Origin of the sequence: Euryhalocaulis caribicus, assembly GCF_000412185.1 — a bacterium.
Taxonomy (GTDB): Bacteria; Pseudomonadota; Alphaproteobacteria; order Caulobacterales; family Maricaulaceae; genus Euryhalocaulis; species Euryhalocaulis caribicus.
On record NZ_ASJA01000002.1, the window covers coordinates 225,470 to 279,523 of the forward strand.

The window sequence follows — 54,054 nt, forward strand, 5'->3', positions numbered from 1 at the left end:
CATGGAGGTGCGCCGCCAGGGCGCTGCGGTCTACCGCGCCGTCCCGGACCGCGTCAGGGAATATTTCCCGGATCGGTTCGACGGCGCCCCCGCCCCGTGCATAGAGCGCATGGACGGCGGCATCGGCCCCGAAAACAGGCACGCCCTCATCGGCGAACATGTTCGCGGTGGTGGTCTTGCCCATGCCGATCGACCCGGTCAGGCCGACGATCTTCATGTCCGCTCCATCGCCTCCAGCAAAATCTGCCGTGCGTCCAAGTCTGGCGGCGTTACCCCGAAGAAAGCCTTAAAGGAGGGCCGCGCCTGCCCGATCAACATGTCGAGGCCGTCCACGCTCCGGCGGCCGGAGGATTTTGCGGTCTTCAGAAGCGGCGTCTCGAGTGGGCGATAGACAAGATCATAGACAATCAGCGCATTGCGGCTGGCGGAAAAATCCACAGGCGGGGCCGAGGCGCCGTCGAGACCAATGGAAGTGGCGTTGACCAGAAGGTCGGCCTCGCGAACATCCGGCGGCCAGGCCGCAACGCCGGCCTTGAAATCCTTTGCAAGGCGCTTGGCCTTTTTTTCCGTCCGGTTGGCGATGGTGACCCGGGCGCCCGCCTGAGTCAGCGCATAAACCGCCGCCCGGGCCGCGCCCCCCGCCCCCAGAACCAGCGCGGCGGCGCGTTCCGGCTGGAATTCGGACGCCTGCCGGCGGAGACCATAGAGAAATCCTTCCGCGTCCGTATTGTCCGCCACCCATTTCCCGTCATCGCGATAGAGAAGATTGGCCGCGCCGATAGATTTCGCCGCATCCGTCTTCCGGTCGGCAAGGCGCAGGGCGAGGCCCTTGTGCGGCAGCGTCACGTTCAGGCCGGCGCAATCGGGGTCTGCCAGCGCGGTCTTCAGAATCTTCTTCGCTCCGTCCTCCGGCGCGGGAAGCCGATCATAGCGGCCCTTTACGCCAGCGGTTTCAAGCCAGGCGCCATGAAGACAAGGAGAAAGGGAATGATCGACCGGCCAGCCGGCGACCGCGGCCCAGCGCGTCATGTTTTCAGCGCGCCCTGGCCGCGCAGCCCGTCGAGCACAGGCAATAGCGGCAGGCCGAGAACGGAATAATAGTCCGCATCGACGCTTTCAAAAAGTTGCGCGCCAAGCCCCTCAAACTGGTAACAGGCGACGCTTTTCAAAATGCCCTCGCCCGCTTCCGAGAGATAGGCGTCCAGAAATTCCTCCGAATAGTCCCGCATTTGAATGTGAGACCGGGCGAGGTGCGTCCAGACAATGTCGCCGTCCTTTGCCAGCGCCGCGCCGCAAATCAGCTCGTGCGGCTTCCCGCGCATGGCCAGCAACCGGTCGCGCGCCTCAGCCATGGTCCCGGCCTTGTCGTAGCGCCGCCCTTCAAATGTCAGGATCTGATCGGCCCCCAGACAAAGCGCGGCGTGGCGGCGTGAGACCTCGGCGGCTTTCTCCTCCGCCAGCTTGAGAGCGAGCGCGCCATCGGCCAGCGCGTCATGCCGGCGTTTAAGCACGTCTTCATCGACCTGCGGGCGTTCGATCCGGAAATCGACGCCGGCGGCGGTGAGTATCTGCGCCCGGATCGCACTGCCCGAGGCCAGGATGACAGGGGCGATATTCACAATGTGTGCTCGCCGCGCTTGTCGGCCAGAAGATTGAGAATCTTGGCGGCGCTTTCCTCGATCGAGCGGCGGGTCACGTCGATCATCGACCATCCCTTGCGGGCGAACAGGCGTTTGGCCTGAATCGTTTCATCCTTCACCAGATGCTCGTCGACATAATCGGTGGACCGGTCCTCATGCAGGCTGAGCAGGCGGTTGCGGCGAATCTGGACCAGCCGTTCGGGCGCCGCGGTAAGTCCCACGACCAGCGGTTTCCTGAGATTCAGGACATCGTCCGGCAGGGCGGCGCCGGGAACGATTGGAATGTTTGCGGCCTTGATGCCCCGCTGCGCCAGATAGATGCAGGTCGGCGTCTTGGACGTCCGGCTGACGCCGACCAGCACGACATCCGCATCCTCGAACTCATGGGTGTTGGCGCCGTCATCATGCGCCATGGCGTAATTCAGCGCCTCGATCCGGCTGTAATATTCCGCGTCCAGCGTGCGCTGGGCGCCGACGCGGGACGACATCTCTATGCCGAGATAGCGGCCCATGGAGGTCAGGGCCGGGTCGAGAATGGGAATCGCCGGCAGGCCAAGCTGGGCGCAGCGCGCCTCCAGCTGCGCCCGCAGCTCATTATTCACAAGCGTGTACATGACGATGCCGGGCGCATCCTCGATCTCCTGCATCACGCGGTCCAGCTGGCGGGGCGAACGGACCAGCGCATAGAGATGTTCTATCGGGGAAACCCCGCGAAACTGGGCGACGCTGGCGCGCATGACCGCCATCAGCGTCTCGCCGGTCGAGTCCGAAACCAGGTGGACATGGAAATAGATCGAAAACTGGTTCTTTGGATCGGTCATGGACGCCTTGGGGATGGAGACTGTTAATAAAACGTTAAAGCCAGGTCTGCCCGGGGCCAGCGGCGCGATCCGCAGCTCGTTTACGAACATACTCAAGAACGCTGCGCCCCAAGATTCAAGGAGTCGCACACAGGGATAAGGCGCGGCGGAGAGAATCGTGAAGTCTGGGCGCCAGCAAAAAACTGTCCCCGGCCGTGTTCACAGCACGGGATGGAAATTTGCTGTTTCAATGGAAAGGCGATTTCCGGTTTTGCCTGTGATTCACATGCTGTGAATTTTCTGACTCTGTCAGTTCTGCGACGTTTGACGGATCTGTGAGAATCCTCTGGGCGCCGGATTCGGCGCCGGACTCGCACCGGACCTCTTCCACCAATTCCATTTTTTAAATTCTTTAAGGAGGAAAGGAGGGGTGGATTTCAGTCTGTGAGAATTGCCGAGAGGGGATGCGCCCTCTATGTCGGCATTCATGAGCGAAACTTTGATGATCCGGGCCGCAAAGGGCCAGAGGACCGAACGCCCTCCGATCTGGGTAATGCGCCAGGCAGGACGTTATCTTCCAGAGTATCGGGAGCTGAGAGCGAAATCGAAAAGCTTTGTCGATTTCTGCCTGAATCCGGAAATGGCGGCGGAGGCGACCCTGCAGCCGATGCGACGCTTTGATCTGGATGCGGCGATCATCTTCGCGGATATCCTGCTGATCCCCTACGCGATGGATTGCGGCGTGCATTTCGTGAAAGGGGAAGGCCCGAAAATGACGCCCCTGAAGGGCGCCGATGATGTGGCGAAGCTGGATCCGGCCGATATGGGCAAGCGATTGTCCGCGGTGGGCGAGTCCTTGGCGCGCGTGCGCGAGGCGTTGCCGGCCGACAAGACGCTGATCGGTTTCGCCGGGGCACCCTGGACCGTGGCGACCTATATGGCGGAAGGGGCCGGGTCCAAGGACCAGTGGACGGCGCGGGTCTGGGCGTGGCGGGATCCGGAGTCTTTTGACGCGCTGATCGACAAGCTGGCCGAGGCGAGCATTGATTATCTGGCCATGCAGGCGGAGTCCGGGGCCGATATCCTGAAAATTTTCGACTCCTGGGCCTCGGGATTGCCCGAGCCATTGTTTGATCGCGTGGTGATCCGGCCGGCGAAAACCATTGTGGATGGCCTGCGGGCGAGAGGGATAACGCAACCGATCATCGGATTCCCCCGCGGCGCGGGCCCGCTGGCCGAGAAATATGCGCGGGAAACCGGCGTTGATGTTGTGGCGATCGACCAGGGCATGCCGTTGGTCTGGGCGCGCGATCATCTTCAGAACATCAAACCCGTTCAGGGAAATCTGGATTCCGCACTGCTTCTGGCCGGGGGCGCGGACATGGATCGCAGCATTGACGAGATCATCGAAACATTTTCCGGCGGACCGCATATTTTCAATCTGGGCCACGGCATCACGCCGCAAACCCCGATTGAGCACATGGCGCGTCTTGTGGATCGGGTGACCGGACATGGCCGGTAAAAGGAAGGTCGCGGTCGTCCTGTTCAATCTGGGCGGGCCGGATAATCCGGAGACCGTGCGGCCCTTCCTGTTCAATCTGTTTCGGGACAGAGCGATCATCGATGTGCCCTGGATTGCGCGCACGGCGCTGGCGGGATTGATATCCACGCTCCGCGCGCCGTCTGCGAAAAAGAATTACGCGATGATGGGTGGCGGATCGCCGCTGCGAGCCGAAACCGAAAAACAGGCCGCGGCGCTGGAGGCGCGTCTGGCGGCGGAGGATCCCGGCGCCGCGTACAAATGCTTCATAGGAATGCGTTACTGGAAGCCGTTTGTGGCGGAGGCGGCCAGGGCGGTCAGAGAGTGGGAGGCGGACGAGGTGGTGTTGTTGCCGCTGTATCCGCATTTTTCGATCACCACGACCGAGACCGCGTTTGGCGAATGGGACCGCGCCTATAAAGGACCGGCGGACCGCCGCGTTTGTTGTTATCCCGCGGAAGACGCCTTTATCGACGCGCATGTGAGATTGATCCGGGAGACCTTCGAGAAGGCGGGACGACCGGAACATGCCCGGCTTCTGTTTTCCGCGCACGGCCTGCCCAGGAAGACGGTCGACAAGGGCGATCCCTATCCCTGGCAGATTGAACAGACGGTTCGCGCGATTGCCGGAAAACTGCCGGAAATACCGGATTGGGCGATCTGTTACCAAAGCCGCGTCGGGCCGCTGGAGTGGATTGGCCCGTCAACCGATGATGAGGTTGCGCGCGCAGCGGCGGACGGCAAGGCGATCATCCTTACGCCGATTGCATTTGTGTCCGAACATATCGAGACGCTGGTGGAGCTGGACGTGGAATATCGCGAACTGGCCGAAGAGCATGGCGCGAAGGCTTATCATCGCGTGCCGGCGCTGGGCGATGACGCAGAATTTATTGAGGGGCTCTCCGCCCTGACCCTTCGCGCGCTGGAAGGCGAAGCCGGCCTGAAACCGCCGGGCGGCGCGCGCATTTGCCCGGCTGACGCCGGCCATTGTCCGTGTAGGATGAACGTATGAGTTGGACCGGCCTGTTCTACGACCCGCTTCGGGCGCTGCACATTATCAGCGTGATTTTCTGGATGGCAGGGATGCTCTATCTGCCGCGCCTTTTTGTGTATCACCACACGGCGCAAAAGGGCGGGGAGCTGGAATCCTCGCTTATGACGCAGGAGCGAAAGCTGCTCAAAGTGATCATCAACCCGGCGATGATCGCGACCTGGACGTTCGGGATTTTGCTGATCTTCGCCAATGCGGAGCGGGCGAATGGCTGGTCCATTTTTGCCTCGCCCTGGTGGAGCGCGAAATTCCTGCTGGTTCTCGCCATGTCGGGCGTTCATGGCTTCTATGCCGGCGCGCAGAAGAAATTCGCGCGGGGCGAGCGGCCGCTGAGCGAGCGGCGCTGGCGCATGCTGAACGAGATTCCGGCGCTTATGACAATTGCTATCGTGCTGGTTGCGGTGGTCTGGCTTCGCTAACGTCTTGACGCAGACGCCAAGTCGTGGTTTGAGCAAAGCCCTAGCCTTTATGATGGCGTTCCAATCGGTGCGAGGGATGATCGAATCCCTGCCCACAATCTGAAAAAACAGACGGTTTGCGAACAATCCGGTTCGTGAAGAAGGCCGCCCTCATAATAATAATCGGCGGCCCGACGGGTCCCGATGCGCTGACTCCAAAGACAGCTAGCCTCAAGAGACAATGAGCAAAGACGATACCGACGACTCCGTCCTGGATGACGAAGACGACTTCGACGGGGACGATGAAGACGAGGATTTTGACGGTGAAGACGAGCCGATAGACCGGCCGAAGAAGATTCGCGACGCGGATCTTCCGGAGATGATCCAGCTCAACGAGCTGAAAGAGAAATCTCCCACCGAGCTGCTGACATTCGCCGAGCGTCTGGAGGTCGAGAACGCCTCCAACATGCGCCGGCAGGACATGATGTTCGCCATCCTGAAGGAACTGGCCGAACGCGATGTCCATATCCATGGCGAGGGCGTTCTGGAAGTGCTGCAGGACGGCTTTGGCTTCCTGCGCTCGCCGGAAGCCAATTATCTTCCCGGTCCGGACGATATCTATGTCTCCCCGGCGCAGATCCGGCGTTTTGCGCTGCGCACCGGCGATACGGTGGAAGGGTCCATCCGCTCGCCGCGCGACGGCGAACGCTATTTCGCCCTGCTCAAGATCCACAAGATCAATTTCCAGGAGCCGGAAAAGGCCCGTCACAAGGTCAATTTCGATAATCTGACGCCGCTTTACCCGGATGAGCGGTTCCATCTGGAATCCAACGATCCGACGGTAAAGGACAAGTCCGCGCGCGTGATTGATATCGCCGCGCCGCTGGGCAAGGGCCAGCGCTGCCTGGTCGTGGCCCCGCCGCGCACTGGTAAGACGGTGATGCTGCAGAACATCGCCAAATCCATCGCGGAAAATCACCCCGAATGCTTCCTGATCGTGCTGCTGATCGACGAGCGGCCGGAAGAAGTGACCGACATGCAGCGTACGGTGAAGGGCGAGGTCGTGTCCTCCACCTTTGACGAGCCCGCGACGCGGCACGTTGCCGTGGCCGAAATGGTGATCGAGAAGGCCAAGCGCCTGGTCGAGCACGGCCGCGACGTGGTGATCCTGCTGGACTCCATCACGCGCCTTGGCCGCGCCTATAACACCGTGGTTCCGAGCTCCGGCAAGGTGCTGACGGGCGGCGTGGACGCCAATGCCCTGCAGCGCCCGAAACGTTTCTTCGGCGCGGCGCGGAACATCGAGGAAGGCGGCTCGCTGACCATCATCGCCACGGCGCTGATCGATACGGGTTCGCGCATGGACGAGGTGATCTTCGAAGAGTTCAAGGGCACCGGCAACTCCGAGCTGGTTCTGGACCGCAAGGTCGCGGACAAGCGGGTCTTCCCGGCCATCGACCTGACCAAGTCGGGCACCCGGAAAGAGGAGCTCCTGGTTCCCAAGGAGCACCTGCAGAAGATGTATATCCTGCGGCGGATCCTCAATCCGATGGGCACGATGGACGCCATCGAATTCCTCATCGACAAGCTCAAGAGCTCGAAGACCAACGACGATTTCTTCGAGAGCATGAATACCTGATAAGGGCGGGGGCCTTTCGGCGGCTGGCGCGCGCTACCAGGCGTGATCCAGCCGCAACTCCTCCAGCGCCGGGTCATGCTGATAGGCGCCGGTTCGCTTGATCGTTCCGAAAATCATCGCTGAGCGCGCTTCGCGGTCGACAAGGTTCTGCTTGTCGTGCCGGTCGTGGTCGAACAGATCGAAGCCCGGACCGGATGCGGCGCTTTTCAGGGCGTCGTAATCCAGCCCGTATGCGGCGGCGTCCATCTCGTGGAAGCGTTTGAGCGCCCAGGTATCCTCATAGCCGATGACGGGCTCATTCGTCGCCCGGCAGACCAGGACGACGCGGCAGACATCGTCCGCGCCGCGCCAGATGACATCCTCGATCCGCATGCGGAACATGCGCACCCAGTAATCGAGGGTGCGGGCGCTGACCTGAAAATAGTTCGAGCCGGGATAAAGCTGGCCGCGATAATTGAATTTCATATTGAAATTATTGGTCACGGAGACCGAAGTCTCGATCAGCATGACGCCATTTTCGCGCAGGAAGGACCGCGCCATGGCGATGCCGGCCAGCGGATCCATCATGTGATAAAGCACGCCGGCAAAATTCACGAAATCAAACACCGGGGCGACATTGCGATCGCCCATCACGCGCTTGAGGTCCTGAAAGAAATGCCCGCCCAGATAGGTGACGGGCGTTTCATAGGCCCGGGAGACGGCGCTGATCCGGTCTGTCAGGTCCAACCGGTCATAGGCGACGACTTCTTCAGCGCCGAGGCGCATCATCGACACCGCGCCGGCGGCTTCCTGGGTTCCGATATCGAGGCAGCGCGCGCCGGAAAGATCAATGCGCTTCAGGGTTTCGCGCAGCATGGCCAGGGTCATGCGCGGTTTTCCGGGGGTCATCTCTCCGGGCTCAAGCTCGATCCGGTAATACCAGGACTGGCCGTCATCCTCTTCGATGTCGGTCTGGTCTGTTGTCGTTTCCACGGGTTTCCGGCCTCTTCTGGTCATCGGTATCGAACCGGTCCGACTTGAACCGGCGGCGCGGAGCGTCCTATAGGCGATGCCAAGGCCAGCACCAAGAAAGGTTCGCCGTCATGACAATCACGATTTTCCATGCGCCCCGCACCCGCTCGATCCGCGTCCGCTGGCTTCTGGAGGAGATGGGCCTGGATTATGACCTTCACCGTGTGGAGTTCACGCGCGGCGATGTGGGCGGCGAGGACTATCGGAAGATCACGCCGCTCCAGAAAGTGCCCGCCATCAAGGACGGCGATGTCGTGATGGTCGAATCTATTGCAATTTTACAATATATTACAAGACGTTATGGCCCGACCGAACTTGCGCCGATGGCGGAGGACGCGGCTTATCCAGATTATCTGCAATATCTGCATTTCGGCGAATCCGGCATGAATATCTATGTCTCTATGCTGTTGGGGCACACCGCGCTTCTGCCGGAGGAGCAGCGGGTTCCGGGCATCGCAAAATGGGCGGAAGCGGAAACGCGCAAATGTCTGGGCGTGATCGATCACGGGCTGAAGGGCCATGACTGGCTGGCCGCGGACCGCTTCACGGCGGCGGACATCTCGGTCGGCTATATGCTGTTCCTGCTCAAGCTGATCGGCAAGCTGGAGCCGACGGCGACCCCGGCGATCATGGAATACTGGGAGCGTCTGACGGCGCGTGAGGGCTGGAAAGCCGCGGCGGCGGACTAAGGCGCGACGCAGGAAAAAGAATCGGGCTGCATGTCTGCGCCATAGAGCGTTCGCGCCGCGCGGCGCCAGTGATCGGTCACAATCAGACCCGCGCCGGCGTCGCGCGCACGTTTCAATTGCGCGGCGTCAAAACGTCCCAGTGCGCCATAAATAATTGAAATATCGTGGCTTTTTATATTTTCCCAAAGCGTGAAATCTGGCGTGTGGGTTCCGGTCCAGGCCAGGAGATTGCTCGCGGGGGGTCCATATTCGAGCACGTCGTCCAGATCGCTCTGACTATATATCGGGGCGGAAATCATAAGCGCGGGGTCCAGCGCATGGATTCCGCGCGCCTCTTCCAGATCGTCCGCGATGATGACAACCTCCTCACGCGCGCCGGCTTGGACGATCGCTTCAAAAACGGGTTCCAGCGGCGCATCCTTTATGTCCAGCTCCAGGATGGCGGTTCCGTCCGCCCAGTCCAAAGCCTCAGACAAGGTCGGGACGGAAAAGCCGGTCGCGCGCCCGGCGTTGTCTCGCAGCTTTATGGCGCCGAGTGTTTCACGTGAAACACGCTGCAATGGTCCGGCGCCGGTCGTCGTCCGGTCCAGCGTGGTGTCGTGTAGAAGATAAAGCGTCTCGTCGGGGCCTTGCCGGATATCAATTTCCAGCAGAATGGGCGCGCTGCCCGTGACCGCGGCGAAAGTTTCCAGCGCATTTTCGGGATATCCGGACGACGGCCCGCCTCGATGAGCCGCCAGCAAGGCAACGTTATTTTCCCGCAGGCACGCAAAAAAGGCCGGGCCGCCCGCATCATCGGCCGCCGCCCCGAGGGACATGCGCGGGCCCGAAGGACGGCCGCAGGCGGCGATAAATATCGTTATGGCGATTAGGCAGGCAGCGCGCATATGGTTCATTCTCCCGCCGAACAGGTTACATAAGGTCTGCCGAGCACTAGCGCGAAAGGATGGCGCCGCTATGAAAGTCACTGTCGATATCGACTGTACGCCCCAGGAGGCCCGCAGTTTCTTCGGTCTGCCCGATGTGGAGCCGCTGAACAAGCAACTGGTCGAAGAAATGAGCAAACGCATGGGCGCCAATATGGAAATGATGGAGCCGGAAGCGCTGATGCGGCACTGGATGAGTTTTGGCGGACAGATGTCGGACCAGTTCCTGGATCTCATGCGGGCCGCTTCCGGCGGAGCCTCTTCCAGGAAGTGACGCCGGCCACGATCTATGCCCTGGCCACGGCGCCCGGCCGCGCCGGTGTCGCCGTGATGCGTGTCAGCGGTCCGCAGGCCGGTCCGGCGCTGGAGCGTCTGACCGGAGAACGGGGCGCGCCGCGCGCCGCGCGGCTGACCGGAATTGAGAGTCAGGCCGGGCTGATTGATCGGGGACTGACGCTCTGGTTTCCCGCGCCCGGGAGTTTTACCGGAGAGGATGTCGCCGAGTTTCACGTGCATGGCGGACCGGCCGTAATCGAGGCTATGGCGGAAGCCTTTGAAGCCATTGGCTTGCGGCAGGCCGAGCCGGGGGAATTCACGCGGCGGGCTTTCGAGCACGGGAAAATGGACCTCACGGAGGCCGAAGGACTGGCCGACCTGGTCAATGCGGAGACCGCAGCTCAACGCGATCAGGCGCTGCGTCAGATGTCCGGCGCGTTGAAGGGCATCTATTCCGACTGGCGGGACCGGGTGTTGACCGTGACGGCGCAGGTTGAAGCGGAAATCGATTTTCCCGACGAGGGCGACGTTCCAGACGCGCTCGCCGGCCGGGCCGGGCCGGAGCTGTATGCGTTGGTCAACGCACTCAAGGCGCACCTGGATGACGCACACAGGGGCGAACGGGTGCGGGACGGTTACCGCATTGCGCTGATCGGTCCGCCCAATGCCGGGAAATCAAGCCTGCTGAACCGGCTTTCGCGCCGGGAGGCGGCGATTGTCACCGAAATTCCCGGCACCACGCGCGATATTGTCGAGGTTCATCTCAATCTCGGCGGCTATCCTGTCATCGTCGCCGATACGGCGGGGTTACGCGAAACCGCGGACCGAATTGAGGCTGAAGGCGTGCGGCGGGCGCTGGAGCGAGCCGAGAATGCCGATTTGCGCATAGGCGTGGCTGATGCGGCCGATCCGCAAACGGCAGAGGCCGTCCGATCACGCTTGAAGCCCGATGATATACTGGTCTGGAACAAGTGCGACGCGGCCCCCGCGCGGCAGGACGAATCAATCCGCATATCCGCCCTGACGGGCGAGGGCGTCGAGATGCTGGAGGCGGACCTGACCCGGCGGGTGACAAGCGTTCTGGGCGGCGCCGGCGCGCCAAGTCTGACGCGGCAACGGCACAGGCGTGGCGTTCTGCGGGCGCTTGAGGCTCTTGAGCGCGGACGGATGCGTCTCTCAGATGCACCGGAGCTGGCTGGTGAAGATTTGAGGCTTGCCGCGCGCGCGCTGGAAGAGATTACCGGGCGCGTGGATGTGGAAGACGTTCTGGGCGAGATCTTCGGCCGCTTTTGTATCGGAAAATAGAGTGTTTCACGTGAAACATCCGGTCTGAGGCCGGCCAGAATGTTTCACGTGAAACAAAAGGGCCGTCAAAACGGATTGAGCGTATATCCGTCCTGCTGGAGCAATGCGTGGGCTGTCATTGCCGACAGGGCCATTTCAACGCCGGGAAGCAGGTCATTGGCGGAAACGCCCTGAGCCGCTGCGCTCTGGCCGCAAACCTCAATGTTGACGCCATAATCCAGCAGAGCGGCGACAAGCTCGGCGTTTGCATTAGGTTCGCCGGCCCCGGCCTCGTAAACATCCGTACGGGTCAAATCTTTCACGGCGCCGCCATGAATGACGAGGGCGAGCTGGATATTCGCTTCAGGGACGCCGTTCTCGACATGCATATCGATAAATCGCGTTGCGCTGACCAGCGCGCGATTAAGCGCGCCGGGGTCTGCGCGTTCGGCAATATCGAAGGCCACTTTGAAAGCGGCGTTGTCGGGTAACGGCCGCGCCGTCTCCACGGTTGCGACCTGGCTGTACTGGGGAAACAGGGGACCGGGATGGAAGGCCGGATTCTGTATTGCCTGCGCGGCGGTACCGGAGGCTGCGAGGGCAAGAAAAGCAAGAGCGGTCTGGACCATGATTTACCCCTGTTGATGGATCGGCCGAGCGTTTCACGTGAAACACCGGCCGGCAAGCTGGCGCGGGACTGAAGACTGCGCGGCGCCTTTGTCTTGCGCGGAAAACCCCTCGACGTATATCAAGCGCCTGATGAGCGCGCCTAATTCATACGACGTTATAATAATCGGCGGCGGCCATGCCGGCTGCGAAGCCGCGGCGGCGTCTGCGCGGATGGGCGCGGCGACGCTTTTGCTGACGCACAAGCTCGAGACAATCGGCGAAATGTCCTGCAATCCGGCCATTGGCGGGCTCGGAAAAGGCCATCTGGTGCGCGAGATTGATGCGCTGGACGGGCTCATGGGCCGGGTGGCGGATGTTTCGGGCATACAGTTCCGGCTTTTGAACCGTTCCAAAGGCCCGGCCGTGCGCGGGCCGCGCACCCAGTCGGACCGCGCGCTTTACCGCAGCGCCATGCAGAAGGAGATCGCCGGGACAGAGAATCTGACCGTGATCGCCGACGCGGTGGACGATCTGGTCGTCGAAGACGGCCTTACGGCCGGCGTGATCTGCGAGAGCGGGGCGGAGTACCGCTCGGGCGCGGTTGTCCTGACCGCCGGCACGTTCCTCCGCGGCATGATCCATATCGGCGAGCGGCGGATTCCTGCGGGCCGGGCGGGAGAGAAGCCGGCGGTTACGCTCGGCGAGCGGCTATATGCGCTGGGCCTGGATATGGGCCGCCTTAAAACCGGCACGCCCGCGCGGCTGGATGGATCCACCATAGACTGGGACAGTCTGGAGCGTCAGGAAGCCGATGCGGATCCGGTTCCGTTTTCCTTTATGACCGATCGGATCACCGTGCCGCAGATTGCGTGCGGGATTACCTATACGAATGCGGAAACACATCGCATTATCGATGAAAACATAGGAAAATCAGCGGTTTATAGCGGCAGCGTCGCGGGCCGCGGGCCGCGCTATTGCCCCTCGATCGAAGACAAGGTCGTCAAATTTGCCGATCGCTCGCGCCACCAGATCTTTCTGGAGCCGGAAGGACTGGATGATGACACCGTCTATCCGAACGGCATCTCTACATCGCTGCCCGAAGATGTTCAGGACGCCTTCCTAAGAACCATACCGGGCCTCGAGAATGCAAAAGTGAAGCGGCACGGCTATGCCATCGAGTATGACTATGTCGATCCGCGCGAACTTTATCCCTCGCTGGAGGTGAAGCGTTTGGCGAGCCTGTTCCTGGCGGGGCAGATCAACGGCACGACCGGGTATGAAGAGGCCGGCGCGCAAGGCCTGGCGGCCGGATTGAACGCGGCGCGTAAGGCGTCTGGCGGTGACGCGGTCATCTTTGACCGCTCGGAAGCCTATCTGGGGGTGATGATCGATGATCTGGTCACCCGCGGCGTTACCGAGCCCTATCGTATGTTCACCTCCCGCGCCGAATACCGGCTGCGCCTGCGCGCCGATAACGCAGACCAGCGGCTGACGGGACTGGGCGAAGCGATCGGCTGCGTCGGGCGGGGGCGGGCGAGCATGTTTCACGTGAAACAAACCGCGCTTGAAGCGGCGCGGGCCTTCGCGAAAGAAAAATCGCTGACGCCCAACGAGGCGCGGCGGCACGGGCTGGACGTCAATCAGGACGGACAGCGGCGCAATTTGCTGGATCTGCTGGCTTATCCCGATGTCGCGCTAAGCGATCTGGCGCGGGTCTGGCCTGAAATTGCCGAGTGGCGGTCCGATGTGGCGGAGCAGATCGAGATCGATTCGGTCTATGCCGGATACATGGAGCGCCAGGAGGCCGACATCGTGGCTCTCAAGCGTGACGAGTCGCTGCAGATACCGGCCGATCTGGATTATGGGCGTGTCGGCGGCCTGTCCAATGAGGTTCGCGAGAAGCTGGAGCGCGCGCGTCCTGTAACGCTGGGTCAGGCGGGGCGTATTGAAGGCGTGACGCCGGGCGCATTAACGGCTTTGCTGGCGCATGTTCGCAAGCGCGGCGATGACCGCAAGCGGGCCTGAGCGGAACTTTGGATCAGAAACAGATCTTTGCGGAGAAAGCCGGCGTTTCCGATGAGGCGCTGAGCGCTTTCGAGGCGTGGCATGAAGCGCTGACGCGCTGGAATAGCCGGGTGAATCTGGTGGGCCGGTCAACGCTGGATGATTTTTGGATCCGCCATGCCCTTGATTCTATTCAGGTATTTCAGTGCGCGCCTGAGCCGGGGCGCTGGATCGATATCGGCGCCGGAGCCGGGTTTCCCGGGATCGCTGTTGGAATCATGCAAGCGGAGGCCTTGGCGGGAGAGACCTATCTTGTTGAAACCAATGGTAAAAAATCCGCCTTTTTGAGAGAGGCCGTGAGGGAAACGGGCGCGCGGGCCAGCGTGCACGCGAAGCGTTGGCAGCAGGTCCCGGCGGAGCGTTTCGATGTGGTGACGGCCCGCGCCTTCGCGCCCATGCCAGACTTGCTGGAAGCGGCGTTCGCATTCTGGGGCGAGGGCACGGTTGGAGTTTTCCCCAAGGGAAAAGGCTGGCGCGAGGAAATGCAGGCCGCCAGCAGGGATTGGCGCTTTGACGCGAAGCCTATCCCGAGTATCACCGGAGACGGGGCGATTTTGGTCGTAACGGAGCTGCGCCGTGAGTGACGGGACAAAGGTCATCGCCATCGCGAACCAGAAGGGCGGGGTGGGGAAAACCACCACGGCCATCAATCTGGGCACAGCGCTGGCCGCATCGGGCCGCAAGGTTCTGCTGATCGACCTGGACCCGCAGGGCAACGCTTCAACCGGACTGGGCCTGGAAAAAGCCAAGCGCAAGATCACCGCCTATGACGTGGTCGTTTCCGAATACGATCTGGAAAAGGCGATTCAGCCATCCTCCATCCCGGATCTCGACCTTTTGCCCTCTGATGTAGAGCTTTCCGGAGCGGAGCTGGAGCTGGCCTCCACGCCGCGGCGTTCCTACCGTCTGAAGCATGCAATCGACCGGCGCGACCGCATGGTCGCCCGGGAAGAAGCCGAACGCTATGATTTCATCCTGATCGATTGCCCGCCTTCACTGAACCTGCTGACCGTGAACGCGATGACGGCCGCCGATTCCGTTCTGGTGCCGCTGCAATGCGAGTTTTTCGCGTTGGAGGGGCTGACCCAGCTGATGCGGACGATCGAGCTGGTGCGGTCCAGCCTGAATCCGGATCTGGAAATCGAGGGCGTAGTGCTGACCATGCATGACCGCCGCAACCGCCTGTCCGACCAGGTGGCGGACGATGTGCGCGACTATTTTGGCGAAAAGGTCTTCGAGACGGTGATTCCGCGCAATGTCCGCGTGTCCGAAGCGCCGTCCTTCGGCAAGCCGGCCATAGTCTATGACTATGAGTGCGCCGGCAGCCGCGCCTATTTGCGCATGGCGCGCGAGCTGTTGCGCCGACAGCCCAGCGAAGCGGAGGCGGCATGAGCGAGAAACAACGCACGCGCGGTCTCGGCCGGGGCCTCTCGGCGCTGTTGAGCGAGCCGGACGCCGAACGTGAGGAATTGCCGAAGGAAAGCCGCGAGATCCTCGAGGGCGCGCGGCAGATTCCGATTGAGCTGATCCGGCCCAATCCGGCGCAGCCCCGCCGCACCTTTGACGCCGAGGATCTGGCGGACCTGTCCGCCTCGATCAAGGAGCGCGGCGTGTTGCAGCCGCTGCTGCTGCGGCCGACCGAGGACGAGGAATTCGAGATCGTTGCGGGCGAGCGGCGCTGGCGCGCGGCCCAGAAGGCGGGCCTGCATGAGGTTCCGGCGGTCATCCGGCGCTTGACCGACGCCGAGACGCTGGAAATCGCCATCATCGAGAATGTCCAGCGGGCGGACCTCAATCCGCTGGAAGAGGCGGACGCCTATGACCGCCTGATGAAGGATTTCTCCCGCACGCAGGCGGAAGTGGCCGATGTGGTGGGCAAATCACGCGCTCATGTCGCCAACATGCTGCGCCTGCTGAAGCTTCCGGCGCCGGTTCGCAAGCTGTTGTCCGACGGGGCGTTGAGCGCGGGCCATGCCCGCGCGCTGGCCAATGCCGATGATCCGGAAGCGCTGGCCCGCCGCGTGGTGAAGGAAGGGCTTTCGGTTCGCGCGGTCGAGGATCTGGCGCGAAAACCGGAGACCGCGAAGAAGAAAAAGCCGGCGACCAAAAGCAAGGATGCCGATACCGCGGCGCTGGAAGCCGATATTGCCTCGGCGCTGGGCCTTTCGGTGGATATTCGCCACAAAGGCGAAGCGGGCGAATTGCGCCTCAGCTATAAATCGCTGGAACAGCTGGACGATCTCTGCCGCCGGCTCACCGCCTGAAGCGCGCCAGTTTCGCAATCGCCAGGACCAGCTCTCCCGCCACCGCGTCATCGGGAAGACCGCTGGTCTTGGCCTGTTTCTCGGCCGCATAGACCGCCTGCGCCGCACGCTCCAGCGCATCGCTACGCCAGTTATTGAGCGCCTGCCCGAAGGCGCGCTGGCGCATGAAGAAGACCGGCGGCCGAAGCGCCTTCATGGCGTCGCCCGCGCTGCGCCCGCCATCCATCATGGCGCGGGCCTGATGCAAACGGGTGATGTGCCGGGAGGCGGCGCGAATGACGCCCACGGGCGAGCCGCCCGCGGCCAGCGCCCGCCGCAGCGCCGCATCGGCCGACCGGGCATCGCCCAGGGCGGCGGATTCAATGATGTCATCCATGCTGGAATCCTGCATGGCGCCCAGCGTGGCGGCGATATCGGCGGCCGTGACCTCATCCTCGCCGTCTGGACGTGTGTCTTTCAAGCCTTTGTAAAGGATGAGCTTTTCTATTTCCTGTCGCGCGAGGCCGCGATCCTGGGAGAGGGCGCGGGACAGGGGCTCGCGGGCATCGCGGGACAGCGATAGACCTTCCTGCTGAAGCGCGGTTTCGGCAAGGCTGAGCGCGTCAGCCGCGCTGTCCGAATAACAGCCGATGGCCGCCGATGTCTTGGCGGCTTCGAAAGCCTTGCGGATTTTCGACCGGGGCGTCAGATCGCCCGCTTCGACGATGATTTTTGCTTCAATTTGCGCCGCGCCCTTGTCGGCGTTGGCGATCAGGTCGCTCACGGATCCGGCGCCGGCCTCGGTGGTCAGGCGTACGCGAACCAGCCGGGCGCCGCCGGTGAGAGACATGGCCGCGGCCTCGTCCGCCAGTTTGGCGGGATCGGATTTCAGGTCGGATTCGGTGAGGGTGGCCACGGCAAAGGGGTCATCTGACGCGCCGCCCCAAAGTATGGCCAGATCGTGCGCGCGCTCCCGCACCAGGCCATTATCCGGGCCAAAGAGCAGGACGGCGACTACGCCGTCATCAGGCTTTTTCAGAAAACGCTCGGCGGCTGCGCCGGAGAACTTCACGGCGCCTCATTCTCCCGGAACCAGCGCGCCAGCTCCATGGTGATCAGGCTGGCGGCGTCGCGGGCGGCGCGCTCCTCGCTGTCCTGTTCGGCGCGAATGGCGCCATAGGGGTCGGAGGGCACATCAAAGGCGGAATCGCCGACGACATTGCCGCGGGTCAGGCGTTCGCCCGTGCGGGCGTCGAAAAGGGCGTAATCGACATCCATGAGGATTTCATAGCGCGTCGCGATATCGGCGATGGTCACGCTCTGCGCGCGGCGCTGCATGTCGATCCGGGTTTCCAGACGATAACGCGGGTCGGCGTCCCAATTGCCGAGGGAATCGCGAAGCGCGAGGTTCAGCGAATAGGCGGGTCGGCCTTCGCCGGTCGAAACCGCGATGCCGGAAAGGCCGGAGGCGACGCCTGTGCGTTCGGCATAGAGCGGCTGGAAACCGCAGGCCGAAAGGCCGAGGGCGGCGAGAGAAGCGAGAATAACGGCTATCCGAGTCATGATGCGACGATATTAACGATTTTATCCGGCACGACGATCACTTTTCTGACTGTGAGGCCTTCCAGCGTGCGCGCGATCTTCGGATCGGCCATGGCGCGCTTTTCGGCCTCTTCGCGCGCCAGACCTTTCGGCGCTTCGATTTCCGAGCGCCTTTTGCCATTCACCTGCACCGGCATGACAATCACGTCCTCGGCGGCAAGCGCCGGATCATGTTCCGGCCAGGCCGCCTCGCTGGCCAGGCCTTCGCCGCCTGCGCGCGCCCAGCATTCTTCCGCCAGGTGCGGCGCGAAGGGCGCGATCAGGCGGATCAGGATGCCCAGCGCCTCGGCGCGCGCCTCGCCGTGATCGCCGCCAACCTTCCGCAAGGTGTTCACAAATTCATAGAGTTGGGCGACGGCGACGTTGAAACGGAAAGTCTCGATCGCCTCGGTCACGGCGGCGGCCGCCTTGTGAGCCGCGCGGCGGATCTCCAGCGCGTCTCCTTCGGCGCCTTCGGCCACGGTCAGCGGACCGGGCGCGTCCTCCGGGGTCGCCTCGGCCAGCGCCCAGACGCGCTGGATGAAACGCGCCGCGCCTTCAACGCCCTGTTCGGTGTATTCGACATCGCGCTCCGGCGGTGAGTCGGACAGCACGAACCAGCGGGCGACATCCGCGCCATAGGCGTCGACGAATTCGTCCAGATCGACGACATTCTTCTTCGATTTGGACATCTTCTCGATAGCGCCGGCGGTCACGGTCTCGCCACTGGCGGTCTCGACCCATCCGCCTTCACGGCGCTCTACCTCGTCAGGCGTCAACCAGCGACCGTCGCCGGCGCGATAGGTCTCATGCGTGACCATGCCTTGCGTGAACAGCCCGGCAAACGGCTCGCCGCTTTCCAGTCCCAGATAGCCGCAATCGCGCATCGCGCGGGTGAAGAAACGGGCATAGAGAAGATGCAGGACAGCGTGCTCCACGCCGCCGACATATTGATCAACCGGAAGCCAGTAATCGGCCTTTTCACGCTCGACCGGGGTGTCTTCGGCCTTGGGCGAGCAAAAACGCGCAAAATACCAGGCGCTGTCCACGAATGTGTCCAGGGTATCGGTTTCGCGCAGCGCCTCGCCGCCGCATTTCGGACAGGCCGTGTGCTTCCAGGTCGGATGCCGTTCCAGCGGGTTTGACGGGGAATCAAAATTCACATCTTCGGGAAGCTCGACCGGCAAATCTTTCTTCGGCACCGGGACCACGCCGCAGGACTCACAGCGTATGACCGGAATCGGGCACCCCCAGTAGCGCTGACGGGAGACGCCCCAGTCGCGCAGACGATAGGTCGTCGCGCCTTCGCCGAGGCCCAGATCCTCAAGCTTTTCAATGGCTTTCTCTATGGCCGCTTCCGTGGAAAGGCCATCGAGAAAACGTGAATTATAAATCACACCGTGGCCGGTATAGGCCTCGTCGGTGATTTCATGAGTTTCTGCATCCGCGTCCGGGGGAAGCACGACCGGCGTTACGGGCAGGTCATACTTGCGCGCGAAGTCCAGATCGCGCTGGTCGCCGGCGGGCGAACCGAAGATCGCGCCGGTGCCATAGGTCGAGAGGACGAAATTCGCCGTCCAGACCGGCAGCTCCCAGTCCGGATCGAACGGGTGACGCACGGTCAGGCCAAGATCGACGCCTTTTTTCTCCGCACGCTCGATCGCTTCTTCCGAAGTGCCAAGGGCGGCGCATTCTTTCGCGAATTCGGCGACTTTCGGATTGGTCCTGGCGATCTCGCGCGTCAGCGGGTGATCGGGAGCCAAGGCCAAGAAGCTGGCGCCGAACATGGTATCGGGGCGCGTGGTGAAGACGCGCAGGGCTTCCGCCGCGCCGTCCGGCGCATTGCCGGTCAGCGGAAAATCGACATGCGCGCCGCGGGAGCGGCCGATCCAGTTAGCCTGCATGGTGCGGACCTTGTCCGGCCAGCGGTCCAGCGTGTCGATCGCGTCCAGAAGATCGTCCGCATATTCGGTGATCTTGAAGAACCACTGCTCCAGCTCGCGCGTCTCGACCGGGGCGCCGGAGCGCCAGCCCTTGCCGTCGACAACCTGTTCATTGGCCAGAACCGTGTGGTCCACCGGGTCCCAGTTCACCTTGGCGGTGCGGCGATAGGCGAGACCCTTTTCGAGAAACGCCAGGAAAAGTTCCTGCTGGTGGCGGTAATATTCGGGGTCGCAGGTGGCGAATTCGCGGCCCCAGTCGATGGCGAGGCCCAGCTTCTGCAGCTGGCCGCGCATTACCTCGATATTCTTCCAGGTCCAGTCGCGCGGATGCACCTTGCGGTCGCGTGCGGCGTTTTCCGCCGGCAGGCCGAACGCGTCCCAGCCCATCGGGTGCAACACATTGAAACCGCGCGCCGATTTATAGCGCGCCACAACGTCGCCCATCGTGTAGTTGCGCGAATGTCCGACATGGATGCGCCCGGACGGATAGGGAAACATCTCCAGCACGTAATAGCTGTCGGCGCCGCCGGCCTCCGCGGGGGGCTTGGCGTTAAACAGGCCGCGCTTTTCCCACGCGGCCTGCCATTTGGGTTCGGACTTGGATGGATCGTACCGGCTCAACGGAAAGAGCCTCCGGAAATTTTCGGCCGGGTCAGCCTTTGGGGGTCAGATCGTCTATTCGAAGCGGGAAATGCGCAGCTGGCGCGCGCGCGTCAGGATAGCGTTCTCGATCTGGCGCGGCGTGGCGGGGTCGACATCGGCATCCACCCAGGCGCCGCCCTGACGGGCCTGCTTGAAGATGGAAACCTTCAGCGCGTCGGCGCGCAGCGTGCGGTCGAGAATATAGACCGTCGCCTTGAAGCGTTCCTGCGGCTGGTCGGGGTTGGAGTACCACTCCGTGATGATGACGCCGCCGAACGGATCGACTTCGCTGAGCGGCATGAAGTCCAGCGTGTCCAGGCTGGCGCGCCACAGATAGGCGTTGACGCCGATGGAGGCTTCGTCGTTACCGCCGCCGAACAGACCGCCCCGCGTATTGGAGGCCGCGGCTTCGCTTTCATCGTCGCCGTTGAACGGGTTGAGCGCGCACCCGGAGACCAGCATGGCTCCGGCGGCGGCGAGTAGAATGTGGCGGGCAGTCTTGTTCATGGAGGTATGATCTCCCGATCACGGTTGAAATCGCATGGCAGAGAGGCTGTATAGCATCTCAACAATCATACGCCAGCGGGGCCGCATGGCTTTTGTGCATAGCGCGCCTGAGGCGCGAGTCGCGGCATTTTCGCCACAGCTGACGCGCGAATCTGAAATGTCATTGAAATGACTCTGTAAATCCAGATGCGTTTGACTATATGATGAGCGTTCGAAGGGAGTTTATTGTCTAACCGTCATGACCATGTCGCGCTTCATATCCTCTGCTGCGCTGGCCGCCGCCCTTTTCGGGGCCGCGGGCGTTGCGCATGCGCAGGAAAATGAGGAATCGGCGGTGGTTGCGGCGGCTGAAGACACGGCGGCGTCTCCGGACTCCGGCCTTCCCTGGTATCAGAACTTTACTCAGGATTCCGACGCCTACGACGTGACGGGCCGCGCGCTGCGGGGCTCCGGGTCGGAAGTGATCTGGTCTACGGGCTCGCGCTGGGATTTCCGCTTCGGACTGGACTCCCGTGAAGCCATTGATGCGGAACAGCGGCTGGACGGCGTGCGCGCCGGGGCGTTCTTCAGCATCACCCCGCGCATGCGGGTTGGCGGCGAGCTGGGCTATGTCTCCCGCGACGAAAACCCGATCCTGAACCAGCGCGAGGAAGACGCGCCGCAGGTCAAGGTCGAAACGGCCCTGCGCTTCTAGGCTTCGTTCAGGGCGTCCACCGCCCCGATCCCCGACAATCCGGAATTTTCCAGCCGCTTGGCGTTGTGCGGATTCAATCCCCCGAGCGCGTAGAGCGGCATTGAGGATTCCCGGGCAAGCAAGCGCACGCGAAAAATCCCCAGCGGTCTGCGCGCGCTGGCGCTGCCAGTCTCGAACACCGGCGAAATGAAGGCGAAATCCATGCCCGCCGCTGCGGCGCGCCTTAGCGCTAGGGGCGTATGGGCGGCGGCGCTATTGACCGCAAACCGGTTCGTTACAACCCGCCGTGCGCGCGGCAAGGCCCATTCCGGCCAGTGAACCCCCGCCGCCCCGACCGTGTTCGCCAGCTCCGGATCGGCTGCAATCAACAAGGTCAATCCATGATCCCGCGCGGCCTCGGCCAGCGCCGCGGCCTCCTCCACCCGCTCCGCCCGGCCGAAGTGACGATAAATGACCCCGCTGCCCGGTGGCAGGGCGCGGGCCGCCGCCGCCGGGTCGGGCGTGCGCTGCGGATCGGTAAACAGGAACAGCGCCGGCGCATTTCCTGCGCCGTTCATCCGGGCGGTCAGGCTTGCCAGCGCATCCGCCGGACCATATCTCGCCTGCATGACCGATCCTTCAATCGCTGAAAATTTCGACGCCGTGCGCGCCCGTATGGATGAGGCCGCAAAAAGCGCCGACCGCGCGGGAAACGATATCAGTCTTGTCGCCGTCTCCAAGAAGCAACCGGAGCCGCGCATCGCGGCCGCGCTGGAATACGGCCATCGCCTGTTCGGCGAGAACCGCGTTCAGGAGGCGCAGGAACGCTGGGCTGACCACCGGGCGGACTACCCGGATCTGGAACTGCGGCTTGTCGGGCCGCTGCAATCCAACAAGACGGGGGACGCCGTGGCCCTGTTCGATGTGATCGAGACGCTGGACCGGGAGAAGCTGGCGAAAGCGATTGTGAAGGAAGCCGACAAGCAGGGCCTGATGCCGCGCCTGTACGTGCAGATCAATACCGGCGAGGAAGACCAGAAAGCCGGGATATCGCCCGCAGACGCCGATGCTTTCCTGGAGACGGTTCGCGAGACGCACGGCTTGCCGGTCGAGGGACTGATGTGCATTCCGCCGGTAAGCGAGGCGCCGGCCATGCATTTTGCGCTTCTGGCGAAGATCGCCAGACGGAACGGTCTGGATAGACTCTCCATGGGCATGAGCGGGGATTTCGAGACCGCGATCCGCTATGGCGCGACCAGCGTGCGCGTCGGCTCCGCCCTGTTCGGGGAGCGGCCCTAGTTTTTGAGGATTTCCAGCGTCGTGGCCGCATCGGCCCGGCGAAGAACCTCAAGCATGTCATCACGGGCAATGGCGACGCAGCCCAGCGTCGGCTTGTAGTACTCTTTTTCCAGATGAAAGAAAATGGCGCTGCCCTGCTCTGGTTGCGGCGGGGCGTCGTTATGCGCCAGCACCACGATAATGTCGTAGAGCGGATCTTCTCTTGTCAAAGTCTCCGCGCTGGCCGGATAGGGCAGGCGGACCGGACGATTATAGGCCGGGTCGGAGGCCGCGTCGCACCAGCCGTCATCGGCCCGGGTCGCGCGGCAGGGCAGCGCCGTTTGCGGCCGTTCCAACCGGTCGGCGCGATACAGGACCCGGCGCAGTCGCCAGACGCCCAGCGGCGTCGCGCCGTCGCCTTCACATTTGTCTTCGGCCGCGATAACGCCGCCCTTGCCCAGCGCGCAGCGGGTTTCGCGTTCGCCGATCACAAAACGGTTATCGCTGAAGGCCTGAAGTCTCACGCCGTGTTGACCCCGCTGATTTTCGAAACAGGTTACAAGCAATTGCCGGAACGCGTCTCCGGCGGCATGATCGCGAATCAATGACAGCCAAAAAAACCATCCTGATCGTCGAAGACGACGAGGATATGCGCGAGGCGCTGGCCGAGCAATTCCAGCTGCACGAGGAATTCGACACGCTGGAAGGCGCGGATGGCAGCGAAGGTCTGGCCATTGCGCGGGACACGCGCCCTGACCTGGTCATTCTGGACGTGAACCTACCGGACATGGACGGGCGGGAGGTCTGCCGTCTGATGCGTAAGGCGGAAGTCAGCGCGCCGATCCTGATGCTGACTGGCGAGACCTCTGACGCGGACCAGATTCTGGGGCTTGAGTCCGGCGCCAATGATTATATCGCCAAACCGTTCAAGTTCGGGGTCCTGCTGGCCCGGGTGCGGGCGCATCTGCGCAGCCATGAACAGAGTGAAGACGCGGTCTTCAGGGTGGGGCCATACGAATTCCGTCCCGCCGTAAAGATGCTGGTGACCGAGGCGGACAAGCGCATCCGCCTGACGGAAAAAGAAACCTCGATCCTGAAATATCTCTACCGCTCCGGCGCCAAGGCGGTGCCGCGGGAAGAGCTGTTACACGAGGTCTGGGGCTATAATGCCGGGGTCACCACGCACACGCTGGAGACCCACATCTACCGCCTGCGCCAGAAGATAGAACCCGATCCCGGCAATGCGCGGCTTCTACTGACTGAAAGCGGCGGCTACCGGCTTTCGCCCTAGAGCTTCATCGTCAGCTGGACCGGCGCGTGGTCCGACGGCTTTTCCCAGTCCCGGGCGTGGCGGTGGATGACCAGGGCGTCGCGGCCATGCGCCGTGGCGGCGTCTTTCAGCGCGGGCGTGACCCAGAGATGGTCGAGGCGGCGGCCGCGGTTTGATTTCTTCCAGTCCCGATTCCGGTAGCTCCACCAGGAATAGAGCTTTTCGTCTTCGGGATAGACCGCCCGCGCGACGTCAATGAAATCGAACGAATCCTGAAGCTTCGCCATGCCTTCGGTCTCGACCGGGGTATGGGAGACGACTTTCAGGAGCTGTTTGTGCGACCAGACGTCGTTTTCGTGCGGGGCGATGTTCAGGTCGCCGCCGATCACAATGGGCGTATCCGGGTTTTCCGCCTTCCGTTTGGCGAAATAGGCGGTCATGCGCTCAAGGAAATCCAGCTTGTGCGCGAAACGCGGATTGATCTCGGGATCCGGCTCGTCACCGCCCGCGGGGACATAGAAATTGTGAAACTCGATGCCGTTGATGCGCGCGCCGGCGTGGCGCGCCTCGTCATTGCGGCAGAACGGGTCGCAATCCAGTTCCTCGATCGGGTGTTTCGAAGCGATGGCGACGCCGTGCCACCCCTTTTGGCCACGCACCATCAAGTGAGGAAAGCCGGCGTCTTTCAGCGCCTTTTCGGGAAACTCGCCGTTTCGGCACTTGATCTCCTGCAGCATCAGGACGTCCGCCGGGGATTCGGCGGCATATTTCTGCACGCTCGGCGCGCGCAGGCGGACAGAATTGATGTTCCAGGAAGCGACTTTGAAATCGGGCACGATGAGTTTTCCGCTGGCTGAAATGGAAACGGGCGGGGCGGGTGGGTTCGCCCGTCCTAGCATGGATAGGCCCGAAAAAAAGCGCCCCGGTCTCCAGGGGGAGAGCCGGGGCGCGACACCAGTGCTGTCCATCTTCCCGCAGGAGGGGAATCCGGCGCGGGGGCATGAAGCGATCAAGGCCGAGTTACGGGGGGGGGACGATCCGGCCTTGTTTGCCTCCACATGGTTCAGCCGTTGCATTAGAACAACAGCGCAATAGAAAATCAAATGAAAATTCTGAAATGTCTGTTGCCTGTATCATCCGGGCCACATGAGATGAACGAAGCACCCGCCCCCGTTCCGCGGAATATGATTCAAGGCATTTTCATTTCAGTGACTTAGCGCCGTCCGCGCCGGTCGTCCGCCTCATCCCCGTCCAGTGTAAACAGGCGCGGGTCGAGACTGGAGGCGCGCCGGACATCGGTCAGGGCGAAGCGGGTCTCCTGTCCCAGCGCGTCGGTGGCGATCCATTCGCGCAATTCCAGGGAGGGGCTGCTGAAATACAAGGTCAGCACGCCCTCGAATTCGCCTTCGGGATCGCTGAGGGTCACAAAGGTGGAATCCCCGGACGTCCCGGCGGCTTCGACCTGCGCGTCCTCGGTCAGGTTCACATCGGATTTCAGCAGGTAATAAAGCGGCGTGGACTTCAGCGAGACGCGGTCCGTGGTCTCCAGCTCCTCATCCCGCTGCGCCACGGTCATGCCGTCGGCGACGATCAGAAGCGGATAATTATCATAATCGAAACGCGCCTTGCCCGGTCGGTCCAGATAGATTTCGCCCTCATAGGCGGATCCGTCCGGATTGATCTGCACGAAGCGGCCTTGAACCGCATTCAGATTATCCAGATAGGCGTTCACACGCTCGACAACTTCCGAATCCACCTCGCCCGAGGGTTCGGGCAGAGCGTCCGCCGCAGTTTGTTGCGGCGCGGCTTCGGGCGTCTCGGCGGCGGCGTCCAGACCGGCCGCGGCGGGCGCGGCGCTCAGGATCGTGGCGGCCAGAAGGGCTTTGATAAGCATGGCGATACCTCGCAGTGATTTCACCGGGGAATATACGAATCGGGAATGACCGATTCGTGGCCGCCGCGTTCAGATGCGGTTCACGCGTCCGAGGCCGCCTCGACCACAGCGCGCCAGTCATCAATGGTCGTCAACTTGTCGCCGCCCACCGGCTCGCCATTGACCAGGAAGCTCGGCACGCCGGTAAAGCCATAGGCGTCGGCCGCCGCGCCGCCGCCATTATAAAGGCTTTCGGCCAGCGCCTGGTCGGTCATGCAGGTTTCGGTTTCTTCTGCGGTCAGGCCCGCCTCGGCGGCCGTTTCCTCAAGGAAGGGCTTGGGGTCGCCGGCCTTGGCCTGTTCGATCCATTCATGCTGCTGGTTGAAGATGCGGTCGGCCGCGGCGCGGGAATCCGGCGCGCATTCGATCACCATCATCCCGGCGACGGACATGCCGACGGGCTGGCTGGGCAGGCCGCGGATGATCAGCTGCATCTTGCCCGGCCCGATCAGGTCCTTCTCGATCAGCGGCAGGGCGTCGCGATAGAAATCGGCGCAATGCGGGCAGGTTGGCGACATATAGGCGTGCACGATGACCGGGGCGTCCGCCTCCCCCAGGGTAACCAGATCGGTCTGACCCGGCGGCGGGGCGGTTTCAGCGCCTGCCTGGGCGAGCGTAAGGGCGGCGAGAAGCGAAAGCAGCATCGTCATGGAGCATCCTTGATCGGCGCAAATTTAAAGGTGTTCTAGCCTATTCTTCGGGCGGTCCGTAAGCGCTGACCGCATTCATGCGATAGCGCGCCAGAAGAATTGTTCCGGTGGCGGCGTGATAGCCCAGATCATTGGCGCCGATGCCCGCCTCGCGGCTGTCAGCGAAGGTGACCACCGTTCCATCATCGGAAAGATGGTGCAGCGCGCCGCTGATATCGCTCAGGAAATATCCGCCCTCACGGGCTTTCTCGATTCCGTCCAGCGCGCCCAGCCCGTCTGCGAGCACGCTTGCGGCCCCGGTTTCGTAATCCACGGATAGCACCGCGCCCGCGCGTATGGTCAGAACCAGAAGCCGGTCCGTCTCGGCCAGCAAGCCGTTGGCCCGGGTAAAGATGTCTCCGCTTGCCCAGAATTCAGCCTCGCCGCCCTGGATGCGATAGACGCCGCCACGCAACATGTCGGAGACATAGACTGTCCCGTCTTCGGCAACGGCGACGTCATTGAGAAACTCGGCGCCGGGCGCGGTCACGCGGGCGATGATTTCGCCGCTCTCCAGGTCGATGGAAACAACTTCGTCGATATCGGCGACATAAAGGACGCCGTTATGCGCGCGCATGCCTTTGGGCGCGTTCAGGCCTTCGACCCAGAGAAGCGTTTCGATCTCTCCATCCAGCGTGAGAAGCGAGAGGAAGCCGTCGCCGTCCTTCTCCAGCGCCTCGCCGGAGATGCTCGAAACCACGGCCCGGTCCCACCCCTCCGGCACATAAACGCTTTCAGGATTGGAAAACCCGACCGTATTCCATTTGTGAACCGGGGTTTCATCCTGCGCCGCCGCCGGACTGGCGGCCAGCGAGATGACAAGCGTGGACAGGATTGCGCGAACAAGCATGGCCGCCTCCATTCCGTTGAAGGCGAAGCTTATGGCGGTGATGTCACGGCGAACAGGCGCCGCGGGGTGAAACTTTGTTAATCGGCGGCGTGATCGCCGACAAAGATTTCGCGGCGGCCGGCGTGATCGGCCGGTCCGATGACGCCCTGCTCCTCCATCTGTTCGATCAGGGTCGCCGCGCGATTATAGCCGATGGAAAGACGGCGCTGGATATAGGAGGTCGAGGCCTTGCCGTCGCGCGCCACCACCGCCACGGCCTTGTCGTAAAGCTCGTCGCCCGTGTCCTCGTCCAGACCGAACATGCCGCCGCCGGCGCCGTCCTCCGATTCCTCGGTGACTTCCTCCAGATAGTCGGGCGCGGCCTGTGATTTCAGGTGCTTGGCGATGCGCTCCACCTCGCGGTCGGAAACGAACGGTCCGTGCAGGCGGCGCAGGCGCCCGCCGCCCGGCATGAACAGCAAATCGCCCTGCCCCAGAAGCTGCTCCGCCCCCTGTTCTCCCAGAATGACCCGGGAATCGATCTTGGAGCTGACGGAGAAGGAAATCCGCGAGGGGAAGTTTGCCTTGATGACGCCGGTGATGACATCGGTGGAGGGCCGCTGTGTGGCGGTGATCATGTGGATGCCCGCAGCCCGCGCCATTTGCGCCAGGCGCTGTACGGCCCCTTCGATATCCTTGCCCGCGACCAGCATCAGGTCCGCCATTTCGTCGATAACCACGACGATGAAAGGCATGGGTTCGGGCTCTATGGCCTCGGTTTCGTATATCGGCTGGCCGGTTTCGCGGTCATAGCCGGTCTGAACCGTACGCTCCAGCGTCTCGCCGCTCTCCATCGCCTCGGCCACGCGGGCATTGAATCCGTCAATGCTGCGCACGCCCAGCTTGGCCATCTTGCGGTAGCGGTTTTCCATTTCCCGCACCGTCCATTTCAGCGCGGTCACGGCCTTCTTCGGGTCGGTCACGACCGGCGAGAGGAGGTGCGGGATGCCGTCATAGACAGACAGCTCCAGCATCTTGGGGTCGATCATGATGAAACGGCACTGTTCCGGGGACAGGCGGTACAGCAGGGACAGGATCATGGAGTTGATCCCGACCGACTTGCCCGACCCGGTCGTGCCCGCGATCAGCAGATGCGGCATGCGCGCCAGATCGGCGACAAACGGCTCGCCTTCGATGGTCTCGCCCAGCGCCAGCGGAAGGTCGCACTTGGTTTTCTCATATTCGCTGGACGCCATCAGCGCGCGCAGGAAGACCGTTTCGCGCTTGCGGTTGGGCAGCTCGATGCCGATGGCGTTGCGTCCGGGAATAACGGCGATCCGCGCGGAAGTGGCGCTCATGGAGCGGGCCACGTCGTCGGCCAGATTGATAACGCGGGAGGATTTCACGCCCGGCGCGGGCTCGAACTCATAAAGCGTCACGACCGGGCCAGGGCGCACCTCGCCCACCTGGCCGTCCACGCCGAAATCGGACAGCACGTTCTCCAGCAGCTCGGCGTTCTGGCTCAGGGATCGCTCGTCGACCGAATGGCTGCGCGCGGCGGGCCGGGTCAGATAATCCAGGCGGGGCAGTTCGAAATCGCCGCCCTCCACAAGCGGAAGCACAGGTTGTGCCTCGCGTTCCTCGCGTTTCGAGGGGGCGGGCTTCTTGATCTTCGTCTTGACCGTGGTCTTGCGCGCGGGCTTTTCGGGAGCCGGCTTGGCCGCCGCGCCGCCGGGGCGGCGCACGGCGCGCCCCTTCTCGGGCGCTTCGCCCTCATCGTCTTCAGCGGCGAACTGGCTGGAAATCGCTTCCGCTGCCCCGCGGGCGCGATCGCCCGCGCGGCTGGCTTCGCGCATGGCGTGGCGCAAATCGGCGGCCGTGACGCCAAAGCAAAGGAACAGGGCGATGGTGGCCAGCATCAGGCCGAACAAGATCACGACGCCGCTGGACAAGGTTTCGCCCAGCGGCGAGACCAGCGAGGCAAAACCGAAATAGAAGGCGTCCCCGATCACCCCGCCCAGCCCGGCGGCGAACGGCCAGTTGGCGGGAATCGGCAGGGCCGAGACAGCGGCGGCGAAGAAAACGGCAAACAGGATGCCCGCGACAATGCGCATCAGCACTGTCCAGCGATTGGCCTTTTGCCCCGCGCCGGCAAAGATCAATGCCCCCCAGCCGGCGGTCATCGCGGCCAGCGCCGGCCCGGCCCAGCCCAGCCACTGCAGCTGGATGTCGGCCGCAACCGCGCCCGGCCAGCCCAGCGGATTGTGGATCGGCGCGCTGGAGGCGATATTCCAGCTGGGATCGGCGGGCGCATGGAACAGCGCCGCGATCACGCAGAACGCGCCCGGCCCGAACATCAGAAGGCCGGTAATTTCACGCAGACGCGCCCGCAGGAAGCCGGCGGGCGTTTCGTGGCGCGATTGCGATGCGTCGATAGCGGCCATCAGGGGCTTTACGGTTGATAACGGGTTAGCGCGATAATCGCCTGAATCCATATCGGAAGGGTTAATCGCCGCTTAAAGCGTGCATTCGCCGCATGCGCAGACGCGGCGCGCCGGTTAAGGTGCCTCCATGACGAAACAGCTTGAATGCGACGCCGCCATTGTGGGCGGCGGCATGGCGGGTCTGGCGACGGCGCTGTCGCTGGAGGCGGCGGGCCTTTCCGTGGCGATTGTCGACGCGCTCCCCGTGGAGGTGCGCGGGGACGAGGCGTTCGACGGCCGCGCATCCGCCATCGCCTATACCTCCTGGCGGATGTTCACCGTGCTGGGCGTGGCGGACCGTCTGGAGGGCGAGGCCCAGCGGATCGAGCAGATCCTTGTCACCGATGGCCGCGCGCCGGACGGGCTGCGGCCCGGCGGACCGTCTCCGCTTTTCCTGCGCTTTGACCATGCCGAGATCAATGGCGAGGGCGGAGAGCCGCTGGGCTATATGGTGGAGAACCGCCATTTGCGCCGGGCGATGACCGAAACGCTGCAGGCGCGCGGCAATATTACCGCCCGCGCCCCGGCGAGGGTTGTGGATGTGGCGCGAGACGCCAATGGGGCGGTGATCACGCTGGACGATGGCGGAACCATCAGCGCGCCGCTGATCGTTGCCGCGGACGGCCGCAATTCCTTCATGCGCAAGCGCGCCGGCATCCGTGCGCATGGCTGGAATTATAACCAGTCCGCCGTGGTGGCGACCGCGGAGATCGAGCGCGGCCATGACGGCGTGGCGCACGAATATTTCCTGCCCGCCGGTCCGTTTGCCATGCTGCCGCTCACGGGCGATCGTTTCAGCCTTGTCTGGACGGAAAAACCCCGGGCCGCCAAAGCCTTGATGGAATTAGGCGAACCTCAATTCACAGAAGAGATGCAGCGCCGCTTTGGCGATTTGGCGGGAAAGGTCAAACCCGCCGGTCCGCGCTGGTCCTATCCGCTGGGCGTACAGGTGGCTGAGGAATATTGCGCGGAGCGCCTGGCCCTGGTGGGCGATTCCGCGCACGCCATCCACCCCATTGCGGGCCAGGGTTTCAATATGGGGCTGCGGGACGCCGCGGCGCTGGCCGATGTGCTGGGCGAGGCCCGCCGGGCCGGACTGGATATTGGCGACCTGACACCCCTGCGTCGCTATGAACGCTGGCGCAAGTTCGACAATGTGATCCTGTCTGTAGCGACGGACGGGTTCAACCGGCTGTTCGGCAACGATATCGGGCCGGTTCGCAAGATTCGCGATATGGGGATGGCTCTGACGGGAAAAATCGGCCCGGCGCGGCGCTTCTTCGCGCGGCACGCTGGCGGCGATACGGGCGAACGCCCGCGCCTGATGCAGGGGCTGACGCCCTAGCCGGTCTCGGCGTCGGTGAGTTCGCGCGCCTCTTCGGGCAGCATGACCGGCACGCCGTCGCGGATCGGATAGGCGAGCCGGGCTTTTCGGGAAACCAGCTCCTGCGCCTCGCGGTCATAGACCAGCGGGCCGCGCGTCACTGGGCAGACAAGAATTTCCAGCAGACGGGGGTCCACCTCGTGCTTGGTCTTTTCGCTCGTCTGGCTCATGGCGGCCCTTGTCCCTCAATGTCCGGTCGATGCGCACATTACTGTACGCCGCCCGGTCCGTCATCGCTTTCGGCTGCAGCCATTTGCATCAAAGCCACCAGCACTGACAACCGGTTGGAGAGCGAGCGCGCTTCCAGCAGGGCCTGCTTTTCCGCCGTCTCGAAGGGCAACACCATGGAAAGCTGGTTCACCATCGGCTCGATCGGCGCATTCTTGATGGAATCCCAGTCGGCGGCGAGGTCGCGGGCGGAGAAAAAGCTCTTCAGCACGCCTTCGAAGGATTCCCGGTCGAAATTCCCGTCCAGCTGTTCGGGGTGGAGGTCGCCCTCGAAATCCTCCCAGGAAATTTCCGCTTGCCGGTAGGGCGTGTCGCAGGACACCTCGCCCGACAGCTCGAACCGGGCGATGCCGCGCAGGGTTATCAGATAGCGGCCGTCTCCGGTCTCGGCGAAGCTGACAATGCGTCCGGCGCATCCAATACCGGCGAGCGCCGGCACCGCGCTTTCGCTGCCCACGGGCTGCACCATGCCGATCATGCGGTCAGGCGAGGCCAGCGCGTCATCGACCATGTTCAGATAGCGGGGCTCGAAAATATTCAGCGGAAGCTGCGCGCGGGGCAGCACGATGGCGCCGTCGAGAGGAAAAACCGGAAGCCGGTCGGGCAGGTCGCCAATCCCGCGATAGCCGAAATCCGCCGTCATCCGCTGTTCCTCACACCACTTCTCCGTTCGCTTCTCAGGCGAAAAGTATAGAGCTTAGACGCCGCCGCCCCTGTTTTGTCACCTCGGAGGCCGGTCCGGCGGCCTCGAAAATCGTCAGCAGGCGCTGGCGCGCGGCGCCTTCATTCCAGTCCTTGTCGTCGCCGATAATGGTCAGCAGCTCGTCCGCCGCGCCCTGCAGCTTGCCCGATGCGGCCAGCGCTTCGGCGTAATCATAACGTTTCTGGTGATCGCCGGGATTGGCCTGAACCGCGTCGGCCAGCGCCTGAAGATCAGCGTCCGGCGTTTCATCCAGCAGTTCAAGCGCCGCGCGAACGCCCTGCACGGCCGCGTCGTTCTGTTTATCGGGCGGAATCGCCTGCAGGATTTCCTCGGCCTTGGCGCGGTCGCCATTGTCCAGATAACAGCGGGCGAGCCCGGCCATGGCGCCGGCATGCTCCGGATCGGCCTGGATGGCGGCGGCAAAATCCTGCGCCGCCCCGGCGGTGTCGCCCGCGGCCAGCTGTTCATTGCCGCGCGCGACCAGCGCGTCGACATTCTGCGCCTGCTTGCCCTGACCGCCCAGCCGCTCGATGAATTCGGCGATCTGGCTTTCGGGAAGCGCGCCCTGAAACCCGTCCACGGGCTGACCGTCTGAAAAGGCGTAGATGGTCGGAATGGACTGAACGCGAAGCTGCTGCGCCACGCCCGGATTCTCGTCCACATTGATCTTGACCAGCTTCACCTTGCCGCCCGCCGCGGCCACAGCCTTTTCCAGCGCCGGAGTGAGCTGCTTGCACGGGCCGCACCAGGGCGCCCAGAAATCGACGATGACCGGGGTCTCTTTCGACGCCTCCACCACATCGGCCATGAAGGCCTGGTCGGAGGAATCCTTGATCAGGCCGTCTTGAGCGCCGGTTTCGCTGGGCGCGGGGTCGCCGGGACCGATGATCTGCATGGCTTTTGATCGCCTCTTGGTTCGTTTGAAACTCGATCTAGGCCCCTAGGTGGCGCGGGAAAGGACGCCATGCAAGCGCGCCGGGTTTGCAAATCTCATAGCGCGGAAAAATCCAGCCGCTCCGCCACATGTCCCGTCGCACGCACGAAATCCTCCAGCCGGTCTGAGGGGACCGCCGTTGTCGCGTCATTGGAAAGGGGGTGGAAATTCACGATGTCATGATCGAACAGGCCCTCGTCCAGAATGACCCGGACGCGCGTTTCGGCGTCATTGATCAGCGCAAACAGCGTTACGGATCCGGGCGTCACCCCCAGCGTTTCCTCCATCAGGTCAGGCCTTCCGAACGAAAGGCGCTTGGTTCCGATCTCCCGGTGGAGGTGTTTCAGCGGAATTTGCGTCTCCCCAAGCGCGGAAATCAGAACCAGCTGACCGTCCTTGTCCTTCAGGAACAGATTCTTGGTATGGCCGCCCGGCAGCGCCGCCTTGATGTCCGCGCCTTCCTCCACGGTAAAAACGGGAGGATGCTCATGCGTCGTCCAGGGGATGGAGAGCTGGTCGAACAGCGTATAGAGCGCGGCTTGCCGGTCGGAGAGCGTCATTGAGGCGTTACAGCGGCTTGGTTAGACAGAGACAACTTGAAACCGAACCTAGCCGGGAGCGCGGACGAATTGAAACTCGAATGCTATCAGGTCAGTCAGTACACGACGGAAATGGTTCCCGGCCGCGGCCGGCGCGGCTGGATGGATGAAACCCGCGACCGCTTCGCCTATCGCTGTCTGCCGCTTTCCATGGCCAACTCCACCGGATGGGAGCTGCGCTGCCCGGCGGAGGTGAAAATCGTGTGGGACGGAAAGCAGGGCGAAAAAGCCATCAAGGTTTACGGCTATGACCCGCACGTGCCGGTGAACATGTTCGCCCAGTCGCATTTCGGCGAAGGCGTGGTCACTTTCATCCCCGGTTATCTGTTCCGCACGCCGCCGGGCGTGGCGCTGTGGGTCACCGGGCCGCCGAACCAGCCCAAGGACGGCATCTATCCGCTGACCGGACTGGTGGAGACGGACTGGCTGCCCTTCCCGTTCACCATGAACTGGAAAATGACCCGCCCGGGAGAAATTGTGTTCGAAAAGGACGAACCCTTCGCCTTCCTGACCCTGATGGAGCACAACAAGCTGGAAGACGTGACCCCGGAGATGAAGTCGATCCACGACAATCCGGAGCTGCGCGACGAATTCAACGCCTGGACCCGATCCCGCCACGAATTCAATCAATCGCTCAAGGGCGACGAAAGCCTGCAGCAGGCCTGGCAGAATTTCTACATAAAGGGACAATCGCCCTCGAAGGCGCAGGCCGACGAGAAATCACACCGCACAAAGCGCCGTTTGCAAACGCCCAAACCCCGGAAATAGCGGGCGGCGGTCCGGCCGCCGCGCGCCGGCGCGACCCTGTATGCAGAAACCCTCTTGAAACAGGGCGGCAAACGCGCTTTATGCCGGTCCTTCTTGACGACCCGTCCGGGCCCCGTGTCCGGACAGCGCTTTAAGCGGGCGTAGCTCAGGGGTAGAGCACAACCTTGCCAAGGTTGGGGTCGTGAGTTCGAATCTCATCGCCCGCTCCATTTTTCCTTTATATATCCAGACATCGTATCCAGACGCCGGTCGCCGCCGGCGTTTTTTGTTGTCTATTCGCCAGGCCGTCGCGGGAAGCCCATCCAGTGACTGCGGTCAACGTGACTTGCATTGACATACCCACCATCCCTTCATACCGTTTTGCTCCGATAGGGAATGCGCAAGGCGGCGGAAGATCGCGGGCGCGATGGAGACATGTCATGCACGATATCGACCCCGCGGCCACGGCGCTTCTGGATGCCTGGAAGGCGATGGACGAGGACGGCTATCTCGCCGCTTTCGCCGACACATTCCGTACGATCGACCCATACGGAGAAACCACTACGCCCGACGGCGTAAAGGAGCATATCCAGATCATCCGCCAGAACTGGAAGGATCTGGATTATGTTGTCGACGACGCCTTTTCGGCGGACGACCGCGCCGTCATTGCCTACACGATCTCAATGACCGGCACGGCCGGCGGCTGGGAGGGCAAGCGCGTCTCGCTCCCGTGCATGGCGATGGTGCGGACCGAAGGCGGCAAGATCGCCGAGTGGCGAGAACAGTTCGACACCGGCGTTCTGGTCCGGGCCCGCAAGAAGGCCGCCTGAGATGGGCGAAACTTCAATCGATAGAGACAGGCTCGCCAGCTATCTGACCGACGCCGCCCCGGACTGGTCGCGGATCGAGAAAATCGAACAGATGAAGGGCGGACAGTCCAACCCGACCTTTCGCGTCGACACCGGTTCAGGCCCGGTCATACTCCGGATGCGGCCCGAAGGCGCGCCGCGCTGGGCGCATGACGTGGCGCGCGAATATCGCGTGCTGGCCGCGCTGGGCCCTACCGACACGCCGGTTCCGGCGGTCTATCACTATTGTGAAGACGCCGCCGTTCTGGGCGGCGAATTCTATCTGATGGAATTCATCGAGGGGCGGATCGAGGATGATAACCGCCTGCCCGGATTCTCGGCGGAGGAGCGCGCCGCGATCTATCGCAGCTATGTTCAGGCTTACGCCCGGCTCCACGCGGTGGACTGGCGGGCCGCGGGGCTGGAGGGTTTTGGCACGACGGATTCCTATGTCGCGCGCCAGCTGAAACTGCACCGCAAGCTGTTCTCCGAATATTGCCCGGAAGGTATTGCGGATCTCGACTGGCTGCAGGAGGCCCTGCTTGAGCGCGTTCCCGAACAGACGCGCACGGGTCTGGTTCATGGCGATGTGCGCATGGGCAATGTCGTGCTGCACCCGACGGAGCCAAAAGTGGTGGCGCTTCTGGACTGGGAAATGTCGACCCTGGGCGATGTCTATGCCGATGCCGGCATTCTGACCGTCCCCTATTACATGCCGCCAAACCCGCAAGGCCATTTGCGCGACAATGATCCCGCCATAACCGGCGTGCCGGACATGGAAACGGTGATCGACTGGTATTGCGAGGATATGGGACTGAAGGAATTCCCGAATCTGGAATTCATGATCCTGTTCAATCTCTATCGTTATGCTGCGGTGAATTACGGGGTCGGCTGGCGCGCGCGGAATGGAATGGCCGTATCCGATAACGGTCACCTTTATGGCGAAACCGCTGTTCCCATCGGCCGCCGCGCCCGGGCCATGGCGGAAGCCTGGCTGGCCGACGGCACAATCTAGAAAGGCGCGCAATGATTGTCGTCTCTGAAGACGCTATCCGGCGCAACAAGGAAGCGGGGTGGTGGACGGAAGTCCGCCTCACAGACCTGCTTGACGAGCAGGCCGCGCAGACCCCGGACCGGGAAGCCCTTGTCGATGCGCCCAATCGCGAAAGACTGATGAGCGGCGCGCCACGCCGCCTGACCTGGGCCGAGGTGAGCGATGAGGCATGGCGCTTTGCCGCCCTGCTGAACCGGGTAGGACTGAAGAAGGACGATGTCCTGCTCACCCAGCTGCCCAATATTGTCGAATATGTCGCGATATATCTGGCCGCCTGGCGGCTGGGGATCATTGTCACCCCGCTTCCGGTGCAGCATCGCGAGAAAGAGGCCCGGTTCGCCGCGGAGAAAACAGGCGCCAAGGCCATTCTGACGGCGCGGAATATTCTGGGCCGGGACCATCTGGCCTTGATGCGCGGCGTGAAAGCGGTCAGCCCCTCTGTCGAAACCTTGCTGGCGTTCGACGCCGGGGATGATGACGACACGGTCGATATTGGCGGTGCGCTCGCCCGTATCCGTGACGCCGACATCGTCCAGGCCCGCGAGGCGGCGGAATCGGCCGCCATGACCGCGCATGACGTGGCGACGATATGCTGGACTTCGGGGACCGAAGCGGTGCCGAAAGGCGTGCCGCGCAATCACAATGAATGGCGGCTGATCGCCGAATTCCAGATTTCGGCGGTGGAGCTGCAGCCGGGAACGCGGATGCTGGTCCCCTTCCCGATGGTGAATATGAGCGGCGTGGGCAGCGGTATCGTGCTCTGGTTGCGGCTGGGCGGGGCGATGGTGCTCCATCACCCGTTCGACCTGGACCTGTTCCTGTCCCAGCTGCGTGATGAGGAAATCGATTACACGGTCACCGCGCCCGCGGTTCTCAATCGCCTGCTCAATGAGCGTGAAAAACTGGCCGGCATCGATTTTCGCCGGCTGGCGGGCCTCGGGTCAGGCTCCGCCCCGCTCTCCGAATGGATGGTCCGCACTTGGCGGGACGATTACGGCGTCGACCTCAATAATAACTACGGGTCGAACGAGGGCGCGGGCCTTGTCTCGAGCTGTCTAGATGTCCCCGATCCGGCGGAGCGGGCGGTGTATTTTCCCCGCTTCGGCGATCGGCGGTTCGACTGGAAGCACATATTCGGGCAGGCGCTGGAGTGCCGTCTTGTGGACCCGGACACGGGGGAGGAAGTCACCGGTCCGGGCCGCCCGGGCGAGCTGTTGACCCGCGGTCCGACCGTCTTTTCAGGCTACTGGGAGGCGCCAGAGCTGACCGAGGCCGCCTTTGACAAGGATGGCTGGTTCCGAACCGGAGACCTGTTCGAGATCGATGGACCGGACGATAAATATTTCCGCTTTGTCGGGCGCTGCAAGGATATCGTCGTGCGCGGCGGCATGAATATCTCCTGCGAGGAGGTGGAAGGATATCTGAACGCGCATCCGGCCGTGACCGAGGCCGCAATTATCGGCGCCCCGGATCCGGTCATGGGCGAACGGATTTGCGCCTGCGTCGTGGCGGCGGATAAGCCGCCGGACAAGGACGCATTGAACGCCTATCTGCGGTCGGAGTGGCAGATCGCCGTCTATAAGCAGATCGAACGGCTGGAGTTTTTTGACGCCCTGCCCCGCAACCCCATCGGCAAGGTGTTGAAGCGTGAACTGCGGGACGAAATCAGCCGCCGCGGCGATGCGGCGGCCTGATCGCGCGGCGGGCCGCACCCTCTGACAGCTTCTTTGTTGCGTTGCACAATAACCGGCGCTAGACACCCGGCAACCGCTTGGAGCCGGTGAGACCCCGGCTGGCTATTCCGGCCGCCAATCCGCCGGACAACTCTAAAAGACCCATCCATGCCCGCTGCGTATCGCCGAAACCGGTCCGCGGACGGCGTGGCTGTATGAAAACGCCATGTTCAATCTCCAGACTTACCGGGCCGAATGGTTCGGCAATATCCGCCGCGATGTGTTGTCCGGCCTCGTGGTCGCGCTGGCGCTGATCCCCGAAGCCATCGCGTTTTCGATCATTGCGGGCGTCGATCCGAAGATCGGGCTTTATGCCTCCTTCTCCATCGCCGTGATCATCGCCTTTACCGGTGGACGGCCCGGCATGATCTCCGCCGCCACCGCCGCCACGGCGGTTCTGATGGTGACGCTGGTGAAGGATTACGGGCTGCAATATCTGCTGGCCGCGACGGTGCTGGCCGGGTTGCTACAGATCGGCGCGGGGCTGTTGCGGCTGGGCGATCTGATGCGGTTCGTCTCGCGCTCGGTGATGACCGGGTTTGTGAACGCGCTGGCCATCCTGATCTTCATGGCGCAACTGCCGGAACTTATCGGCGTACCCTGGCTGACCTATGTGATGGTCGCCGCCGGTCTGGCGATCATCTATCTGTTCCCGCGCCTGACCCGGGCGATACCGTCGCCGCTGGTCTGTATCGTCATTCTGACCGGGGTCGCGATGTATTTCGGGTTTGATCTGCGCACCGTGGGCGATATGGGCGAGCTGCCGGACACGCTGCCGGTTTTCCTGATCCCCGACATTCCGCTGAACCTGGAAACCCTGCGCATCATCCTGCCCTATTCGGCGGCGGTGGCCGCTGTCGGCTTGCTGGAGTCATTGATGACGGCGTCCCTCGTCGATGAGCTGACCGACACGTCCAGCAACAAGAACCGGGAATGTATCGGCCAGGGCGTCGCCAACACGGCCACGGGCTTTATCGGCGGCATGGCGGGCTGCGCGATGATTGGCCAGTCCATGATCAATGTGAAATCTGGCGGCCGCGGACGGCTTTCGGCGTTCTGCGCGGGCGCCTTCCTGATCTTCCTGATCGTCGTGCTGGGCGACTGGGTGAAACAGATTCCCATGGCGGCGCTGGTCGCCATCATGATCATGGTCTCCATCGGCACGTTCAGCTGGTCCTCGATCAAGGATCTGCGCCATCATCCGCGCAGCTCCTCTGCGGTGATGCTGGCGACGGTGGTCTGCGTTGTATTCACGCACAACCTAGCCATCGGGGTGCTGGTCGGCGTGCTGCTTTCGGGCATCTTCTTCGCCTGGAAGATCGCGCAGATTTTCCGTGTCACCTCAACCCTGTCGCAAGACGGCCGCTCACGCACCTATGTGGTTGAAGGACAGGTCTTCTTCGCCTCGGCTTCGCAATTCACGGAGTCTTTCGACTTCAAGGAGGCGCTGGAGCGTGTGACCATCGATGTCAGCCGCGCCCATATCTGGGATATTTCCAGCGTATCGGCGCTGGACATGGCGGTGCTGAAATTCCGCCGGGAGGGCGCGGAGGTGGATATCGTGGGCCTGAACGAGGCCAGCGAAACCATTGTCGACCGGCTGGCCATCCATGACAAACCCGGCGCGCTCGACCGGCTGATGGGGCATTAGGGGATTATCATGAGCAGGATTATCGCACTCATCGACGGCTCCCTCTACGCAAAGAGCGTCTGTGACTACTCCGCATGGATCGCCGAACGCACCGGAGCCGGGGTCGATCTCCTTCATATTCTGGGAAGGCGCGAGACCGAAAGCGCTCCCGCCAATCTCAGCGGCAGCGTCGGGCTGGGCGCCCGGTCCTCCCTGCTGGCCGAGCTTGGCGAGCTGGACGCGCAGCGCGCCAAGCTGGCGCAACAGCGCGGCTGGGCGATCCTTGAGGATGGCGAGGCGGCGCTGGAAGCGGCGGGGGTCCACGATATCGCCGTCAAGTTGCGCTTTGGCGACCTGCTGGAGACGATGGAGAAATTCGAACCCGACGCCCGCGTTATCGTGATTGGCAAGCGCGGCGAGGGCGCCGATTTCGCCAAGGGCCATCTCGGCTCCAATCTGGAGCGGATCGTCCGGGCCAGCCAGAAGCCGGTCTTCGTCGCTTCGCGCGAATACAAGCCGGTCAAACGGGTTCTGATTGCTTATGATGGCGGGGCCAGCAGCCGCAAGGCCGTGGAAATGGTCGCGTCCAGCCCGCTGTTCGAAGGGCTCGCGATCCGCCTTCTCATGGCGGGGCCGGAATCCGCAGAGAACCGCAAGGCCCTGGACGATGCGAAATCCCGCTTTGCGGACTCGGGGCGGGAGGCGGAAACCGAAATCGTCTCCGGCCAGCCGGAAAGACTGATCGGCGAGATCGTGGAAGGTGGCGGGGCGGATCTGCTGGTCATGGGCGCCTACGGACATTCGCGCATCCGTAACCTGATCATCGGCTCGACCACCGCGGAAATGGTGCGATCCTGCAAGATACCGGTGCTCTTGTTCCGCTAGACCTGTCTCCGCTTCTCAAATGCAGGTTTGATGCTAATCTCCGCCCCGGGGTCGTCTGAAAAGACGCAATCGGGGCGGGGAAATGGACTTTGGAAATATTAGCGAGATGATTTCCCGGCGATTAGCGGCTTCCTGAAATCGGGGTCACACAGGAATGCGCCTGAACCCGAATTCGAATAAAGGCGGCGCAGGAACGGGCGGAAATTTCACCGACGCGCGATCAATCAGCCTGATTTTACTGGCGCTCCTTTTCGGGGGGCATCTTGCCTATGGAGCGAACAGCGCGGCGCTGGCGCTATGGTTCTCAGCGGCGCTCTTCGCGGTGTGCGCCGTTTGCGCCGCCACCGCGCGGCCGGACCGTCTGAGGCACGCTTTGCGTCAGGGCCGTGTTCCGGGCTTGCTGCTGCTCGTAGTCGCTGCAGGGGGCTGCCTTCAGCTGGCGGGACCGTGGCCCGGGGCGGCGCATCCGGCCTGGGACTGGTTGGGCGATGGCGGCGCGATCACGCTGGACCGTGATGCGACAGTACGGGAATTGATCAAGCTGGCGGCGCTGGGCGCCGCCTTCCTGAGCGGCGCCGTCATCGGGGCCGGTCAGCGCAGCAGCGCCCGTTTCTTTCAGATGTTCCTGTATTTTGCGGCCGTTTACAGCGCGCTGGCCTTTATCGGCTTCTGTACGGATCAGCTTGGACTCAGCGCCTTTGGCGCGGCGCGCGCGGGACGCCTCCATGCCAGCTTCCTGTCCGCCAATAACGCCGCAAGCGTTTTTGGCGTTTTCATGCTGATGGCGGCGGCGCGATTGATGCTGGTTGGCGAACGCGCGCCGCGCGCCTTTCCAAACCAGGTGGCGCGGCTGGAGTATTTTCTGAAGCGGGCCGGGTTTCCCATTGCCCTGTTGCTGCTTTCCCTGACCTGTCTAGCGCTGACCGCCTCGCGCGGCGGCCTTCTCTCCGCCGGCGCGGGTCTGCTGGTGCTTCTGCTGGCAGGCCTGACAGACCGGGAAAGGCGCTGGCGCGCGGCGGGTCCGTTTGCCTTGCTTCTGTTCTTTCTGGCTGGCGTCTGGATTGTATCGGGGGACCTGACATCTGCGCGTTTTGCCGATCTCGCGCCCGGCGCTGAAAGCCGCGCCACGGCATTTTCCGCGCACTGGCGCGCTTTTCTGGACGCGCCATTCTGGGGTTACGGCCTCGGCGCGTTCAATGCCGTAAACGACATGATCCAGACTCGCCAGAACTACCAGGCGCTTCATACGCTGGGCGCGGCCCATAATGTTTACCTGCAATGGCTGGAAGAGGGCGGTCTGGCGCTCTCCCTGCCGATGTTCGGGGCGGTGGCGATTGTTCTTTACCGGGTTGCGCGCGGCAGCCTGATGCGTCAAGGGCCGCGTATATGGCTTGGCGCGGTGATGGGCGCGTCGGCGCTCATCCTGATGCATGGCGCGGTGGATTATGCCCTTCAGGTTCCGTCCATCGCCGCCATGTGGGCGATCTTTCTGGGCCTTGGTGCGGGATTGTCCCGAAGGCGCGAAAGTCCGCCGGGTCGCGTGCGCGGCTAGTCCGGAGCGGCGGAGAGAAACGCCCCGGCGGCGGCTCGGCCTTGCGGGTTGGAGATGTCCTCGGCGTAGCCCCTGAACCAGCGGCGCCCGCGCGGCGTAAGCAGCTCCGCCTCCAGACTTCTCTGCGCCGCAAGTCGCGTGTCGGGGTGAACCGCCATCCAGTTTTCCAGCGTGAAGCCGATCCGCCAGCGCCGAAGTCCGGCATCGCCGAAGGGCGCGCTCAGGAAAGACCGCTCCAGATACAGCGCCGCATCCTCGCTCATGCCATTTGCCTCACGTTCCAGATACGCCAGTCGCGCCCAGGCGCCGGCGTCGGTTGGGCACCGGCGCAGCGTGGCCATGGACAGACTGGCGGCGCCTTCGCGATCCCCGGCCCCCCGCGCCGCCCTGTCCGCCAGAATATCGGTGAGGGACGCTGTATGGAGCCAGGGCGGATTTGCGGGGACCCTCTCGACGGGCGGCGCGCCATGGAGCAGGCTGGCGCGGGTTTCCAGAGCGGCCAGCGCGCCGGCCAAAGCCGCGCCCAGCAGCGCCGCCGCGCAAACGAACGCACGCGGCCCAGCCAGACGGCGTGGAAAAATTGTTACCAGTTCGGGCATAAAGAAACCGCGATGTTCAAGTTCTTCCGCTCCCGGTCCAGCCAGCCCGTCATTCCCGACGGTCTGACCGTCTATGCGGTGGGCGACATTCATGGCCGTGACGATCTGTTGCGCACTCTACTGGAACAGATCGAGGCGCGGGAAGAGCCGCCAGAGACGCGCCGCTATATTTTCCTGGGCGATTATGTCGACCGGGGCCCCGATTCCCGGGCCGTGATCGACCGGCTGATCGCCCTGTCCCGAGAGCGAAGCGCGGTGTTCCTGAAAGGCAATCACGAAGCGGCCTTGCTGGGGTTTCTCGATGATGCGCGCTGGGGGCCGCAATGGGCGCAGTTCGGCGGCGCCGAAACCCTGCAATCCTACGGCGTGTCCGCCCCGCTCCGCGACGAACCGGACGTCTGGGAGGAAACCCGGGCGCAATTCCGCGAGGCGTTTCCCGACGCTCACCGGCGGTTCTGCGAGGCGCTGACCCTCAGCGAGGCGCTGGGCGGTTATTTCTTCGTGCATGCCGGAGTGCGGCCCGGCGCGCCGCTGAATGAACAGGCGGAAGACGATCTTTTACGGATCCGCAACGATTTTCTGGACGATGACCGGCCGCTGGAAAGGGTCGTGGTTCATGGTCATACGCCGCATGAAACCGCCTATCGCGACCATCGCCGGCTGTCGCTGGACACCGGCGCCTATATAACGGGCCGCCTGACCGCCGCCCGGCTGGAATCAGATTCCGTGGAAATCATTCAAGCCGTTTCTCCGGGCCTTGATCCGTCTTGAGCTTGCAATACAGAGGCGGCTAAGGTGCGCCGGGAACGGAAACGGGGCGAACGTCATGAAATTCATGTTGAAACTTCTGGCGGCCACTTTTGCGGCGGCTGTCATCGCGGCCTGCGCGACGACGCCCTCCGCCCAGCCTGGAGCCGATTCCGGCGCAACCCGCGACGAGGTGCGCTATCGGCTTGGCGCGGGTGACGAGCTGCGCCTGATCGTTTTCGATGAAGAAGAATTGTCGGGCGAATTCATGGTCGGAGGCGCGGGAACCGTCGCCCTTCCCCTGATCGGCGATGTGGAAGCGGAAGGACTGACGCTTGTCCAGTTCCAGGAAGCGGTCGAACAGAAACTCGCCAATGGCTATCTCAATGACCCGCGCGTCAGCGTCGAGGTTCTTAATTACCGGCCCTATTTCATCCTCGGCGAAGTCAACACGCCGGGCGAGTATCCCTATCGCGAGGGTCTGACGGTGCTGAATGCCGTGGCGACCGCCGAGGGGTTCTCCTACCGCGCTGATTCCAAGCGGGTTTTCATAAAGCGAGGCGGTGCGGACGGCGAACGCGAGTATCAGCTGACCCCCGAAACGCGGATACAACCAGGCGACACAATTCGCATTCCGGAACGCTTTTTCTGATCCCTGTAATCGGCCGCGTTCATCCAGATTCTCTTGCGAGAATTTGTCGTGACAGAGTCGCGGCGCCACCAAAAATTCAAACTAGCCGGCGAATTCTTGTCTTGAGCCAGTCGCTCCAAGACACTAGCGTGCTTTAGAATTTATTAACTTGCAGCATTTGCGGGTTATTTTTCGGGGGAGGGACGCATGTTCCGAAAAACTGTTCTCACCGGACTCTGTCTGGCTCTGACGCCGGCCATGGCTGTATCCCCTGCGGGCGCGGCCAGCCTGGCGGCCATGATGCAGGTCGATCCGGCGTCGCTGGCGACCGAGATCATCGACGCCATGGCGGCGATGCCGGAAACGTCCACGCCCGAACAGATCGCAGCCGAAATCAACCGGGTGCTGGCTTTGTCCGGCGCAACGGCGGACGAGGCGCTGGAGGCGCTGGCGTTGGTTCAGGACGCGCTGATCGAAGGCTCCGCCGCCGATCAGGCGGTCGAGCTTGTCCGCGCGCAGATCCAGGCGACCGGCGAAGTGGCGACGGGCGCCGGCGGCGGCGATGGCGGCGCGCCCACGCCGCCCCCGCCCGGCGGCGGCGATGGCGGATCGGACTACGACACGGGCGGCTAGAGACCGCCTGCCTGCTTGATCGCGGCGCGCGGTTTCCAACGGAATGAGTGTGGAATCATGACAGCCAGTATGACCCCTTGCGCCGCCCTGGTCGCGGCAGCCGCTCTTTTGACGCCCGCCGGGCAGGCCGTGGCCCAGGGCTCAGGCGCATTTGAGCGGGACCGCAATGTCAGCGTGCAGGAGCGCGCGCGTCCGGAATATGACGCCGTGGGCGTGCGGTCCGGCGGCCTGACCATCTATCCCTCGCTGACGGCCGGGCTGGAATATGACGACAATATCTACGCCACGGACGCGAACGAGGCGGAAAGCGGCATCCTGACCCTGCGGCCGGAAGTTTCGATTGAATCCGGATGGTCCCGGCATGAACTGGCCGTTTCGGCCTGGGTGGAGCATCGCACCGTCTTCGAGGACAGCGACGAAGATACGTTCGGCGGCTATATCGGCGCGGACGGCGTTCTGGATTTCGCCAGCGAGACGGAAATCGGAGGCGGCGCCTCCTATCTGTCAGACCATGAATCGCGCACGTCCTCCGCGTCGCCGGCCACCGCGGTGGAGCCGATCGAGTATGAGGTCGCCAATCTCTACGGTACGGCCTCGACGGCGTTTAACCGGCTGGCGCTTTCCACGCGGCTGGACTGGCGCGCCTTTGATTTTGAGGACGGCGTCACCCCTGGCGGCGCGGTTCTGGAACAGGATGACCGTGATCGCGACCAGATCGATGTTTCCGCGCGCGGCGACTACGCCATAAGCCCGGCCACGGCGCTGTTCGCGGAGGCGGCGTTCAATACCCGCGACTATGGCCGCGAACCGCCGGTCACGCCGATCACGCGCGATTCTGACGGCGTGGAGATCCTGGCGGGCGCGAATTTCGACATCACGCGCGTCATGCGGGGCGAGGTGGCGATCGGCTGGTTTGAACAGGAATTCGACGACCCCGCCTTCGATTCCGTCGACGGGTTTGATGTCCGCGCCGGGGTCGAGTGGTTTCCCTCTCAGCTGACCACCATAGGCTTCACCGCGGCGCGCGATGTCGAGGATTCCGGCGTGGCCGGCTCCCCCGCCTATGTCTCTTCCGCGGCCAGCGCCCGGATCGACCATGAATTGCTGCGCAATCTGATCCTGTCGGCCGAACTGACCTATTCCGACGACGATTATGAGGGGATCGACCGCAATGACGAGCGCACCGGCGCGGGTCTTGAAGCGACCTGGATGATCAACCGGAGCGTCGGCCTGAGCCCTTATTACCAGTATATGGAGCTGGACAGCAGCGGCGCGTTCCAGGGCCAGGACTACGCGATAAACCGCATCGGGGTTGAACTGACCCTGGCGCGCTAGACCGTGCCGGGCGCCTTTTTTGCATCTGGAGGAGGCGCGCCCGCCGAACGGAACAAGACCCTTAGACGATGAACGAGTTCAAACCTTTCGACCGGCTGGACCGCCCCGCGCGAAGCCGGCCTGCGCCTGACGCGTCCGGCGAGATATTCGATCTCCGGGGTTTGTGGCTCGCCTTTCGCCGCCGCCTGGCCCTGTTCTTCGCGATCGCCGCGCTGGTGCTTCTCGCCATCATCGTCGTCACCTTCCAGATGACGCCGCAATATACCGCCAGCGCGCAGGTCATGCTCGATCCGCGCGACCGTGAAGTCGTTGACCTGCAAGCCGTTGTGTCCGGCCTTCCGCCGGATTCGGCGGTCGTCGATACGGAGGTCGAGATCCTGCGTTCGCGCGCGCTGGCAAACCGGGTTATTGACGAGCTGAACCTGATGGCCGATCCGGAATTCAACCCGGCGCTGCGCGACCCGGAAGGCGTGGCGCGCGCAGCGGGCGCCGTGGGGGGATTCTTCGGCGGCCTGTTCGCCGCAATATCGCCGGGCGGTCCGTCACGTTCTCTCTCGCCCGCGGATGAAGCGGATCTGCACCGCGCGGAGACGATTGAAAGCCTGCAGCGCGCGCTTTCGGTCCGCCGCGAAGGCCTGACCTTTGTCATCGACGTGGCGGCGACATCGGAGTCGCCGCAAAAGGCGGCGGCTATCGCCAACGCTTATGCCGATAAATATCTCGTGGAGCAGCTCGAAGCGAAATTCGACGCAACGCGCACCGCCAATGAGTGGCTTGAGGGGCGTCTCGCCGATCTGCGCGAGGAAGTGAATGCGCGGGAGCAGGCGGTGGAAACCTATCGCGCCGAAGCCGGCCTCCTGAACGCCGAAGGCGAGACATTGACGGAACGCCAGGTGGCCGACCTCAACGCCCAGATTATCCTGCAGCGCGCCGATCTGGCCGAGAAACAGGCGCGGCTGGGCGCGGTGCGCAATCTGGTTTCGTCGGGCGGCAGCAACCAGGAAATCTCGGAGGCCCTCAGCTCCGACGTCATTCGCGAATTACGGTCCCAGCGCGCCGAGGTGGTGCGCCGTCAGGCGGAGCTTTCCAGCCGCTATGGCGAACGCCACCCTGAAATGCTGAAAGTCCGGCGCGAGCTGGCCGATATCGAGGCCGAGATCGAGCGCGAGGCGGAGCGCATCGTCACCTCTCTCAGCAATGAAGTGGATGTCGCCCGCCAGCGCGTGGCCTCCATGGAGGGCAGCATTGGCCGGCTTCGCGGTGAAATGGTCCAGAACAATTCAGAGCTGGTCCGCCTGCGGGAGCTGGAGCGCGACGCCGAAGCCAGCCGCGCGCTCTACGAGTCCTTCCTCACCCGGTTCCGCCAGACCAGCGAGCAGCAATCCCTGCAGGAGGCCGACGCCCGCATCATTTCGCGCGCCAGCATCCCGGCCGAAGCCAGCGCGCCGAACCTGCCGATGAACCTGGCGCTGGGCTTGATGCTGGCGCTGGTCGCGGGATCGGGCGCGGTTTTCGTGGCCGAAACCTTCGATCAGGGCCTGGCGACCAAGGCAGACATGGAGCGGGAGCTGGGCTTGCCGGCCCTGGCGCTGATTCCGGGCGTGCCGCGGGCCTATGCCTCCCGCGATAACGCGGCGGGCTATGCGCTCGACAAGCCCCTGTCCAGCTATGCGGAATCGCTGCGCGCCTTGCGGGCGGCCGTGCTGTTCGGGCGCGGGCATGGCGATGTGAAGGTGGTCGCTATCACCTCCGCCGTGCCGCGCGAAGGCAAGACCGCGACCAGCCTGGCTCTGGGCCGGGTGTCCGCCAAGCTGGGCTCGCGCACCCTTGTCATCGACGCCGATCTTCGCCGCTCCATGCTGACGCGCACCGCGGGGCTTACGCCGCGGGCGGGGCTGCTGGAGGTTCTGGACGGCCGCGCAACACTGGATGACGCCATTACGCGCGAACAGGCTTCGGGGCTGGATATCCTGCCCCTGACCGGGGAAGACCGCAGCGCCTCCGATGTTTTCGGGCGGCGTGACATGCGCGAACTCCTGCAGGCGGTCCGGGAGCGGTACGAATTTGTAATTCTGGACACCGCGCCCGCCATGGCGGTTGCCGAAACCCGCATCCTGTCCACGGCGGTGGACGCGGTGGTGCTTCTTGCCCGCTGGCGCAAGACGCCGCGCGCCGTGGTCAAGGCCGCTCTGGATGCGCTGGCCCACGTGGATGCGCCGGTCGCGGGGGCGGCCCTGACGCAGGTCAACCTGTCGGCGGAGGGCCGTTACGGATACGGATCCGGCTATGGCGGGTCCTATTACAAATACTACTCCAAATATTACGAAAACTGACTTGCAGCCGGGCGCCGGTCCGCGTCGGCTTCAAGGACTGGGTCAAGTTTTGCTTTTCTGCGCTTAAATAAAGCGCCCGGCGAGAGCTTGGAGGAAGAGTTTTCAGCCGCATGCCCGGAATGTGAAAGAAAATTCCCAACCCCGCTTTATTGCAGAGCCGAACGGGCGCACCTGTGCCACAAGATGAAAATTTATCAAAAAAATCCGCGACTTAAAAAATGTCGTAAAAAAACAATTAACAAAGTATTGACTCTTTTATCGTTTGGGGGACTGATTCGCCCTAATTGTCAACGGCTGCGTGTGAAGTAATTCGCGCGCAGCGCGCCTTTGGGCGCACTGGGGGGATCAAAACATGGCTTTCACGACGGCACAGGACTTCATCGACGTCTGGCAGGAACTTGACGCGGCCTATGTCACGTTCCCGGCGATTGCGGGCGCCGGCGGCAACTATCAGGATGAAACTGTAGTTGATACGAGCAGCGCCGATTTTGACTCCGTACTGGCGCAGTTCCCCGAATATGCGCACATCCTTTCTAGCCTGCCAGAAGATGGCGGTACGGCTGGCGAGTTGGCGCTGGCCGTGAACCTGATATTCGTGGCGCTCGCGGAAGCCTATCTGGATTACCTGCAGGCTGGCGGCGAGCCGATCCTTGATATCGCCAAGGACCGTGGCGGCGAACCGGCCCCGGGACAGTCCTATCACGACAATATTCTGGGCAATCTGCTGAATGGCGCGATAGAGGATCGTTTCGAGAGCTCGTCCAGCAACCCGGCCAACAATGTTGACGTAACCGGCGACGGCATTGGCGACCTGGTGGCCGAACCGCGCAGCGCGGACGGGCAGGAATGGGGCGACCGCCCGTATTTCAGCGGGTCGTCCAATAACGAAGCCTTCGGACAGGCCATCGCCTGGGACATCGCCCACGGCATTGATCCGTCTCTGCTGGACCTGTCGCGCAATGGCGCCAATCCGATGGACGGTGAGATCCATCTGGTCAGCGATTCCGGTGTTACGACATTCGGCAGCATTCAGGACGCCATCGACGCCGCCTCTGACGGCGACTCCGTCGTTCTGGGACCGGGCACGTACACGCTGACTTCGCAGCTTACCCTGGACAAGGGCGTCGCCCTTCTGGGGTCGGGCGAGGGCGCGACCACGATCGAGACCCATTCCGGGTCCTGGGGCATTCTGGTCACCGGCGATAACGCCTCGATCGAGGATCTGACCGTCGACGCCAGCAACACCACCCATTACGGCGTGAAGGTTCAGGCCGATGATAGCGGCGACCCGACCGATGCGCTGATCGGCTTCTCGATGGAAGACGTCACGGTGCAAGGCGCGGGCCGCAGCGAGATCGACTTCAACGGCGTCGACGATTCCTCTCTCACCAACGTGACGGCCGATGGCCAGGGCACGTCGGGCGTGGGCATCGCGCTCAGCGACTCCACGGGCATCACGCTGACCGACATCACGACCACCGACAATAACTGGGGCTCGATCGGGCTCTATTCCGCCGGCAATGTCTGGGAGGGCGGCACCAATAACGTCACCTTCTCCGGCTCCTACAGCGCAACCGAAGCGATCGGCATTTACGCCGATGAGGAGAACGGAACCGCGGTCGAGGACATCGACCTCTCCGGCATCTTCCCGGGCACGGTTTTCAAGGTCGAGAACAGCGAGTGGCGCGACGGAATCGACGGCCGCAGCGACGACTTCACCTTCTTCTTCGGCGACCAGGCAGAGGCGGCCGCCTTTGCCACCAGCCTGACCAATGGCGCGTCCGACAATGTCGCCCACGCCTCGGTTATCACCACTGACGCCACGCCGGGCGATGTCGACGCCGAAACCGGAACGACCTTCATCGTCGCCAATGGCATGTCCATTCAGGCCGCCATCGACGCGGCGTCCGACGGCGACACGATCCAGATCGAGGACGGCGTCTATGCCGAAAACCTGACGATCGACAAGGCGCTCACCTTCACTGGCTCGGGCGGCGTATCGATCGAACCGGCCTCCGGCACGGCGGTCACCATTACCGCGGGCGTCGATGGCGACATCAGCTTCGACGGCATCAATCTGGACGGCAATGGTTCGGCCGGCATCGGCATCGATGTCGCGGAAGGCGCCAATGTCGGCACGCTCAGCTTCACCAACGGCGCGATTGACGGGTTCACGAACCGCGGCATCTACGCCAGCGACGACGGCAACCCGGTCGGCACGCCGACCATGGCGGCGCTGGTCGTCATGAACGCCACGTTCGCGGGCAACGGAACCGGTTCGGGCAACACCGCCCACATCAAGCTGTTCGGCTTCAGCGGCGACGCCACCTTCGACAACGTCACGTTCGAGGGGACCGACGGCGTGGCCGGCCCGGCCGGGCGTCCGGACAACGCGATCGAGATCATTGGCTTCATCGTCAATGAGGGGAATGCAAACCCGGTGGGCGCCGATGCGCCGGATATCGGCAACATTACGCTGACCGATGTCACCGTGACGGGCGAATACCACAAGAACCCGATCGCCTTCTTCAATTTCAGCGAAATCGACGGCCTGTCCATCTCCGGGCTGGATCTCAGCGCGGCGGAAAGCAACTGGGGTCCGCTCTTCAATCTCGACGGCTTTGAGGACGCTGACCTCGACGCGTCCGTATTCGGGATCATTTTCCCCGACACCTCCGGCGTCCATACCGAAATCCAGGGCGAAAAAACCGGTCAGGACGTTGTCGACAGCACCATCACCGGGACGTCCGGCAACGACTCCCTGCACGGCAAGGACGGCAACGACACCCTCTATGGCGAGGATGGCGACGACCGCCTGTTCGGCGGCAACAAGCCGGGCGGCGAGTTCGAGGACGGCGAAGGTAACGACGCCCTCTATGGCGGCGCTGGCGATGACGCCCTCTATGGCGGTCTGGGTAACGATTCGCTCAATGGCGGCGCCGGCCAGGATGTCGCTCACTTTGCGGGCGCCCGTGATGATTATTCCGTCGTGAAGAACGGCGACGGCAGCTTTACCGTCACGGATAATAACGCCGCCGATGGCGATAACGGATCCGACACGCTGAACAGCGTGGAAGGCGTCAGCTTTGATGACGGCATCGTGTACGAGCTGGATTCCGCCAGCCCGGATCAGTCCGGTTTCAACGTGCATTTCAGCCAGGGCTTCGAAGGCAACGCGGCCGGGTTCGATACCGCAGCCGGCGCATGGTCCGGCGCGATCACGCTGGCCAACTCCGGCGATAACGGCATCACGGCCGCCGATGGCGGACAATACGCCATTTTCGAGCAGAGCGGCGGAGCCGGCGGCGTAACCGGCCCGTTCACCCGTTTCGACGGCTACGATTCCGATTTCGGCGATGGCTACAATGTTCAGATGAAGGTCTATCTGGACCCGACGGCATGGGCCGACGGTGAAGGCTTCGACTGGTCCGTCGCTTCAAGCAATCAGTCGGAAGGCCATCTGCAGGACTTCATCTTCCATGTCGCCAAGGACGCCGACACCGGAACGATCCTGATCGGCGGCAGCAACAACACCAATTTTGAACCGCCGACCAATCTGGAGAGCGGTAATCACGGGTCGGTCGACACTGCCGGCTGGTACACGTTCGAGACGAAGTTCTACGAAAACGCCGACGGCAATCTGGAAGTCGCCCTCAGCGTCTACGACGCCAATGGCGACTGGGTGTTCACCGAAATCCGCACCAATAACGATGATTTCGAGACCGAGGTCGGAGGTCATCGCTATGGATGGTTCACGAATATCGATGTGGAAGGCGGCATCGCCGTCGACTCCGTAACCCTGTCCACGGCAGAGCCGCTCGGCGAATATCAACTCGTGAATGGCGAAGCCAAGCTGGGCTTCTATGAAACCCTTGAAGACGCCGCCGAAGCGGCCGGCCAGGTCCCGGGCGAGGGCAATGTCATCACGAACGGCGCGGGCGAGTACTTCGTCGAGGAGGGCATGTCCATCCAGGCGGCCATCGATGCGGCTGCTGACGGTGATACGATCTATGTCGGCGAGGGCGTCTATCGCGAACAGATCGAGATTGACGGCCGTGCGGACATCACGCTGATCGGCGCAGATGGCGCGGTCATCGAGATGCCGGACGATCCGGAGCTGATCAATGATTCCACTGGCGACAGCAAGGATCGCGCGGCGGTAATTTCCGTCGAGGACAGCTCCAACATCACGATCCAGGGCTTCGAGGTGGATGCGCGCGGTCTCGCCGCCGACGTAACGAGCGAAGGATCTACGACTGACATCAACGCCATCTATTTCGGCAATTCCTCGGGCTCGATCGAGGGCAATACCCTGCTTGGCGCGCGTGATGAACTGAACGATGACGGGTCGGTTTCCGGCAATCAGCGCGGTAATGCGCTGGTCGTCCTGAACGAAGACGGCGTTGTCCGCGTGGTCGATATCGAGGGCAACGACATTTCGGACTTCCAGAAGAACGCCATCGTGTTCGACGGCGACGGCCTGGAAGGCGTAATCGACGGCAACACCATTACCGGCAACGGCTTCATCGACCGCGGCAACGCCATGGCCCAGAACGGCATCCAGGTGTCGGGCGAGGCTTTCGCCGAGATCACCAACAACATGATGTCCGAGATCGGGCGTTCCGGCGATTACTGGTCGTCCAGCTATATCCTGGTCTACAACGCCGCGGACGGTACCTCGGTCTCCGGCAACACGATCACGGGCGTGGCCGAAACCGGCAACACCGCCGCCATCTATGTGATCGACACGGACGGCGTTTCGGTGGACGGGAATACCGTCTCCAACGTGCTCTACGGCATCATCTTCTCGGGCAATGTCGACGGCGCCTCGCAGTCGGGCAACGATCTGAGCAATGTCGGCGGTCCCTTTGATGGCACGGCGGAAGGCACGCAGAGCGATCCGGGCGACACGCTCGAGGGTCTCTATGTTTCGCTCTTCGCCAGCGGCAATGACGCCGGCATACCGTCCTTCAGCGGCACGGACTTCAATGACGGCCTCTATGGGTCGACAGCCGGCGACACATTGTACGGCCTGGACGGAGATGACGTCCTGTCCGGCGAGAATGGCGACGATGCGCTCTATGGCGGCGACGGCGATGATTTCATCGTTGGCGGCGCGGGCGCGGACTTCCTGAACGGCCAGGGTGGATCCAACACGGTCAGCTATGAATCCTCCGCCTCCGCGGTCGATGTGCGCCTGTGGCGCGGCGGCGAGCAGACCGGCGGCGACGCCGAAGGCGACGTGATCCGCAATTTCGACCTGGTGATCGGCTCGTCCTTCAATGACGTGCTACAGGGCAATAACGGCATGGACGTCACGCTGGACGGCCTGGGCGGCGACGACCTGCTGACCGGTTATGACGGCAACGACACCCTCTATGGCGGCGCCGGGGATGACCGCATCGTTGGCCGGGTGGGCGACGACTTCATTGTTGGCGGCGCGGGCGCCGACAACATCAATGGCGGCGGCGGGTCCGACAC

The 54,054-nt window shown here is 63.1% G+C and carries 50 protein-coding genes, 1 tRNA gene, 1 pseudogene and 1 other annotated feature (1 of these 53 running past the window's edge); of the genes and pseudogenes, 29 read left to right on the forward strand and 23 right to left on the reverse strand.

Translation table 11 applies throughout. The features are described from left to right. The 4 genes in view from coaE to L338_RS02835 are tightly spaced (each overlapping or abutting the next) and all read right to left on the reverse strand, a layout consistent with a single transcriptional unit that may run on beyond the window. A protein-coding gene (gene coaE, locus L338_RS02820) for a dephospho-CoA kinase (protein ID WP_022696842.1) crosses the window boundary here: on the reverse strand, positions 1 to 217 show its start. It extends 377 nt beyond the left edge of the window; 217 of the gene's 594 nt are visible here — the first part of the coding sequence; it begins with the start codon at positions 215 to 217; its stop codon lies beyond the left edge, outside the window. Further along, positions 214 to 1,029 carry a shikimate dehydrogenase gene (gene aroE, locus L338_RS02825; RefSeq protein ID WP_022696843.1) on the reverse strand — a complete coding sequence of 272 codons (816 nt, stop codon included), beginning with the start codon at positions 1,027 to 1,029 and terminating at the stop codon, positions 214 to 216. Before aroE ends, coaE begins: the two co-directional genes overlap by 4 nt. Then, the gene (locus tag L338_RS02830) at positions 1,026 to 1,619 is read right to left on the reverse strand and encodes a Maf family protein (RefSeq protein ID WP_022696844.1); all 594 of its coding nucleotides are present in this window, start codon (positions 1,617 to 1,619) and stop codon (positions 1,026 to 1,028) included. The genes aroE and L338_RS02830 overlap by 4 nt, the downstream gene beginning before the upstream one ends. Beyond that, entirely contained in the window at positions 1,616 to 2,461 is an 846-nt protein-coding gene (locus L338_RS02835) for a pyruvate, water dikinase regulatory protein (RefSeq protein WP_022696845.1), read from the reverse strand. Before L338_RS02835 ends, L338_RS02830 begins: the two co-directional genes overlap by 4 nt. A gap of 466 nt (positions 2,462 to 2,927) precedes the next feature. On the opposite strand from L338_RS02835, the gene hemE reads away from it, so the two are divergent. From hemE to rho, 4 genes are all read left to right on the forward strand, one after another. Continuing rightward, on the forward strand, positions 2,928 to 3,962 hold the full coding sequence (gene hemE / locus L338_RS02840; protein WP_027068225.1) for a uroporphyrinogen decarboxylase: 1,035 nt from the start codon (positions 2,928 to 2,930) through the stop codon (positions 3,960 to 3,962). Beyond that, positions 3,952 to 4,992 carry a ferrochelatase gene (hemH, locus tag L338_RS02845; RefSeq protein WP_022696847.1) on the forward strand — a complete coding sequence of 347 codons (1,041 nt, stop codon included), beginning with the start codon at positions 3,952 to 3,954 and terminating at the stop codon, positions 4,990 to 4,992. Before hemE ends, hemH begins: the two co-directional genes overlap by 11 nt. Continuing rightward, complete coding sequence (locus L338_RS02850; protein ID WP_022696848.1) at positions 4,989 to 5,450, forward strand: CopD family protein; 462 nt, start codon at positions 4,989 to 4,991, stop codon at positions 5,448 to 5,450. The genes hemH and L338_RS02850 overlap by 4 nt, the downstream gene beginning before the upstream one ends. A gap of 358 nt (positions 5,451 to 5,808) precedes the next feature. Continuing rightward, entirely contained in the window at positions 5,809 to 7,068 is a 1,260-nt protein-coding gene (rho, locus tag L338_RS02855) for a transcription termination factor Rho (RefSeq protein WP_033310417.1), read from the forward strand. 33 nt (positions 7,069 to 7,101) lie between these two features. Here rho and L338_RS02860 read toward each other — a convergent pair whose 3' ends face one another. Beyond that, positions 7,102 to 8,040, reverse strand: coding sequence for a class I SAM-dependent methyltransferase (locus tag L338_RS02860; RefSeq protein WP_022696850.1), 939 nt, complete (start codon positions 8,038 to 8,040; stop codon positions 7,102 to 7,104). Between the two features lie 110 nt (positions 8,041 to 8,150). On the opposite strand from L338_RS02860, the gene L338_RS02865 reads away from it, so the two are divergent. Then, positions 8,151 to 8,768: a glutathione S-transferase family protein gene (locus tag L338_RS02865; protein ID WP_022696851.1), complete on the forward strand. Its 618-nt coding sequence runs from the start codon at positions 8,151 to 8,153 to the stop codon at positions 8,766 to 8,768. Here the strand turns inward: L338_RS02865 and L338_RS02870 are convergent. Next, positions 8,765 to 9,586, reverse strand: a complete 822-nt coding sequence (locus tag L338_RS02870; protein WP_161624593.1) for a glycerophosphodiester phosphodiesterase family protein — start codon at positions 9,584 to 9,586, stop codon at positions 8,765 to 8,767. The genes L338_RS02865 and L338_RS02870 overlap by 4 nt on opposite strands. 139 nt (positions 9,587 to 9,725) lie before the next feature. On the opposite strand from L338_RS02870, the gene L338_RS17285 reads away from it, so the two are divergent. After that, a complete protein-coding gene (locus L338_RS17285; protein ID WP_022696853.1) occupies positions 9,726 to 9,968 on the forward strand; it encodes a DUF6489 family protein in 243 nt (80 codons plus the stop codon). Then, positions 9,965 to 11,275 (forward strand): tRNA uridine-5-carboxymethylaminomethyl(34) synthesis GTPase MnmE, encoded by a 1,311-nt coding sequence (gene mnmE, locus L338_RS02880; protein ID WP_022696854.1) that lies wholly within the window; start codon positions 9,965 to 9,967, stop codon positions 11,273 to 11,275. Before L338_RS17285 ends, mnmE begins: the two co-directional genes overlap by 4 nt. Positions 11,276 to 11,340: 65 nt before the next feature. On the opposite strand, the gene L338_RS02885 is transcribed toward mnmE, so the two are convergent. Next, a complete protein-coding gene (locus tag L338_RS02885) occupies positions 11,341 to 11,883 on the reverse strand; it encodes a DsrE family protein (RefSeq protein ID WP_022696855.1) in 543 nt (180 codons plus the stop codon). Between the two features lie 130 nt (positions 11,884 to 12,013). Between L338_RS02885 and mnmG the strand changes: the two genes are divergently transcribed. Genes mnmG through L338_RS02905 form a run of 4 tightly spaced genes read left to right on the forward strand, consistent with a single transcriptional unit; the run spans position 12,014 to position 16,191 of the window. After that, positions 12,014 to 13,888 (forward strand): tRNA uridine-5-carboxymethylaminomethyl(34) synthesis enzyme MnmG, encoded by a 1,875-nt coding sequence (gene mnmG, locus L338_RS02890; protein WP_022696856.1) that lies wholly within the window; start codon positions 12,014 to 12,016, stop codon positions 13,886 to 13,888. 8 nt (positions 13,889 to 13,896) lie between these two features. Continuing rightward, positions 13,897 to 14,511 (forward strand): 16S rRNA (guanine(527)-N(7))-methyltransferase RsmG, encoded by a 615-nt coding sequence (gene rsmG, locus L338_RS02895; RefSeq protein WP_022696857.1) that lies wholly within the window; start codon positions 13,897 to 13,899, stop codon positions 14,509 to 14,511. Continuing rightward, a complete protein-coding gene (locus L338_RS02900; protein ID WP_022696858.1) occupies positions 14,504 to 15,319 on the forward strand; it encodes a ParA family protein in 816 nt (271 codons plus the stop codon). The genes rsmG and L338_RS02900 overlap by 8 nt, the downstream gene beginning before the upstream one ends. Then, on the forward strand, positions 15,316 to 16,191 hold the full coding sequence (locus L338_RS02905; protein WP_022696859.1) for a ParB/RepB/Spo0J family partition protein: 876 nt from the start codon (positions 15,316 to 15,318) through the stop codon (positions 16,189 to 16,191). Before L338_RS02900 ends, L338_RS02905 begins: the two co-directional genes overlap by 4 nt. Here L338_RS02905 and holA read toward each other — a convergent pair. Genes holA through L338_RS02925 form a run of 4 tightly spaced genes read right to left on the reverse strand, consistent with a single transcriptional unit; the run spans position 16,181 to position 20,843 of the window. Beyond that, on the reverse strand, positions 16,181 to 17,242 hold the full coding sequence (gene holA / locus L338_RS02910; RefSeq protein WP_022696860.1) for a DNA polymerase III subunit delta: 1,062 nt from the start codon (positions 17,240 to 17,242) through the stop codon (positions 16,181 to 16,183). The genes L338_RS02905 and holA overlap by 11 nt on opposite strands. Beyond that, a complete protein-coding gene (lptE, locus tag L338_RS02915) occupies positions 17,239 to 17,733 on the reverse strand; it encodes an LPS assembly lipoprotein LptE (RefSeq protein ID WP_022696861.1) in 495 nt (164 codons plus the stop codon). The genes holA and lptE overlap by 4 nt, the downstream gene beginning before the upstream one ends. Beyond that, on the reverse strand, positions 17,730 to 20,315 hold the full coding sequence (gene leuS / locus L338_RS02920) for a leucine--tRNA ligase (RefSeq protein WP_022696862.1): 2,586 nt from the start codon (positions 20,313 to 20,315) through the stop codon (positions 17,730 to 17,732). Before leuS ends, lptE begins: the two co-directional genes overlap by 4 nt. A gap of 54 nt (positions 20,316 to 20,369) precedes the next feature. Continuing rightward, complete coding sequence (locus tag L338_RS02925) at positions 20,370 to 20,843, reverse strand: DUF3576 domain-containing protein (RefSeq protein WP_022696863.1); 474 nt, start codon at positions 20,841 to 20,843, stop codon at positions 20,370 to 20,372. Positions 20,844 to 21,081: 238 nt separating this feature from the next. Here L338_RS02925 and L338_RS02930 point away from each other — a divergent pair, with 238 nt between their 5' ends. After that, the gene (locus tag L338_RS02930; RefSeq protein ID WP_022696864.1) at positions 21,082 to 21,537 is read left to right on the forward strand and encodes an NtrZ family periplasmic regulatory protein; all 456 of its coding nucleotides are present in this window, start codon (positions 21,082 to 21,084) and stop codon (positions 21,535 to 21,537) included. On the opposite strand, the gene L338_RS02935 is transcribed toward L338_RS02930, so the two are convergent. After that, a complete protein-coding gene (locus L338_RS02935) occupies positions 21,534 to 22,145 on the reverse strand; it encodes a thiamine phosphate synthase (RefSeq protein WP_022696865.1) in 612 nt (203 codons plus the stop codon). The genes L338_RS02930 and L338_RS02935 overlap by 4 nt on opposite strands. Here L338_RS02935 and L338_RS02940 point away from each other — a divergent pair. Continuing rightward, positions 22,144 to 22,815, forward strand: coding sequence for a YggS family pyridoxal phosphate-dependent enzyme (locus tag L338_RS02940; RefSeq protein WP_022696866.1), 672 nt, complete (start codon positions 22,144 to 22,146; stop codon positions 22,813 to 22,815). The two genes, L338_RS02935 and L338_RS02940, sit on opposite strands and share 2 nt — an antisense overlap. On the opposite strand, the gene L338_RS02945 is transcribed toward L338_RS02940, so the two are convergent. Continuing rightward, positions 22,812 to 23,318 carry a L,D-transpeptidase family protein gene (locus L338_RS02945; protein WP_027068231.1) on the reverse strand — a complete coding sequence of 169 codons (507 nt, stop codon included), beginning with the start codon at positions 23,316 to 23,318 and terminating at the stop codon, positions 22,812 to 22,814. The two genes, L338_RS02940 and L338_RS02945, sit on opposite strands and share 4 nt — an antisense overlap. An 80-nt stretch (positions 23,319 to 23,398) precedes the next feature. Here L338_RS02945 and L338_RS02950 point away from each other — a divergent pair, with 80 nt between their 5' ends. Then, positions 23,399 to 24,085, forward strand: a complete 687-nt coding sequence (locus L338_RS02950) for a response regulator transcription factor (RefSeq protein ID WP_022696868.1) — start codon at positions 23,399 to 23,401, stop codon at positions 24,083 to 24,085. Here L338_RS02950 and L338_RS02955 read toward each other — a convergent pair. From L338_RS02955 to L338_RS02980, 5 genes are all read right to left on the reverse strand, one after another. Further along, the gene (locus tag L338_RS02955) at positions 24,082 to 24,900 is read right to left on the reverse strand and encodes an exodeoxyribonuclease III (RefSeq protein ID WP_022696869.1); all 819 of its coding nucleotides are present in this window, start codon (positions 24,898 to 24,900) and stop codon (positions 24,082 to 24,084) included. The two genes, L338_RS02950 and L338_RS02955, sit on opposite strands and share 4 nt — an antisense overlap. Before the next feature lie 377 nt (positions 24,901 to 25,277). Continuing rightward, entirely contained in the window at positions 25,278 to 25,958 is a 681-nt protein-coding gene (locus L338_RS02965) for a LolA family protein (protein ID WP_022696870.1), read from the reverse strand. 80 nt (positions 25,959 to 26,038) lie between these two features. Beyond that, positions 26,039 to 26,647: a thioredoxin domain-containing protein gene (locus L338_RS16260; protein WP_022696871.1), complete on the reverse strand. Its 609-nt coding sequence runs from the start codon at positions 26,645 to 26,647 to the stop codon at positions 26,039 to 26,041. A gap of 40 nt (positions 26,648 to 26,687) precedes the next feature. Beyond that, on the reverse strand, positions 26,688 to 27,536 hold the full coding sequence (locus tag L338_RS02975; protein WP_152485798.1) for an SMP-30/gluconolactonase/LRE family protein: 849 nt from the start codon (positions 27,534 to 27,536) through the stop codon (positions 26,688 to 26,690). A 77-nt stretch (positions 27,537 to 27,613) separates the two neighbouring features. Next, on the reverse strand, positions 27,614 to 29,959 hold the full coding sequence (locus L338_RS02980) for an FtsK/SpoIIIE family DNA translocase (RefSeq protein WP_022696873.1): 2,346 nt from the start codon (positions 29,957 to 29,959) through the stop codon (positions 27,614 to 27,616). 127 nt (positions 29,960 to 30,086) lie between these two features. On the opposite strand from L338_RS02980, the gene L338_RS02985 reads away from it, so the two are divergent. Further along, on the forward strand, positions 30,087 to 31,343 hold the full coding sequence (locus L338_RS02985) for a UbiH/UbiF/VisC/COQ6 family ubiquinone biosynthesis hydroxylase (protein ID WP_022696874.1): 1,257 nt from the start codon (positions 30,087 to 30,089) through the stop codon (positions 31,341 to 31,343). On the opposite strand, the gene L338_RS02990 is transcribed toward L338_RS02985, so the two are convergent. The 4 genes from L338_RS02990 to L338_RS03005 all read right to left on the reverse strand — a co-directional run bounded on the left by L338_RS02990 (position 31,340) and on the right by L338_RS03005 (position 33,807). Continuing rightward, complete coding sequence (locus tag L338_RS02990) at positions 31,340 to 31,552, reverse strand: Trm112 family protein (RefSeq protein WP_022696875.1); 213 nt, start codon at positions 31,550 to 31,552, stop codon at positions 31,340 to 31,342. The genes L338_RS02985 and L338_RS02990 overlap by 4 nt on opposite strands. A 38-nt stretch (positions 31,553 to 31,590) precedes the next feature. After that, positions 31,591 to 32,253, reverse strand: a complete 663-nt coding sequence (locus L338_RS02995; RefSeq protein ID WP_022696876.1) for an LON peptidase substrate-binding domain-containing protein — start codon at positions 32,251 to 32,253, stop codon at positions 31,591 to 31,593. Positions 32,254 to 32,287: 34 nt separating this feature from the next. Further along, positions 32,288 to 33,208, reverse strand: a complete 921-nt coding sequence (trxA, locus tag L338_RS03000; RefSeq protein ID WP_022696877.1) for a thioredoxin — start codon at positions 33,206 to 33,208, stop codon at positions 32,288 to 32,290. 95 nt (positions 33,209 to 33,303) lie between these two features. Then, positions 33,304 to 33,807 carry a prolyl-tRNA synthetase associated domain-containing protein gene (locus L338_RS03005; protein WP_022696878.1) on the reverse strand — a complete coding sequence of 168 codons (504 nt, stop codon included), beginning with the start codon at positions 33,805 to 33,807 and terminating at the stop codon, positions 33,304 to 33,306. 36 nt (positions 33,808 to 33,843) lie between these two features. Between L338_RS03005 and L338_RS03010 the strand changes: the two genes are divergently transcribed. The 8 genes from L338_RS03010 to L338_RS03045 all read left to right on the forward strand — a co-directional run bounded on the left by L338_RS03010 (position 33,844) and on the right by L338_RS03045 (position 42,295). Continuing rightward, on the forward strand, positions 33,844 to 34,614 hold the full coding sequence (locus tag L338_RS03010; RefSeq protein WP_206740779.1) for a DUF6065 family protein: 771 nt from the start codon (positions 33,844 to 33,846) through the stop codon (positions 34,612 to 34,614). Positions 34,615 to 34,748: 134 nt separating this feature from the next. Beyond that, positions 34,749 to 34,823: transfer RNA gene (locus tag L338_RS03015), tRNA-Gly, on the forward strand. Positions 34,824 to 35,033: 210 nt separating this feature from the next. Next, complete coding sequence (locus tag L338_RS03020) at positions 35,034 to 35,423, forward strand: nuclear transport factor 2 family protein (protein ID WP_022696880.1); 390 nt, start codon at positions 35,034 to 35,036, stop codon at positions 35,421 to 35,423. Position 35,424: 1 nt separating this feature from the next. Beyond that, on the forward strand, positions 35,425 to 36,456 hold the full coding sequence (locus L338_RS03025; protein WP_022696881.1) for a phosphotransferase family protein: 1,032 nt from the start codon (positions 35,425 to 35,427) through the stop codon (positions 36,454 to 36,456). Positions 36,457 to 36,467: 11 nt separating this feature from the next. Next, positions 36,468 to 38,189 (forward strand): class I adenylate-forming enzyme family protein, encoded by a 1,722-nt coding sequence (locus L338_RS03030; protein WP_022696882.1) that lies wholly within the window; start codon positions 36,468 to 36,470, stop codon positions 38,187 to 38,189. Positions 38,190 to 38,265: 76 nt separating this feature from the next. Continuing rightward, positions 38,266 to 38,321, forward strand: a sequence feature (sul1 is cis-regulatory element that is thought to sense ions involved in sulfur or methionine metabolism; They are found in Alphaproteobacteria). 73 nt (positions 38,322 to 38,394) lie between these two features. Further along, a complete protein-coding gene (locus L338_RS03035; RefSeq protein ID WP_022696883.1) occupies positions 38,395 to 39,879 on the forward strand; it encodes a SulP family inorganic anion transporter in 1,485 nt (494 codons plus the stop codon). A 9-nt stretch (positions 39,880 to 39,888) separates the two neighbouring features. Beyond that, the gene (locus tag L338_RS03040; RefSeq protein ID WP_022696884.1) at positions 39,889 to 40,743 is read left to right on the forward strand and encodes a universal stress protein; all 855 of its coding nucleotides are present in this window, start codon (positions 39,889 to 39,891) and stop codon (positions 40,741 to 40,743) included. A 154-nt stretch (positions 40,744 to 40,897) separates the two neighbouring features. After that, positions 40,898 to 42,295 (forward strand): O-antigen ligase family protein, encoded by a 1,398-nt coding sequence (locus tag L338_RS03045; RefSeq protein ID WP_022696885.1) that lies wholly within the window; start codon positions 40,898 to 40,900, stop codon positions 42,293 to 42,295. Here L338_RS03045 and L338_RS03050 read toward each other — a convergent pair. Then, positions 42,292 to 42,894: a hypothetical protein gene (locus L338_RS03050; RefSeq protein ID WP_022696886.1), complete on the reverse strand. Its 603-nt coding sequence runs from the start codon at positions 42,892 to 42,894 to the stop codon at positions 42,292 to 42,294. The two genes, L338_RS03045 and L338_RS03050, sit on opposite strands and share 4 nt — an antisense overlap. 12 nt (positions 42,895 to 42,906) lie before the next feature. Between L338_RS03050 and L338_RS03055 the strand changes: the two genes are divergently transcribed. The 6 genes and pseudogenes from L338_RS03055 to L338_RS03080 all read left to right on the forward strand — a co-directional run. Continuing rightward, on the forward strand, positions 42,907 to 43,665 hold the full coding sequence (locus tag L338_RS03055; RefSeq protein ID WP_022696887.1) for a metallophosphoesterase family protein: 759 nt from the start codon (positions 42,907 to 42,909) through the stop codon (positions 43,663 to 43,665). 55 nt (positions 43,666 to 43,720) lie between these two features. Continuing rightward, entirely contained in the window at positions 43,721 to 44,293 is a 573-nt protein-coding gene (locus tag L338_RS03060) for a polysaccharide biosynthesis/export family protein (RefSeq protein WP_022696888.1), read from the forward strand. 186 nt (positions 44,294 to 44,479) lie between these two features. Further along, on the forward strand, positions 44,480 to 44,905 hold the full coding sequence (locus L338_RS03065; RefSeq protein WP_022696889.1) for a hypothetical protein: 426 nt from the start codon (positions 44,480 to 44,482) through the stop codon (positions 44,903 to 44,905). A gap of 57 nt (positions 44,906 to 44,962) precedes the next feature. After that, a complete protein-coding gene (locus L338_RS03070) occupies positions 44,963 to 46,240 on the forward strand; it encodes an outer membrane beta-barrel protein (protein WP_022696890.1) in 1,278 nt (425 codons plus the stop codon). A gap of 68 nt (positions 46,241 to 46,308) precedes the next feature. After that, entirely contained in the window at positions 46,309 to 48,573 is a 2,265-nt protein-coding gene (locus tag L338_RS03075) for a GumC family protein (RefSeq protein ID WP_022696891.1), read from the forward strand. Positions 48,574 to 48,925: 352 nt separating this feature from the next. Continuing rightward, positions 48,926 to 54,054 (forward strand): annotated as a pseudogene (locus tag L338_RS03080) (glycosyl hydrolase family 28-related protein); the annotation flags it as partial.

What these genes read in the sequence shown, in the direction of transcription:
- aroE (WP_022696843.1), bottom strand. Translation starts at nt 1,029, where the DNA reads ATGACGCGCTGGGCCGCGGTCGCCGGCTGGCCGGTCGATCATTCCCTT.
- L338_RS02835 (WP_022696845.1), bottom strand. Translation starts at nt 2,461, where the DNA reads ATGACCGATCCAAAGAACCAGTTTTCGATCTATTTCCATGTCCACCTG.
- hemE (WP_027068225.1), top strand. Translation starts at nt 2,928, where the DNA reads ATGAGCGAAACTTTGATGATCCGGGCCGCAAAGGGCCAGAGGACCGAA.
- hemH (WP_022696847.1), top strand. Translation starts at nt 3,952, where the DNA reads ATGGCCGGTAAAAGGAAGGTCGCGGTCGTCCTGTTCAATCTGGGCGGG.
- L338_RS02850 (WP_022696848.1), top strand. Translation starts at nt 4,989, where the DNA reads ATGAGTTGGACCGGCCTGTTCTACGACCCGCTTCGGGCGCTGCACATT.
- rho (WP_033310417.1), top strand. Translation starts at nt 5,809, where the DNA reads ATGATCCAGCTCAACGAGCTGAAAGAGAAATCTCCCACCGAGCTGCTG.
- L338_RS02865 (WP_022696851.1), top strand. Translation starts at nt 8,151, where the DNA reads ATGACAATCACGATTTTCCATGCGCCCCGCACCCGCTCGATCCGCGTC.
- L338_RS02870 (WP_161624593.1), bottom strand. Translation starts at nt 9,586, where the DNA reads ATGTCCCTCGGGGCGGCGGCCGATGATGCGGGCGGCCCGGCCTTTTTT.
- L338_RS17285 (WP_022696853.1), top strand. Translation starts at nt 9,726, where the DNA reads ATGAAAGTCACTGTCGATATCGACTGTACGCCCCAGGAGGCCCGCAGT.
- L338_RS02885 (WP_022696855.1), bottom strand. Translation starts at nt 11,883, where the DNA reads ATGGTCCAGACCGCTCTTGCTTTTCTTGCCCTCGCAGCCTCCGGTACC.
- mnmG (WP_022696856.1), top strand. Translation starts at nt 12,014, where the DNA reads ATGAGCGCGCCTAATTCATACGACGTTATAATAATCGGCGGCGGCCAT.
- L338_RS02905 (WP_022696859.1), top strand. Translation starts at nt 15,316, where the DNA reads ATGAGCGAGAAACAACGCACGCGCGGTCTCGGCCGGGGCCTCTCGGCG.
- lptE (WP_022696861.1), bottom strand. Translation starts at nt 17,733, where the DNA reads ATGACTCGGATAGCCGTTATTCTCGCTTCTCTCGCCGCCCTCGGCCTT.
- L338_RS02925 (WP_022696863.1), bottom strand. Translation starts at nt 20,843, where the DNA reads ATGAACAAGACTGCCCGCCACATTCTACTCGCCGCCGCCGGAGCCATG.
- L338_RS02930 (WP_022696864.1), top strand. Translation starts at nt 21,082, where the DNA reads ATGACCATGTCGCGCTTCATATCCTCTGCTGCGCTGGCCGCCGCCCTT.
- L338_RS02940 (WP_022696866.1), top strand. Translation starts at nt 22,144, where the DNA reads ATGACCGATCCTTCAATCGCTGAAAATTTCGACGCCGTGCGCGCCCGT.
- L338_RS02935 (WP_022696865.1), bottom strand. Translation starts at nt 22,145, where the DNA reads ATGCAGGCGAGATATGGTCCGGCGGATGCGCTGGCAAGCCTGACCGCC.
- L338_RS02950 (WP_022696868.1), top strand. Translation starts at nt 23,399, where the DNA reads ATGACAGCCAAAAAAACCATCCTGATCGTCGAAGACGACGAGGATATG.
- L338_RS02965 (WP_022696870.1), bottom strand. Translation starts at nt 25,958, where the DNA reads ATGCTTATCAAAGCCCTTCTGGCCGCCACGATCCTGAGCGCCGCGCCC.
- L338_RS16260 (WP_022696871.1), bottom strand. Translation starts at nt 26,647, where the DNA reads ATGACGATGCTGCTTTCGCTTCTCGCCGCCCTTACGCTCGCCCAGGCA.
- L338_RS02975 (WP_152485798.1), bottom strand. Translation starts at nt 27,536, where the DNA reads ATGCTTGTTCGCGCAATCCTGTCCACGCTTGTCATCTCGCTGGCCGCC.
- L338_RS02980 (WP_022696873.1), bottom strand. Translation starts at nt 29,959, where the DNA reads ATGGCCGCTATCGACGCATCGCAATCGCGCCACGAAACGCCCGCCGGC.
- L338_RS02985 (WP_022696874.1), top strand. Translation starts at nt 30,087, where the DNA reads ATGACGAAACAGCTTGAATGCGACGCCGCCATTGTGGGCGGCGGCATG.
- L338_RS02990 (WP_022696875.1), bottom strand. Translation starts at nt 31,552, where the DNA reads ATGAGCCAGACGAGCGAAAAGACCAAGCACGAGGTGGACCCCCGTCTG.
- L338_RS02995 (WP_022696876.1), bottom strand. Translation starts at nt 32,253, where the DNA reads ATGACGGCGGATTTCGGCTATCGCGGGATTGGCGACCTGCCCGACCGG.
- trxA (WP_022696877.1), bottom strand. Translation starts at nt 33,208, where the DNA reads ATGCAGATCATCGGTCCCGGCGACCCCGCGCCCAGCGAAACCGGCGCT.
- L338_RS03005 (WP_022696878.1), bottom strand. Translation starts at nt 33,807, where the DNA reads ATGACGCTCTCCGACCGGCAAGCCGCGCTCTATACGCTGTTCGACCAG.
- L338_RS03020 (WP_022696880.1), top strand. Translation starts at nt 35,034, where the DNA reads ATGCACGATATCGACCCCGCGGCCACGGCGCTTCTGGATGCCTGGAAG.
- L338_RS03025 (WP_022696881.1), top strand. Translation starts at nt 35,425, where the DNA reads ATGGGCGAAACTTCAATCGATAGAGACAGGCTCGCCAGCTATCTGACC.
- L338_RS03030 (WP_022696882.1), top strand. Translation starts at nt 36,468, where the DNA reads ATGATTGTCGTCTCTGAAGACGCTATCCGGCGCAACAAGGAAGCGGGG.
- L338_RS03035 (WP_022696883.1), top strand. Translation starts at nt 38,395, where the DNA reads ATGTTCAATCTCCAGACTTACCGGGCCGAATGGTTCGGCAATATCCGC.
- L338_RS03040 (WP_022696884.1), top strand. Translation starts at nt 39,889, where the DNA reads ATGAGCAGGATTATCGCACTCATCGACGGCTCCCTCTACGCAAAGAGC.
- L338_RS03045 (WP_022696885.1), top strand. Translation starts at nt 40,898, where the DNA reads ATGCGCCTGAACCCGAATTCGAATAAAGGCGGCGCAGGAACGGGCGGA.
- L338_RS03050 (WP_022696886.1), bottom strand. Translation starts at nt 42,894, where the DNA reads ATGCCCGAACTGGTAACAATTTTTCCACGCCGTCTGGCTGGGCCGCGT.
- L338_RS03055 (WP_022696887.1), top strand. Translation starts at nt 42,907, where the DNA reads ATGTTCAAGTTCTTCCGCTCCCGGTCCAGCCAGCCCGTCATTCCCGAC.
- L338_RS03060 (WP_022696888.1), top strand. Translation starts at nt 43,721, where the DNA reads ATGAAATTCATGTTGAAACTTCTGGCGGCCACTTTTGCGGCGGCTGTC.
- L338_RS03065 (WP_022696889.1), top strand. Translation starts at nt 44,480, where the DNA reads ATGTTCCGAAAAACTGTTCTCACCGGACTCTGTCTGGCTCTGACGCCG.
- L338_RS03070 (WP_022696890.1), top strand. Translation starts at nt 44,963, where the DNA reads ATGACAGCCAGTATGACCCCTTGCGCCGCCCTGGTCGCGGCAGCCGCT.
- L338_RS03075 (WP_022696891.1), top strand. Translation starts at nt 46,309, where the DNA reads ATGAACGAGTTCAAACCTTTCGACCGGCTGGACCGCCCCGCGCGAAGC.